Origin of the sequence: Streptomyces sp. CB02366 (genome assembly GCF_001905905.1) — a bacterium.
In the GTDB taxonomy this organism is placed as follows: Bacteria; Actinomycetota; Actinomycetes; order Streptomycetales; family Streptomycetaceae; genus Streptomyces.
Genome location: NZ_LIVT01000007.1, coordinates 226,122 through 272,709, shown reverse-complemented (window position 1 = coordinate 272,709; position 46,588 = coordinate 226,122). Strand labels below are relative to the sequence as shown.

Below are 46,588 nucleotides of genomic sequence, written 5' to 3'. Positions count from 1 at the left end.
CCGCGATCTGCAACGCCTGCTCCACCGCGTACTCGTCCAGCTCCGAGAGCAGACCATCGACATCCTCACGGTCCACCGTCAGATCATCGGCGAAACGCCGGTCACCGGACGCGTCGGGCACATACTTCACACAGACAACGATCCTCAAGCTCACGCCGGCTCTCCTACTGCATCGTCTTTTCGGGGCTGCCTTGTCGCACGCAGCACAGGCGCCTTGTCGGGCCGGATCCGGTCAGGGCGACCGAGGCTCCGAGCCCGATATTACTCGCCAGTACATCTAGTGTCTTACCCCTGGGCAAGCGGTGCGCACTGTGACCTTGCCGACGCGGCGGGCCGGTGCGTGCGGACCTCAGTCTCGCAGAGCCGCGAAGCGTCCCTGGTGATAGACGAGCGGGCGGCCCGGCCCGGAGTGCGAGCCCGCCACGGCCTCGGCGATGACGATGCGGTGGTCGCCCGCCGGAACGCGGCTCACCACGCGGCAGACCAGCCAGGCGGAGACGTCGGCGAGCAGCGGAACGCCTTCGGGGCCGCTGCTCCAATCGGTCGAGGGACCGAAGCGGTCGGCCCCGCTGCGGGCGAAGGTCGCGGCCAGTTCGCGCTGGTGCTCGCCGAGGATGTGGACCCCGACGTGTTCGGCCCCGGACAGCACCGGCCAGCTGGAGGACGACGTGCCGACGCCGAAGGAGACCAGCGGGGGCTCGGCGGCCACGGAGGTCAGCGAGGTGGCGGTGAAGCCGACCGGGCGATCCCCCGCCGCGGTGATCACGGCGACGCCGGCGGCGTGGCGGCGGAAGACGGAGCGGAGGAGTTCGGGGGTCGCGGTCGCCGAGGCGGAGGCGAGATTCGGTGTCGCCGTCATGGAGGTGTCCTTCTGCGAAAGGGGCGTACGGGTCCGTGGGGGCTCAGCCACCCGGACAACGCGCGCTCGCACAGCGTGCGAGGTCCACATGGACCCGGCCGTGGAGAAGGAGTTCTGACCGCATAACGTCAGACTGACGATGTGCGGCGGGCCCGGTCAAGGGCGTTCCGGGATGTGGGAGATGCGTCACGGCCCGTCATACGGCGTGGCCCAGCGCCGCGACGACGTCGACCGTACGGGGCCGGCCGGACGCCCGGCGGACCACCTCGCCCCCGGCGTCGAGCACCAGGACGGTCGGCGTGCTCGTGATGCCGAGCTGCCGCACCAGGGCGAGATGGGACTCGGCGTCGATCTCGACGTGGGCGACGCCCTCGACCATCCCGGCCACCTCGTCGAGCGTGCGGCGGGTGGCCCGGCAGGGCTGGCAGAAGGCGCTGGAGAACTGGACGAGGGTCGCCCGTTCCCCGAGTTCCGCGCCGAGTTGGGCTGCGTCGAGCCGCTGCCGATGTGTCCGGCCGTCCACCTGGCGCCTCCTGATCAGAGCTCTTCACCACGGGTCAGCACCGGCGGCCGTCCCCGCATTCCCGCAGTTCCCGGTGGATACGCACGTGACGAGAATCTCGCGTCCCACGTCCGCCGGGACTGGCCACCGGCCCGCGCATGGGGCACCATCGCCACAATGCCGAAAACCTACGGCTGCGTAACTTCCGCGGGGAGAACCCTCCCCAGGCACTGAATGAAGGGTCTTCCCCAGATGGCAGAACTCGTCTATCGACCGGTCATCGGCGCCGCTCTCACTCTGTTCAAGGCGCTCGACCTGAAGATCGACACTCAGGGTTCGGAGCACATCCCGAAGACCGGTGGTGCGGTGCTGGTCAGCAATCACATCAGCTATCTCGACTTCATCTTCACCGGGCTCGGCGCCCTTCCGCAGAAGCGGCTCGTCCGGTTCATGGCGAAGGAGTCGGTCTTCCGGCACAAGATCTCCGGTCCGCTGATGCGGGGCATGAAGCACATCCCCGTGGATCGCAAGCAGGGTGAGGACGCGTACGCGCACGCGCTCCGGTCGCTGCGCTCCGGCGAGATCGTCGGGGTCTTCCCGGAGGCCACCATCTCGCAGTCCTTCACGCTGAAGAGCTTCAAGTCGGGTGCGGCGCGTCTGGCCCAGGAGGCCGGGGTTCCGCTGATCCCGATGGCGCTCTGGGGTACGCAGCGGATCTGGACGAAGGGCCGGCCGCGCAACTTCAAGCGCAGCCACATCCCGGTCACGATCCGCGTCGGCGAGCCCGTGGAGGCGCCCGCCGACCAGTACGCGGGCGCCATCACCCGGCGGCTGCGGGAGCGGGTGCAGGAGCTGCTGGAGGCGGCGCAGCGGGCCTACCCGGTACGCCCGAAGGACGCCGGCGACACCTGGTGGGTGCCGGCCCATCTCGGCGGTACGGCCCCAACCCCCGCCGAGGCGCGCGAGCTGGGCTGACCGCCGCCCCGCCGCGGAGCCGCCTCCCGTCTCACCTCGGGGCGTGGACGGTGATCCGCGCCCCGGGGCTCAGCTGTTCCACATGGGCGGCGAGTTCGGCGCCGGCGGCGTCGAGCTCGCCGTTCGTCATGGGCGGGAGGCCCTCCAGCAGGAACAGGGCGCTGACGGACTCATCGGTGAGCCGGGTGCGGACGCCCTGGCGCCAGTTCCAGCGGCGGCAGGTGACGCCCTCGTCGTCGCACCAGACGACTTCGCCGGGCTCGGGGCGCTCCACCGTCTCCTCGCCGCCGGCGACGGTGGGGAACGGTTCGTCGCCCCTCGCGCGGATCAGCCGCATCCCGCCCTTGACGCGGTCGGCGTCCTCGCCGCCGACCGGGACGAGATGGGCGACGCTGATCGCGTTGTAGGCGTCGACCAGCAGGTTGACGCGGGGCAGCCCGTCGCCGGTGAGGGCGCGGCGGGCGAGCGCCTCGGCCGAGTTGCGGGTGCGGGAGGGCTTGGCGCCGAACGCCGTGTAGGCGGCGCGCCAGGCCGCCATGTGCGGGTCCTCGTGCGGGGCGCGGCCGTTCAGCCGGTCGGCGAGTCGGCGGGCGGCGTCGTCCAGGAGGGCGGAGCTGCGCGCGTCGCTGGGGCCGTTGCGGAGTCCGTGCGCTTCGACGGCGAGGCGGGTGAAGCCCGGTGCGATCGCGCGCACCTGGTCGGACACGGTGAGGGTGAGGGTCATCGTCTGCCTTACTGCGTTGCGGCGCGGCGGCCGTGCCGGTGCGGTGGACCCGGGCGGTGGCGGGGACGGGGGCCCGGAGGCGCGCGGGCCCACGGGCGTGCGGGTTCAGAGGCCCGTGGGGAGGTTCCGCCAGAGTTCCGAGCGGTCCCGGGCGCTCTTCAGCACCCGGAGGAGCACCGCGGGTGGTGCAGCATAGACTACCGGATAGTCGACTTCGTTGAACTCTTCGCGGACCACCCACGCCAATCGCTCCCCCTCCGGGGAGAACTGCGCGTCGACGCCCGGCTTGTTGCCCCGCGGGTCCACCCGGGCCCAGCGCCCGGCCTCGGGGAGTCGCAGCGCCACCAGGCCGTGGAGCATCGGACCGGTTCCGTCGTCGTCGGCGAGCCGCTGGTAGCAGAGGCCCGCCGGGATGCCGCGGGCGCGCAGCAGAGCCGTGAGGGCGATGGACTTCGCGTGGCAGAGGCCGGTACGGGCGGCGAGCACGTCGGAGGCGCGCCAGGGGGCGCGCCCGTCTCCGGAGTCGGCGGAGTGCGCGATGGCGTCGCGGACGAACTCGAAGGCGGCCCGCGCGTATGCGTATGCGCCGTCGGTGTCGAGCGCGAGGCGCGCCGCCGCGGCCTCGACGCGCGGGTGATGGTGGTCGACGGCCTCGTCGGAGGCCAGGTACGGCCCGAGGTCCGCGTATTGCTGCGTCATTTCCATGACGGCAGAGCGTACGAAGCGGCCGACCGGGAGTCTATCGATTTCCGGTCGGCCGCATAATCATGCCACGTGGGCGCTACCGCGCCATCTCTTCCTTGAGCGCCTGGAGGAAGGCGTCGACGTCGTCCTCACGGGTGTCGAACGCACACATCCAGCGGACGTCCCCGGCCGCCTCGTCCCAGAAGTAGAAGCGGAAGCGCCGCTGGAGCCGCTCGCTGACCGCGTGCGGCAGCCGGGCGAAGACGGCGTTGGCCTGGACCGGGTAGAGGATCTCCACCCCGTCGATCGCCCGGACGCCCTCGGCGAGCCGCTGCGCCATGGCGTTGGCGTGCCGGGCGTTGCGCAGCCACAGGTCCTTGGCGAGCAGCGCCTCCAACTGGACGGAGACGAAACGCATCTTGGAGGCGAGCTGCATGGAGAGCTTGCGCAGGTGCTTCATCGCCCGCACGGCGTCCGGGTTGAGCACGACGACGGCCTCGCCGAACAGCGCGCCGTTCTTCGTGCCGCCGAAGGACAGCACGTCCACCCCGACCGTGTTGGTGAACGTCCGCATCGGCACGTCCAGGGAGGCGGCCGCGTTGGCTATCCGGGCTCCGTCGAGGTGGACCTTCATGCCGCGCTCATGGGCGTGGTCGCAGATGACCCGGATCTCGTCGGGGGTGTAGACGGTGCCCAGCTCGGTGTTCTGGGTGATCGATACGACCTGGGGCATGGCCCGGTGCTCGTCGTCCCAGCCGAACGCCTGCCGGTCGATCAGCTCGGGGGTGAGCTTGCCGTCCGGGGTGGGCACGGTGAGGAGCTTCAGTCCGCCCATCCGCTCGGGCGCGCCGCCCTCGTCCACGTTGATGTGCGCGGACTCGGCGCAGATCACGGCGCCCCAGCGGTCGGTGAGCGCCTGGAGGGCGACCACGTTGGCCCCGGTGCCGTTGAAGACCGGGAACGCCTCGGCGGTGGGGCCGAAGTGACTGTGCATGACCCGCTGGAGGTGGTCGGTGTAGTCGTCCTCGCCGTAGGCGACCTGGTGGCCGCCGTTGGCGAGGGCGATGGCCGCGAGGACCTCGGGGTGCGCGCCGGCGTAGTTGTCGCTGGCGAAGCCGCGTACCTGCGGATCGTGGTGCCGTCGCGCGTCGGTCCTCACGGTTGCGGAGTCAGCCACAGGCGCTTTCCGTTCACTTCGGGGGCGGGTCGGTCCCAGACGGCGGCGATGGCCTCGGCCAGCTCCGTGACGTCGGTGAAACCCGCGAACTTCGCGTTCGGGCGTTCGGCGCGCATGGCGTCGTTCACCAGCGCCTTGACCACCAGGATCGCGGCCGCGGTACGCGGTCCGTCCTCGCCCCCCGCCTTGCGGAAGGCGTCGCCGAGGGCGAGGGTCCACGCCTCGGCCGCGGCCTTGGCGGCGGAGTAGGCGGCGTTGCCGGCGGTGGGCTTGCTGGCCCCGGCGGCGCTGATCAGGAGGTAGCGGCCGCGGTCGCTGCGCTCCAGGGCCTCCTGGAAGGCCAGCGAGGTCGACTGGACGGTGCGGATGAGCAGCTTCTCCAGGGCGTCCCAGTCGGAGAGCGCCGTCTCCTGGAACGACGGGCTGCCGCGCCAGCCGCCGACGAGGTGGACCAGGCCGTCGATGCGGCCGAACTCCGCCTCGGTGCGCTTGGCCCAGTCCCGGGCGGCGTCGAGATCGAGCAGGTCGACGGTCTCGCCGGTGACGGTCGCGCCCCCGTGGGCGTACCGCGCGGCGTCCACCGCTTCGGCGAGCCGTTCGGGGTTCGCGTCGCAGCCGACGACCGTCGCGCCCGCTTCGGCGAGTCGCAGCAGCGTCGCGCGTCCGGCGGGGCCGGCCGCCCCGGCGACCGCGACGACGGCCCCTTCGAGCGCACCCGTCCCCTCGCCCGTACCGTTTCCGTTCATGGCCACCGCCTCCTCGGGAGAATGGTTCACGCGGCTGCCCGCTCGTCGTTCGCCGCGGTGATTCCCTTGGCAGAGGCAATCACGTGCTTCAGCTTCTTGGCGAGCGCCTCATAGAACATGCTCAGGGGAAACTCGTCCGGAAGCACGTCGTCGACGAGCTTGCGAGGAGGAAGTGTGAGGTCGAGGGCGTCGGGGCCCTTGGCCCAGCGCGATCCCGGGTGCGGGGCGAGGTAGGTGGAGACGAGGTCGTAGGCGGCGAACCAGTGGACCAGCTTGGGGCGGTCGATGCCGTCGCGGTAGAGCTGCTCGATCTCGCCGCAGAGCTGGTTGGTGACCTCCGGGGCCCGGTCCCAGTCGATCTTCAGCGTGTTGTCGGTCCAGCGGACGACGTCGTGCTTATGGAGATACGCGAAGAGCAGCTGGCCGCCGAGGCCGTCGTAGTTGCGGACGCGCTCACCCGAGACGGGGAAGCGGAACATCCGGTCGAAGAGCACCGCGTACTGCACGTCACGGCCGTGGGCGTTGCCCTCGGCCTCCAGTTTCACGGCCTCCTTGAAGGCGGTGAGGTCGCAGCGGAGCTCCTCCAGGCCGTACATCCAGAACGGCTGGCGCTGCTTGATCATGAACGGGTCGAACGGCAGGTCGCCGTGGCTGTGGGTGCGGTCGTGGACCATGTCCCACAGGACGAACGCCTGCTCGCAGCGCCGCTGGTCGCCGATCATCTCTCGGATGTCGTCGGGCAGCTCCAGGCCGAGCAGGTCCACGGCCGCCTCGGTGACGCGGCGGAAGCGGGCGGCCTCGCGGTCGCAGAAGATGCCTCCCCAGGTGAACCGCTCGGGGGCCTCGCGCACGGCGATGGTCTCCGGGAAGAGCACCGCGGAGTGGGTGTCGTAGCCGGAGGTGAAGTCCTCGAAGGCGATGCCGCAGAAGAGCGGGTTGTCGTAGCGGGTGGCCTCCAGCTCGGCGAGCCAATCGGGCCAGACCATCGTGAGGACGACCGCTTCGAGGTTGCGGTCGGGGTTGCCGTTCTGCGTGTACATCGCGAAGACGACGAGGTGCTGGAGTCCGTCGATCCGGTTCCGCGCGGGCTGGAAGGCGAGCAGCGAGTCCAGGAAGTCCGGGACGCGGAAGCCGTCGGCGGCCCAGCGGCGCAGGTCGGCGACGAGCGCACGGTGGTAGGCGGCGTCGTGCGGAAGGAGCGGGGACAGCTCCTCGACCGCACCGATCACCCGGGCGAGGGTCTTCTCGACGGCGGCCGGGGACGGAGCGTCTTCGGCGTCGAAGTCGATGGACCCGTCCTTGGACTGCCAGGGGCGGATCTCCTCGACGGCATCCTTGAGCACGGGCCAGGCAGGGTGCTCGACCACCCGCTGAGCCGTAGCTATCGTGCCGTCGGCGGCATCGTGCACAAGAATTTCCGTCATAACACTTCCTCCACGGGAGAACCTCGCGTGGGACTCACCGTAGCCTCGCGGGACTCCCGTCGACAAGTGCAGCCCTGGAAATCATCCTGCCCACCCCCATGGTCACCGCTGTTTTTCCTGTCGTGTCCCGGGCGGCCCCGCAGTTCCCGCAGGACCGCCCGTGGCGGAGCCAACCGGCCCGCACGGTGGGGGACATCGCGGCCCGCTGCCACTACCCTTCGCGGTGCCGTATCGCCGTACCTCAGCGCGGGCAGGAGCAGTTGACGGGAAACCGCCGACGGAAACGAGGTCGCCTTGTCATTTCTCACCCTGGGCCATCGCGGAGTGATGGGCGTCGAGCCCGAGAACACGCTGCGCTCCTTCGTCCGCGCCGAGGCGTGCGGGATGGACGCCGTCGAGCTGGACCTCCACCTCAGCAAGGACGGCGCGCTCGTCGTGATGCACGACGCCGACGTGGACCGCACCACGGACGGGACCGGGCCGATCGCGGGCATGACCCTGGCGGAACTCCGCGAGCTGGACGCCGGCCGGGGCGAGCGGATCCCCGTCTTCGAGGAGGTGCTGGAAGCCGTCGCCTCCCCGCTCCAGGCGGAGATCAAGGACGTGGCGGCGGCCCGCGCGCTGGCGGACGTGATCCGGGAGCGCGACCTCGTCGGCCGGGTGGAGGTCTCCTCGTTCCACGACGAGGCCGTGGTGGAGATCTCCCGGCTGGTACCGGGGGTGCGCACGGTCCTGATCGCCAGCCGCTGGGGGGCGGACGTGGTGGACCGGGCGAAGGCGGCGGGCGCGGCGACGCTCGCGCTGAACATCCGCCGCCTCACCCTGGAGGTGGTCGAGCAGGCGCACGCGGAGAGCGTGAAGGTGATCGGCTGGGTGGTGAACACCCAGGACCAGCTGCGGCTCGCGCGGGCGCTGGGCCTGGACGGCGCGACGACCGACTTCCCCGAGATCCGCCGCACCGGACGCTTCACGGCCTGAGGCCCCGGGCCGGCTCCCGTCCGGGGCGGTCAGGGCGGGAGGGGCCGAGTGCTCCCACGGGCCCGGTGAGCCGCCCCGGCCGCCCGGAGGGGGCCGCCGTCAGATGTCCTTGACGAGCAGTTCGAAGGCCAGGTCGTCGCGCTGCGGGACGCCGAAGCGCTCGTCGCCGTACGGGAAGGGCGTGAGCTGTCCCGTACGGCGGTAGCCGCGCCGTTCGTACCAGGCGATCAGGTCGTCGCGCACCGAGATCACCGTCATGTGCATCTCGGCGACGTCCCAGCTCTCCTTCGCGGTGCGCTCCGCCTCGGCGATGATCAGCTTGCCGAGTCCGCCGCCCTGGAGGCCGGGCCGGACCGCGAACATGCCGAAGTAGGCGGCGGCGCCTCGGTGTTCGAGCTGGCAGCAGGCGACCAGCTCACCGTCGCGCTCCACGGCGAGCAGCCTGCTCCCCGGCGCGTCGATGACCTCGCGCACCCCCTGCTCGTCGGTCCGCTGCCCCTGGAGGATGTCCGCCTCGGTGGTCCAGCCCGCCCGGCTGGAGTCGCCCCGGTAGGCGGACTCGACCAGGGCCACCAGCGCCGGAGCGTCGTCCCCGGTCGCGTCGCGGAAGGTCAGCCGGGCCGCGTCGCGGGGCGTGGCGGTGTCCATGGTGGGGCGCTCCGTTCCTCTGCTTCTTCTGCTGTTTTCTTCTGCGCTGCCGCTCTACTGCCGTACGGGGTCTCGCGCTGCCGCGCCTGCGGTCGCGGGCTGTGCCGTCGCACGTGCGGTCGAGCGTAACGCGACCCGGAGCGCCCCCGGCACACCCCGGGCGCACCCCCTTCACACCCCCGTGCGCCTGGTTCGTCGGCGGTCCGCCGGGCATCGATCCGGTCGACCCGCAACAGGACCGAACCTCGGATCGGGGGGGCACGGCGTGCACGGAGGGGCCCAGACCGGCTGGCTGCTGATGGCGCTGTGCGCGGTGAGCGGAGCCTACTGCCTGCTGCGCGCCCGCACGGGGACGCCCCGGGAGCGCCGCACCGCGCGCGCGGAGGCGACCATGGGGTTCGGCATGGCGGCGATGGCCGTACCGGCGGCGGCGGTGCCGCCCCCGCCCTGGGCGTGGGCGGCGTACGCGACGCTGTTCGGCGCGGCCGCGTTGCGGGCGTCGCGGCCGGCCCTGCGCGGCGGCCACCACCTGCACCACCTCGTCGGCTCGCTGGCCATGGTCTACATGGCGGTGGCGATGGCCCCCGGGGCGACGGGGAACGGCGGGAGCCAGCACACCGGGCATGGAGCGGCGGGAGCCGGGGGCATACCCCTGCTGACCGGGGCGCTGCTCGTCTACTACGTCTTCTACGTCCTGGGCTCGGCCGGCCGCCTGCTGCCCAAGACCGCCGCGGTCCCGGCGGGCGGCACGGGCTCCGGGGGGCACGGCGCGGGAGATTTCGGAGGCGGGGCCGCCGGCGGGCCGGAGATGGCGACCGCCTGCCGGCTGACGATGGGGATCGGCATGTTCGCCATGCTGCTCACTCTGTGAGACGGGGTGTGGGACAGAAGCCCCCTGCGGCAGTGGTCTGCGTCACTTGCCGGTCGAGGCCGTACCCCGGGGGGCGGCCCGCTCATAGGGTGAGGACATGCTGGTCTCCCTCGCGCTGCTCCTGCTCGGTGCACTGACCGCCCTGGCGACCCCGCGCGTGATGGCACGCGCCCGGTGGCCGGAACGCGAGCCGGTCGTGGCCCTGTGGGTGTGGCAGTGCGTGGTGGCCGGAGTCCTCGTCTCGTTCGCCCTGTCCATGACGTTCAGCGCGGCCGCCGCCTGGCAGGCGGTGCGCGGCCACGTCTTCGCCCCCGCCCCGCACGCCGTGGTCGAGGCGTACGCGCTGGCGGCGTACGGACCGTGGTCGGCGGTCATCGCGGTGCTGCTGGCGCTCGGCGGGCTGTGGAGCGGTGCGATGCTCCTGCGGGAGATCCGGCGGGCGCGGCGGCGACGCGAGCGGCGCCGCACGGAACTGCTGGTGCGCGCCCCGCTGATGCCCGGCGAGGAGCCCGGTGCGGACCGCCTCGTGGTGCTGGAGGGCGAACGTCCCGACGCCTGGTGGCTGCCCGGGGCCGCCCCGCGACTCGTCATCACCACCGCGGCGCTGGGCCGCCTGAAGGGCCGCCAGCTCGACGCCGTGCTCGCCCACGAGCAGGGTCACGCCCGGGCCCGGCACGACTGGCTGCTGCACTGCTCCTCGGCGCTGGCGAACGGCTTCCCGCAGGTTCCGGTCTTCGCCGCGTTCCGCGACGAGATGCACCGGCTGGTCGAACTGGCCGCCGACGACGTGGCCTCCCGCCGCTTCGGCCGCCTCACGACCGCGCTCGCCCTGGTCGGACTCAACGAGGACCGCGGGGTGTTCGGCCCCTGCCCCACTCCGCAGGCCGAAGTGCCCCGCCGGGTCGATCGGTTGCTCGCCCCGGTCGAGCGGCTGACGGCGGGCCGCAGGCTCCGGCTGACGGCCGCCGCCGCGCTGGTTCCGGTCGTCCCCGTGGTCGTGGCCTTCGTCCCGGGCCTTCGCGCCCTGGGCTGAGGCGCGCGGGCGGCTCGGCCGCCGTGCGACGGTCTCCCGGCGCTCCGCGACCCGGCCCCCACCGCGCCGGAACAGCACTCCGGGTACCGGGACAATCCGGTGCGTCCGGTCGCGGGGGTGGCTCCGCGGCCGGGTCCTCCGCGAGGATCGCCCCATGTCTTCCCCCCACTCCTCTCCCCCGGCCCGTTCCCCCCGTCCCCCGGCGGCCCCGTGGACCGCGGCCCTCAGCGGCGCGGCGGCCTTGGTCCTGCTCCTCGTGGTGGCGGCGCGCTGGTCGCCGCTGATGGCTCTGGACCGGGCCGTCGCCGACGCCCTCCACCGGCACGCGGTGGCCGATCCCGGCCTGGTCGAGGTGAGCCGGGTGCTGACGGACTGGGTGTGGGATCCCTGGACCATGCGCGCCCTGATCGCGGTGACCGTGGTCGCCCTGTGGTGGCGGGGGGCCCGGGTGCTCGCCCTCTGGGTGGCCGTGACGAGCCTGCTCGGCACGCTCCTCCAGCAGGGGCTGAAGGCCGTGGTGGGCCGCGAGCGCCCGGAGTGGCCCGACCCGGTGGACTCCGCCCACTACGCCGCGTACCCCTCCGGGCACGCCATGACGGCGGTGGTGAGCTGCGGACTGCTGGTATGGCTGCTGCGGCTGTACGGCGCCGGGGCCGGGGTCCGGCGGGCGGCCCTGGTCATCGCGGTGGTCTCGGCGGTCGGGGTGGCCGCGACCCGCGTCTACCTGGGGGTGCACTGGCTGACCGATGTCGTGGGCGGCGCGCTGCTGGGGGTGGCCGTCGTCGCGTGCTGCGCCCTGGGGTACGCCCGGTACGCGGCGCCCCGGAGGAGGAGTGCTTCATGGTGATCAGAGGCGTCCTGTTCGACTTCTCCGGAACCCTGTTCCGTATCGAGCCGGTCCGGGACTGGTTCGCGGCCGTGCTGCGCGAGAAGGGCCTCAGCGTTCCGCCGGACGAGTTCGAGCGGTGCGTGACCGGGCTCACTGAGGCCGGCGCCCTCCCGGGCGGCCCCGCTCCCGTCCGGGTGCCGGAGGGGCTGGCGGACGCGATGGCGCGACGGGACCTGAGCGCCGCCCTGCACCGAGAGGCGTACACCGCTCTGGCCCGGAGCGTCGCCCTGCCCGATCCGGGGCTGTACGACGCGCTCTACGCCCGCCATATGCGGCCAGAGGCATGGCGGCCCTACCCGGACGCGGTGGAGGTGCTGGAGGGGCTGCGGAGGGCGGGGATCGCGGTGGGCGTGGTCAGCAACATCGGCTGGGACCTGCGGCCCGTCTTCCGCGCCCACGGGCTCGACGCCCTGGTCGACGCCTACGTCCTGTCCTTCGAGCACGGCCTCCAGAAGCCCGCGGCGGGTCTGTTCCGCATCGCGTGCTCGCTCATCGGCCGCGATCCGGCGGAGGTGGTGATGGTCGGTGACGACCGGTGTGCGGACGGTGGTGCGGCGGCCCTGGGCTGCGAGGTCCGGTTCGTGGACCATCTGCCGGCGCACCGACGCCCCGACGGCCTGCGTTCCCTGGGGCTGGTCCCGGACCGGAATCCGCCGGGAGGAGGCGGGGACGGGCCGTGATGTGAGGCATATCCCGCCCGAAAAGGGCGTCGGGGGCCGCTCCTGGCCGTAGCCTGGTGGGCATGTCCCCGATGCCGTCGTCCGTGTCCGCCCGTTCCGCAGCCGAGGTCAACGCGGAGATCCGCGACCTGTGGCAGCGTTCGGGCGGTTGCCTGACGCCGCAGGACGAGGCGGAGTACCAGCGGCTGCTGGTGGAGTGGGCCGCCGCCACCGGCGGAAGCGCCCGCACCGCCGCCTGACCCGCGCACCCCGCTGCCGGGATCCGGCAGGCCCCCGGCCGGAAGGCGGGGAGAGACCTCGCGCCGGATCCGACGATCCCCCGCGTCGCCGGATCCGGGCGCGCCCTCGCCGTGTCCCGTGGGACACGGCCGTGGGCCGCGTCGGGGGCGGTGTCGCGGAGCCCTCCGTCGCAGGGGTCCAGCATGTCCCCACCCGGCTCACCGGTCAATGAATTTCCGGCGGAGCACGCACCGGGGCCGGTGTCTCCGGGCGGCTGACCGCCTGGAGACACCGGCCCCGCAGTGCTGCGCGGAACGCGTGGGACGCGGGACCCGCCGACGGATCAGCGGTCGAAGTAGTCCGGCTGCGTCTGCACGTTGAGCTCGTCCATCTCGACCCGCTCCGCCGGGTCGGTGCGCCGGTCCTCCAGCTTCAGCACGTCGAAGCCCTTGGCGATGTCGCTGGAGTAGATGTGACCGTTGTAGTAGTACGCCGACCAGGGGCCGGCCGTGGTGACCCGGTCGAGGGTGACCGGGCCGCGCTCGAAGAAGGCGATCTCCTCGGGCTTCGACGAGTCGGTGAAGTCCCATACGGAGATGCCGCCCTGGTACCACGCCTGGACCATCAGGTCGCGGCCCTTCACCGGGATGATCGAGCCGTTGTGCGCCACGCACACCTCGGCGTCGGCCTGGTGCCGGTCGATCTTGAAGTAGCTGCGGAAGACCAGCTTGCGCTTGTCGCCCTTGCCGACGATGTCGTAGATGCCGTCGGCGCCGCGCTCGGGGCCGATCTCCTCGTTGCAGGTGGCCGCGCCGCCGCCGCCCAGCTCGTCGGTGAAGACGACCTTGTTCGCCCCCTGGTTGAAGGTCGCCGAGTGCCAGAACGCGAAGTTCACGTTGTCCTGGACCCGGTCGATGATCTTCGGGTGCTCGGGGTCCTCGATGGAGAACAGCAGGCCGTCGCCCATGCAGGCGCCGGCGGCCAGGTCCTTGGACGGCAGCACCGTGATGTCGTGGCAGCCGGTCGTCTTGGAGACGCCCGGGTTCTCGGGCGCTCCCGGGTTGCCGCCGTCCGGGAAGAGCACGGGGAAGTTGACGATCCGGGCCTTCTGCGGCGCCTTGACCGGCACCTTGATGATGGAGATCCCGTCGTGCGGGGGCCGGCAGTCCGGGAACGCGTCGTTGGGCGAGTACGAGGACACGTACACGTACACGTTCTTCTTGCCGTCCGGCACCAGCGTGTGCGTGTGGGAACCGCAGGCGGTCTCCACGGCGGCGATGTACTTCGGCTGCCGCTTGTCGCTGATGTCGAAGATCTTCATGCCCTCCCAGGAGGACTTCTCCGTGGCGGGCTGGGAGGTGCTGGAGCAGGAGTCGTCGCTGCGGGAGGAGTCCGTGGAGAGGAACAGCAGGTTCCCGGAGACGGAGATGTCGTTCTGCGAGCCGGGGCAGAGGACCTGGGAGACCGTCCTGGGCTTCTTCGGCTTGCTGATGTCGTAGATGACGAAGCCGTCGTAGTTGCCGACGAACGCGTACTTGCCCTGGAAGGCGAGGTCCGTGTTGAGACCCTGGAGGGCGCCCTTCGGCACGTTCGTCAGGTGCTTGATGTTGGAGCTGTGGACGATCTCGTCCACGCCGGGGATGTCGCCGCCGGCTATCGCGGCCCTGGCCTCCGCCTGTTCGCTCTTGGTGACCGATCCCCGTTCGGCCGGGGCGTCGCCCGGGTCGGGGGTAGCGGCCGCTGTGGTGGCCGTCAGCAGCGTGGCGAGGAGTCCGGCCGCGGCTGCCACCGCGCCCAGACGTCTGCGCCGCACGCGGGTGGTGTGCAACGAGGTCACTGCGTCCTCCCTTGTATCCCCGTTCGGGATCGAACGGTTCAGGAACCTCCGGCAGTATCGTCCCTCCCATGTACACATCAACAGATGGCAACACAGACGTAATAAAAATTTTTGATCTTCGGCCAGGGGAAGCGTGCTAGGACGGTCTGCAACAAAACCTGTGGCACAGGAGGTCGCCGTGTTGATCCATCGCCGGTCCGCAGCTTCACGCTCAACCGCTCTGGCGGCGGCGGCCGTTGCCGCCGTCCTCGCCCTGGGCGCCTGTGACGCGGACAGCGGTGACGGGGCGTCGGGCAAGGCGAAGGACGCCGGCCCGGGCGTGGTGGCGCCCGGCAGACCGGGCGAACCGGCGCGGACGCTCTCCGCCGAGGAAGCCGCCGAGGAGGCCGGCGGGGACACCGCCAACTCCGCGGACTTCCGCTACGCGCGGATGATGATCCAGCACCACGCACAGGCGCTGGTGATGACCGAACTCGTCCCGGACCGCGCCTCCTCCGACGCCGTCAAGCGGCTCGCGGACCGCATATCGGCGGGCCAGAAGCCGGAGATCGGCGCGATGGAAGGCTGGCTGGAGAAGAACGGCGGCGAGAAGCGCGAGCCGGGCCACGACCACGCCGGGATGCCGGGCATGGCGACCGAGGCCCAGCTGAAGAAGTTGCGGGCCGCCGAGGGCAAGGCGTTCGACCGGCTCTTCCTGGAGTTGATGACCACTCACCACCAGGGGGCGATCACCATGGCCACGGAGGCGCTCACCGAGGGGAACGACGTCTTCGTCGAGGAGATGGCGACCGACGTGGTGGCCCAGCAGACCGTGGAGATCGACCGGATGCGCGGGCTGATGGACTGAGCCGCCCGGCCTCCGGTGCGCTTCGGCCTTCCCGCTCCCCCGGGTTCTGCTTCCAGCCGCCGCCGAGCACCCGGACGGCCCGCGCAACGGTGCGGATCCGCCCGGCGGTGCGATGCTGGAAGCAACCTCCGGGAAATCCGGGAAGGGGTGCGCCGTGCTCTCCGTCGCCGTCGTCGGTTCCGGTCCCAGCGGGGTCTACACCGCTCAGGCCCTCCTCCGGCAGTCCCTCGTGCCCGATGTGCGGGTGCACGTCCTGGACCGGCTGCCCACCCCGTACGGACTCGTGCGGTACGGGGTCGCACCCGACCACGAGAAGATCAAGTCGCTGCAGAACAGTCTGCGGGCGGTGCTGGAGGACGACCGGGTCGCCTTCGTGGGCAACGTCGGCGTCGGCGGCCCGGACGGGGTCTCCCCCGCCCGATTGGCCGAGCTGTACCACGCGGTCGTCTACTGCGTCGGGGCGTCGGCGGACCGCGCGCTGGCGGTGCCGGGCGAGGGCCTGCCGGGCAGCTACTCCGCCACCCGTTTCGTCTCCTGGTACAGCGCCCACCCGGACGTCGGCGCCGACCCGTTCGCCCGGGACGCCCTGGAGGCGCGCTCGGCCGTCGTGATCGGCGTGGGGAACGTGGCGGTCGACGTGGCCCGGATCCTGGCCCGCGGCGCGGACGAACTGCGCCGCACCGACGTGCCGCCTGCCGCGCTCGGCGCCCTGGAGCGCAGCCGGGTGCGCGATGTGCACATCGTGGGCCGCCGCGGCCCGTCCCAGGCCCGGTTCACCACCAAGGAGCTGCGGGAGCTGGGTGCGCTGCCCGGGGCCCGGGTCCTCGTCGACCCGGCGGAGCTCGCCCTCGACCCGGCGTACACGGCGCCGGAGGAGGCGTCGGGTGCGCCCGTGCTGCCCGCCGTGGTGCGCCGGAACCTGGAGGTCCTGCGCGGCTGGTCGGCGGACGGCGGCCCGGTGGGCGGGGCGTCCTGCGGGGCCGGGGCCGCGCGCCGCATCCGGCTGCGGTTCTTCCTGCGACCGGTGGAGCTGCTGGAGCGCGGCGGGCGGGTCGCCGGGGTGCGGTTCGCCAGGACGGCCCCGGACGGCGCGGGCGGGGTCCTGGACACCGGGGCGTACGAGGACATCGAGGCGCGACTGGTCCTGCGGGCGGTCGGCTACCGCGGGGTGGAGCTGCCGGGGCTGCCCTTCGACCCGGTGCGCGGGACGGTGCCGCACGCGGCGGGCCGGGTGCTGCGGGGCGGGTCGCCTTCGCCGGGCGAGTACGTGGCGGGGTGGATCAAGCGGGGGCCGACCGGCGTGATCGGCTCGAACCGCTCCTGCGCCAAGGAGACGGTGGCCTCGCTCCTGGCGGACGCCCCCGCGCTGGCCCGGCGGACGGCGGCGGACGATCCGCTGGCGGTGCTGCGGAGGTGGGGGCTGCGGCCGGTGGAGTGGAGCGGCTGGCTGTCGATCGAGCGCGCGGAGGCGGAGCTGGGGCGTTCGCTGGGGCGCGGCCCGGTGAAGATCCCCGACTGGTCCGGCCTGCTGGCCGCGGCCCGCGACGAGGACCGCTGAGCGGGGGTACGGAGCCCGGCCGCGAGCCCGCCCGGGGCCTCCGGGCGGCGGGGCGGGTGCGGGGCCGGCCGGTGGGCCGCGCGGCGGGTCGGCCCGGGGCAGAGGCGCCGGCCCGCCGGCGGGCGCTTGCGGGCTCCGGTCCAGCGGGCGGGAGCTCGCGAGCTCCGGCCGGCCGGCGGGGGCGGCCGGGACGCTCCGTGAGGCGGCTCCCCTCAGTGCTCCCGGACCGCCACCACCAGCCGGGCGCGGGGGCTGCCGTCGGGGCGGGCGCCCAGGCCGGGCAGCGGTTGCAGCCGCACGGTGAATCCGGCCCGGGACAGGTCCTCCAGCACGTCGCCGAGCCGGAACGTGCGGTAGTACATGACGAACGGCGGACGCCACAGGGCGTTGCGCACCCGCATGGCCGCGTCGAAGCCGAGCAGCGTCCAGTACGCGCGCGATCCCACCGGGGGCGGCGCGCCGATCGGGAAGACGAACTGCCCGCCCGCCCGCAGCGATCCGTGGACCCCGGCGAAGAGGCCGAGGCGTTCGGAGGGCAGGAAGTGACCGAACGCGCCGAAGCTCAGGGCGAGATCGAAGGCGGGGGCGAAGGGCAGCGAGCGGGCGTCGGCCCGTACCCAGTGCACCGCCGGTCCCGTGTCCCCGGGCGGGAAGGCGGCCCGGGCCTCGGCGAGCATGCCCGCGCTGAAGTCGACCCCGGTCACCCGCTCCCGGCACAGCTCCCGGAGTACGCCCACCCCCGCGCCCGTGCCGCAGCAGACGTCGAGGCCGGTGTCGAAGGGGCCGAGCCCGCGCACGGCCCGGGCCACGGCGTCGAGCACCCGGTCGGGGGTCCGGTAGGGCGTCCGGTCGAACTTCGGGGCGAGGAGGTCGTACCCGCGCTCCGTCGAGGAGAGCGCCTGGACGGCCAGTTCGCGCACGGTGGGGCCCTGTTTGGTGAACATCAGGGCTCACCCTACCGACGCCGCGCGCCCCTCGCGGCCTCGCCCGTCCGCGGCTCCCGCCGCGGACGGGAGCGCCACCCGCCTCAACGCCCCTCGGGGCCCCGCCGCTTGAGGGTGACGGCGGTATCGGCGGCGTACGCCTGGGTCCAGCTGCGCCCCGCCCCCGACCGCCACGTGACATGGACCGTGGAGCCGTCGAGGCGGGCGCTCTCCACCGTCATGGCCCGGTCCCCGTCGCGCACGTCGCCGCGCCGCAGTCCGGCCGCCTCGACCGTCACCGGGTCCTCCCCGGGGGCGTTCTCGGTCTCCTCGGCAGCCCGCAGGAGTACGGCGGCCAGCTCCCGGGCCGCCCCGGGGGTGCAGGACCAGACCGCCTCACCGGCGGGGGCCGAGAACCGGATGCCGACGCGGGGGGCCGGCCCGGTGCCGGCGGACGTACCGGGCTCCCCCGACGCGGCGGGGGCCGGGCCGGACACGCCCACGGCCGCCGCGGTCCCCGCGGGTTCCCCCGGGGCGGCCGCGGCCGGGCCCCCTTCCCCCGCCGTGACCGTGACCACCGCCGGGCGGCCGTCGGCCCCCGTGATCCCGCTGTCCACCGTGGTCTCCTCGTCTCCTCGTGTCCCCGGCCTCCGTCCGGCCTCCGCCAGCATGTCAGTACCGGCCGGCCCGGGCGGTGGACGGGCCCGCCGGGGGGGGGGAGACGGACGCGGTACAGCGGGATCAAGGTCCGGCGGCCGTCCAGCCGGCGGCCGGCCGGGGCTCCTCGCCCTCCACGGCGTCGGGCAGGGCGGGGATCCCGTCCGGGGCGCCGCCGCGCCGGGCCCGCGCCGCCCGCTCCGGCGCGGTCTCCCCGGCGTCCGCCGGCCGGGGCCCCGGGCGTGTGCGGGGACCACTGTCAGTGGCGGAGTGCAGACTGTCGGTGTTCCGGCACAACGGCGTTACCGGGAGGTCCTGGACCATGACTGACGTACTGCTCACGGCGGGTACCCGCAAAGGGCTCTTCATCGGCCGCAGGCGCGGCGGGAGGTGGGAGATCACCGGCCCGCACTTCAACGCGCAGGCGATCTACTCGGTGGCCGTGGACACCCGCGGGGACACCCCGCGAATCCTGGTCGGCGGGGACAGCGCGCACTGGGGCCCTTCCGTCTTCCGCTCCGACGACCTCGGCGAGACCTGGGCCGAGCCGCGTCAGCCGGCGGTGAAGTTCCCGAAGTCCACGGGGGCTTCGCTGGAGCGCGTGTGGCAGCTGCATCCGGCGGGACCGGAAGCGCCGGGCGTGGTCTACGCGGGCACGGAGCCCGCCGCGCTGTTCCGGTCCGAGGACCGGGGCGAGTCGTTCGAGCTGGTCCGGCCGCTCTGGGAGCACCCGACCCGCTCGCGGTGGGTGCCGGGCGGAGGCGGCGAGGGGCTGCACACCGTGCTGACCGACCCCCGCGATCCCCGGGCCGTCACCGTCGCGGTGTCCACGGCGGGCGTGTTCCGGACCAAGGACGGCGGGGCGAGCTGGACCCCGTCGAACAAGGGCGTCTCGGCGGTCTTCCTGCCCGATCCCGACCCGGAGTTCGGCCAGTGCGTCCACAAGGTCACTCGGGACGCGGCCGACCCGGACAGGCTCTACCTCCAGAACCACTGGGGCGTGTTCCGCAGCGACGACTCCGGCGACCACTGGAGCGGCATCGGGGCGGGCCTGCCCTCCGACTTCGGGTTCGCCGCCGTCGCGCACCCCCACCGCGGCGGTACGGCGTACGTCTTCCCGATCAACGCCGACGCCGACCGGGTTCCCGCCGAACACCGCTGCCGGGTGTTCCGTACGACCGACGCGGGAGACACCTGGGAGCCGCTCTCCCGGGGCCTGCCGGACGGGGACCATTACGGCACGGTGCTGCGGGACGCGCTGTGCACCGACGACGCGGATCCCGCCGGGGTCTACTTCGGCAACCGCAACGGCGAGTTGTACGCCAGCGCGGACGACGGGGACAGCTGGCGGCAGCTCGCCTCGCATCTGCCGGACGTCCTGTGCGTACGGGCGGTGGCACTCGGCTGACGGTAGTCGGCGACCGGCGGTCGGCCGAGCGCCGACCGCGGTTGATCGCCGTGGCCGTACCAGCAGTAGAGTGCGGGCCGTGGCAGCACGACCGTTGAAAGAGATCATCGAGCCGGGGTGGGCCGAGGCCCTCGAACCCGTCGCCGAACGCGTCGCCGCTATGGGCGACTTCCTCCGGGCGGAGATCGCCGCGGGACGCACGTACCTGCCCTCCGGGGCCCATGTACTGCGGGCGTTCCAGCAGCCGTTCGAGGAGGTGAGAGTGCTGGTCGTCGGCCAGGATCCGTACCCCACCCCGGGGCATGCGATCGGGCTGAGCTTCGCGGTGGCCCCCGACGTCCGGCCGCTGCCGGGCAGCCTGGAGAACATCTTCCGGGAGCTGCACGGGGACCTGGGGCTGCCCCGGCCGTCCAACGGCGACCTCACCCCGTGGACCCGGCAGGGGGTGCTGCTGCTCAACAGGGCGCTGACCACCGCGCCCCGGCGGCCGGCCGCCCACCGGGGCAAGGGCTGGGAAGAGGTCACCGAGCAGGCCATCAAGGCGCTGGTGGCCCGGGGCACGCCGCTGGTGTCGGTCCTGTGGGGGCGTGACGCCCGCAATCTGCGTCCGCTGCTGGGCGACTACCCCGCGATCGAATCCGCGCACCCCTCCCCGATGTCCGCCGACCGGGGTTTCTTCGGCTCGCGGCCCTTCAGCCGCGTCAACGAACTGCTGGCGCGCCAGGGGGCGCAGCCGGTGGACTGGCGGCTTCCGTGACGCACACCCGTGCGCCCCGCCCCGGCGCACACGTCCTCGGAGTCGACTCCGGGGGTTCCGGGCTGCGGGTGGCGCTGGGCCGGGTGGGGACGCCGGGGCCGTTGTCGACGACGGTCTGCGCGGAACCGGTGCGGACGGGGGCGGGCGGCATCGACGCCGGGCATCTGCTGGAGCAGTTGCTGCCCGCCGCCCGGGAGTTGCTGGAGCAGGCGACCGCCTCCGCGACCGACGACGAGGGCGGCGGGGGCGGCGCGGGCGGAATCGCGGCGCTGGCGATCGGAGCCGCTGGCATGGCCACCCTGGGCGAGCGGCTGAGGGCGGAGCTGCCCGGGGCGCTCGCGGAGGCGCTGGGGGTGCGCCGGCTGGCGTTGGCGGCCGACGCGGTGACGGCCTACGCGGGCGCGGTGGGGCAGCGCCCCGGGGCGGTGGTGGCGGGCGGCACGGGCATGATCGCTCTCGGTACGGACCTGAAGGAGTGGCGCAGGGCCGACGGGTGGGGTCATCTTCTGGGTGACAGCGGCGGCGGTGCGTGGATCGGCCGCGCCGGGCTGGACGCCGCGATGCGGGCCCACGACGGACGGCGTGGGGGTTCCCCCGCGCTGCTGGAGCGGTTGCGGGCCGTGTTCGGACCGGCGGAGGCGCTGCCGGGCCTGCTCTACCCGCGCTCGGACCGGCCGGCCGTGCTGGCCTCGTTCGCCCCGGAGGTGGCGGCGTGCGCCGGAGCGGACCCGGTCGCGGCCGGCATTCTCCGGCAGGCCGCCGGACACATCGCCGAGGCGGCGGCCGCCGTGTGCCCGACGACCGCAGGGGCGGCCGGTGGAACCGAGGCTGTCGGTGAAGTGGCCCTGACGGGCGGCCTGTTCCGGATGGGCGAGCCGTTGGTCGGCCCCGTACGCGAGGAGTTGGCACGGCTGACGCCGGGGGCTCGGGTGACAGCGGCGGCGGGCGATCCGCTGACCGGTGCGCTCCGGATCGCGCGCGCCCTGGCAGCCGGGAAGCTGCTTCTGCCGCGCCATCCGACGATGCTGTTCGTCCCCGGGGAGGACGCGGACGGGCGGCACGGCCGAGCGGACGCGCTCGACGGAGCGGGGGCGGGGTGACAGCGGCGGCGCGGAGGAGGGGCACGGGAGGAGACCGGGGCACAACGGACCGACAGACAGGGACACTCCGGCCGTAAATCACTCATCGGACATAAGCGGATAGTTAACGCTCGACCGGACCCTCCCCGAACAGAGGGGCAGGCAAAACCAGTAGCATGCGGCGCCATGAGCACCCCCACTGGGCCCGCTTCCGGCCTGCCTGTACGAATGCCGCGACCTCGCCAGTCCGGACGGCACCGCCGCCCGGAGCCCGTGGTCGCACCCGAGGGCGCAGCCGCGCTCGTCCTCGCCGTTCCCGGTACCCCCTCTTCGGCCACGCGCAGCCTGGCCGAAGAGGTGATCAGCATCGCCCGTTCCGAGCTGCCCGGCCTCAACGCCCTGATCGGCTACGTGGACGGCGACGACGCCGAGTACCCGACCCTCGCCACGATCCTCGCCCACACCGCCGCCGAGCGCGTCGCGCGCTACGAGCAGGCGCTCGCCGCCGGCCGCGAGGTCGCCGAGCCCGCCGGCCCGCCGGCCGTGGTGGTCCCGCTCCTCGCGGGCCCCGACGGCGCGCTGCTCCGCCGGATACGGCAAGCGGTGATGGAGAGCGGTACGCAGGCCGAGCTGACCGATGCGCTCGGCCCGCACCCGCTGCTCGCCGAGGCCCTGCACGTACGGCTGTCGGAGGCCGGGCTGGCGCGCGCCGACCGCGCCAGGCTGTTCACCGTGGCCACCGCCGCCGACGGCATCGTGCTGGTCACCGTGGGCGGCGAGGAGGCCGTGCAGGCCGCCGGGATCACCGGCATGCTGCTGGCCGCCCGGCTCGCGGTCCCGGTGATGGCCGCCGCGCTGGACGTGGAGGGCTCGGTCGCCTCGGTCGCGGAGCAGTTGCAGGGCTCGGGTTCCGCGCAGCTGGCGCTGGCGCCGTACCTGGTGGGCCCGGAGATCGACGCCGGGCTGCTGGACGCCGCCGCGAAGGAGGCGGGCTGCGCGACGGCCGAGCCGCTGGGCGCGTACCCGGCGATCGGCAAGCTCGTGCTGTCCCTGTACGCCACGACGCTGGGCATCACGCCGGCGACGCCGCAGGGCGCCCCGGTTCACTGACCGGACGCCGCCGCCGCGGGGCGGCGGCCCGGGAAGCCGGACAGCGCGACGGACCCGGACCGGAGATCTCCTCCGGTCCGGGTCCGTCGCGCTGTGCGGGGGCGGCCGTCAGACGAGGACGACGCAGGAGGCCGCGGGGACCTCGATGGAGCCCGCGTGCCGGGGGACGCCCGTCTGGGCGTCCACGGCGAACCAGCTGACGTTCCCGGAGCGCTCGTTGGCCGCGTACAGCCACTGGCCGCTCGGGTCGAGGGTGAGGTCGCGCGGCCAGTGTCCGCCGCAGCCGACGGTGGCCGCCAGGGCGGCCTTCTCGCCGCTCTCGTCGAGGGTGAGCACGGAAATGCTGTCGTGGCCCCGGTTGGCGGTCCACAGGAAGCGGCCGTCGTGGGCGACGACCACCTCGGAGGGGTAGGTGCGCACCGCGTCGTCGGCCCTCTCGTGCTCGGGCAGCACCGGTACCTCTCCGAGCACGGCGAACCGGCCCGCCGCGGCGTCCCAGCGGCACACGGTGACGATCGGCTCCAGCTCGCCCAGTACGTAGGCGAGCGAGCCCGAGGGGTGGAAGGCCAGATGGCGCGGGCCGGCGCCCGGTCGCAGCGCCGTCTCGCTGTGCGGGCTCAGCGCCCCGGTCGCGGGATCCAGGGCGCAGACGCGGACCGAGTCGGTGCCGAGGTCCACGCTGACCACCCAGCTCCCGGAGGGGTCGGCGAGCACCTGGTGGGCGTGCGGGCCTTCCTGGCGTTCGGGGTCCGGGCCGCTGCCCTCGTGCCGCAGGACGGAGGAGGCGGGCCCGAGCGAACCGTCGTCGAGGAGGGGCAGGGCGGTGACGCTGCCGGAGGTGTAGTTGGCGGTGACCACGTGGTTCGCGGCGACCGCGAGGTGGGTGGGCGCATCGCCGTCGACGGCCCGTACGGTGCCCAGCAGGGCCGGTACGTCCCCGTCGACGGCGAAGGCGGCGGCGACGCCCGGCGCGCTCTCGCCGACCGCGTACAGAACCGTTCCGCCTGCTCGGGGGCCGACCGCGAGGAAGGAGGGGTCGGGCACGGCGTCCGTGGAGCCGAGCACGGTCAGCGCGCCGGTGTCCCGGTCGACGGCGGCGGCGGTGACGCCGAGTCCGCCCGCCGAGGTGAACGATCCCAAGAATGCCCGTCCGGCTCTGTTGCCGATCATCGCGTTACCCCTCTCCACCGTCGCCGCGCTTCCGCCCTCGCCGCGATCTTCACGGCCGACGGTAGCAGGCACCCCCCTGCGGTCCAGACCAATGCGGCCATGAGGGTGGCGCCCGGAGCCAAGGGCCCGCAGGCCACGCCGGGCGGCCCTGGGCGCGGCCCCGGAAGGGACGTCGGGCAGAGGGTTCGGCGGCGGGCGCGTCCCCGGGGGAGCCCGCCATGACCCTGCGGGGGGGGTGGCAGCCGGGAAGCGGGAGGCCGTGCTCGGACCGCCCACCCGAGGGCGGGCCCGCGACACCGGTCGAGGCGCCGCGTCGGCCGATGTGTCCGGCGGCCGGAGGCGGGCCGCCGCGGAACGCGGTCTCGGGGGCGGCGGAGCCGCAGGGCCCTTCGGCGCCGGTCACGACGACGTAGTGCTCGCCGAATCCACCGGGCGGCCTCGGCGCCGCCCGGCATCCTCCAGCCGCGCCCCGGTGGCCACGACGCCGGAGTCCGGTTCCGCTCCTCGTTCTTGACCTTCCGTCAGTCGTGCCATCCCGTGCGCGGTCCGGCCCCACCTCCTCAGGGCCTGTCGTCAAACTGCCGCCCGCCGGGCGACGACAGGCCCTAGGGTTCCGTCATGCCTCCTTCGCCGGACGCCGACGCCGGTCCCTCTGCGGCGCCACCCGGCCCGGGGCCCCGGCCCGCCCGCCGGCCGGACCCGCCCGCGCCTCATCGCCGGGGCGGCGGCCGGTGCTCTCCCGGGCGTCCCGCCCGGGACGGACCTCACGGTCCTTGCCGAATCGCGTCGGCGGCCGGGCCCCTCCCCCGCGCGCCCGAGCCCTCCCCCTCGTCCTCACCGCCTCCCGATGAAGGGACACACCATGTCCGAGCAGCCGCCACTCGTCCTCGACCCCTCCGGATCCGACCGCCACGCGGAGCACCGGGCCCTGCGTGAGCGCGGCTCGGCGACCAAGGTGGACATCCTCGGGGTGACCGCGTGGTCGGTCACGGACCCCGCGCTCCTCAAGGAGCTCCTGACCAGCTCCCAGGTCTCCAAGGACGCCAGGGCCCACTGGCCGGCCTTCGCCGAGACGGTGGCCACCTGGCCGCTCGCGCTCTGGGTGGCGGTCGACAGCATGTTCACCGCGTACGGGGGCGACCACCGCCGGCTGCGCCGCATGGTGGCCCCGGCGTTCAGCGCCCGCCGCATCCAGGGCCTGCGCAGCTCGGTGGAGGAGGTCGTCAGCGGTCTCCTGGACGGGCTCGCCACCCGGCCCGCCGGTGAAGTGGCGGACTTACGCCAGGAGTTGGCCTACCCGCTGCCGATCGCGGTGATCGGCCGGCTCATGGGCGTACCCGAGGACCAGCTCGACGGCTTCCGCGCGGTGGTGGACGGCGTCTTCGACACCACCCTGACCGTCGAGGAGGCCGCCGCCAACACGGCCGGGCTGTACCACGCCCTGGACACCCTGATCGCGTCCAAGCGCGCCGCGCCGGGCGACGACATGACGTCGCTGCTCATCACCTCCCGCGACGAGGAGGGCGACGGCGGCGGCCTCACCGACGACGAGCTGCGCGACACGCTGCTCCTGATGATCTCCGCGGGATACGACACCACGGTCAACGTGATCGATCAGGCGATCACGGCCCTGCTGGCCGATCCCGCCCAACTCGCCCACCTGCGGGCCGGCCGCGCCGACTGGAGCAGTGTGGTCGAGGAGACCCTGCGCCACGAGCCCGCCGTCAAGCACCTGCCGCTGCGCTACGCCCTCTCGGACATCCCGCTGCCCGACGGCGGGAAGATCGCCCGTGGCGACGCGATCCTCGCCTCCTACGCCGCCGCCAACCGCCACCCCGACTGGCACGGCGGGACCGCCGACGCCTTCGACCTCACCCGCCCGACCAAGGACCACCTGGCCTTCGGCCACGGAGTCCACTTCTGTCTCGGCGCCCCCTTGGCCCGTCTGGAGGTCGTCACGGCGCTCCAGCAGTTCTTCGACCGCTTCCCCGACGCGGAACTGGCCGTCCCCGCAGCCGAACTGAAGCCCCTCCCCTCCCTGATCAGCAACGGCCACCAGACCCTGCCGGTACGGCTGCGACCGGCGGCCGGCTGACCGCGGGCCGGGCGGTGCCCCCGTACGACCGTCGGGCGTTCGCGCCGGGGCGCCGGCCCCGGCCCGGCCGCCCCGGTTCACGCCCACGCCTCACAGCCGCATCGGGCGCCGAACGGTCACGGTCGGCGTACGGGTCGCCGGTCCGATCCACCGGGCGGGAGGCGTCGCCCGGACGCGGCCCGGGCCCCGGCTCGGGCCGTCCGCCTCCCCGGCGCCTGGAGCGCGGTCAACGGGCGAAGCCGCGCGCCGTTCTCCCGCACCGCAGAAGGGGCCACCGCCCTCTTGTCATGCACGAAGCAACATGGGCATCTTTGACTCCGTCACTTTCCGCACACCCCCGTCATCCCTGAGTGACATGTCGCGCCCGGTGGTACGGCAGCCCGTGAAGATCTCGCGGACCTCCGCCACCCCGCATACCGAGGAGACTCATGGCACCGTTTCGAAGATCCCCACGCCGGGTCGCCCTGGCTTCCCTGACAGCGCTGGTACTGCTGCCCTGGGGCGCCGGAACCGCGGCGGCCGGTGAGCCCGCCCCCGCCACGGCGCAGGAGCTTCTGAGCCTCAAAGCCCAGCAGAAGCTGATCGAGCAGTTGGAGGAGAAGGGCAAGAGCACCTTCTGGGTCGTCATGAGCGAGGACGCCGAACTGTCCGCCGCCGAACGCGCGCAGAACAAGACGGACAAGGCCAGGGCGGTGCTCACGGCCAAGAAGAAGGTCGCGCAGGAGAGCCAGGCTGACGTCCTCAGGGCGGCCCGGGGCGCCGGGGCCGACGCCGTCCCGTACTGGATCGACAACTCCGTCAAGGTCGTCGGCGACCTCGGACTCGCCACGAAGATCGCTGAGTTACCCGGGGTCGAGTCCATCGAGGCCGACCAGACGATCAAGCTCGACGAACCGGTCGAGGGCGAGGACGAACCGACCGTCAACGGTATCGAGTGGGGCGTCGACCGGATCAACGCCCCGCAGGTGTGGAGCACGTACGGCGTGCGCGGCGAGGGCGTCGTCATCGCCAACATCGACAGCGGCGTCCAGTACGACCACCCCGCGCTCGTCAAGCAGTACCGGGGGCGCAACGCCGACGGCTCCTTCTCCCACGCCTACAACTGGTTCGACCCGGCCGACGTGTGCGCCGGCGACAACCCGTGCGACAACAACGGCCACGGCACCCACACCATGGGCACCATGGTCGGTGACGACGGCAACGGCAACCAGGTCGGTGTCGCGCCCGGCGCCACCTGGATCGCCGCCAAGGGCTGCGAGAGCAGTGGCTGTTCCCGCGAGTCCCTGCTCGCCTCCGGACAGTGGATCGTCGCGCCGACCGACGCGAGCGGCGCCGACCCCCGGCCGGACCTGGCCCCCGACATCGTGAACAACTCCTGGGGATCGAGCGCCCAGGACTCCTGGTACCAGGAGATCGTGACCTCTTGGCGGACCGCGGGCATCTTCCCCGCGTTCTCCAACGGCAACAGCGGTCCCGGCTGCAACACGGCGGGCTCCCCCGGCTCCTACATCAGCAGCTACGCGAGCGGCGCGTTCGACAGCAACAACGCCATCGCGAGCTTCTCCTCACGCGGTACGGGCGAGAACGGCACCGTCAAGCCGAACCTGGCCGCCCCCGGCGTGAACATCCGCTCCGCCTACACCGGCGGCGGTTACAGCGCGCTCAGCGGTACGTCGATGGCCTCCCCGCACACCGCGGGCGCCGTCGCGCTGGTCTGGTCCGCTTCGGCGTCCCTGCACGGCGACGTCGCGGCCACCGAAGCACTCCTCGACGACACCTCGATCAACGTGTCCGCCCTGACCTGCGGCGGGACCGAGGACGACAACAACGTCTTCGGTGAGGGCCGGCTCGACGCCTTCGCCGCGGTGAGCGACGCCCCGCGCGGCGCGACCGGTTCCCTGAGCGGCACCGTGACCTCTGGCGCCGAAACCGTCGCGGGCGCCCAGGTCGTCGCCGACGGACCGATCGACCGTACCGCCGTCACCGGCGCCGACGGTTCGTACAGCTTCCCCGCCCTGTCCGTGGGCGACTACGCCCTGACGGTCAGGAAGTTCGGGCACACCGACGCGGCCGGAACCGAAACCGTCACCGCGGACCGGAACACCGTGCGGGACTTCTCCCTCGTGGCCGCTCCGTCCGCGAAGGTGACCGGGACCGTCACGTCCTCGGCGGGCCCCGCGGCCGGTGCCGAGTTGTCGTTCGCCGGCACCCCCGTGACCGCCACCGCCGACGCCCAGGGCCGGTACCGGGCGACTCTGCCGCACGGCACGTACACGGTGAACGCCACGCACGGATCCCGCTGCGTGTCCCCGGGAAGCGCGCAGGTGCCGGTGTCCGGTGACACGGTCGCCGACGTGCGCCTGCCCGACCGTGTCGACGGATTCGGCACCGCCTGCGCCGCCGGAGCCGAGCCCTGGGTGGCCGGCGCCGACAAGCTGAACCTGAGCGGCGACGCCGCCAACGTCAAGATCGACCTGCCGTTCTCGGTCCCGTTCTACGGCGAGACCCACCGGTCGGCCTGGGTCAGCACCAACGGCTACCTGAACTTCGCCGCGGCGAACTCCAGCAACGCCAACACCGCGCTGCCCCGCACCGCCACCCCGAACGCGGCGCTCTACCCGTTCTGGGACGACCTGCTGGTCCGCCCCGACGCCGGCGGCGTCTACACCGCGGTCAAGGGCGCGTACCCCAACCGGACGTTCGTCGTCGAGTGGCGTGACGTCGTCAGCTGGTACGACCAGGACGCCCCGTTCTCCTTCTCCGCCGAGATCGGGGAGAACGGTTCGGTCACCTACCGGTACAAGGACCTCTCCGACGCCTCCGGCGGCTACTCCACCGGCCGGAGCGCCACGGTCGGCGTCGAGAACGCGACGGGCACGGACGCCCTCGAGTACTCCTACAACGCGGAGGCGCTCTCCGACGGCCTCGGCGTCGCCTTCCGTACGACGAAGTCCGGTGTCGTGCTGGGCACGGTCAAGGACGGCAACGACGGCGGCCCCGTGTCCGGCGCCGAGGTGACCGCGGGTTCGACGAGCACCACGACGGGCTCCGACGGCAGGTACGCGCTGCAGTTGGGCACGGGCACGCACACGCTCGCGTTCGCGGCCGCGGGTTACACCGGTGACAAGAAGACCGTCGCCGTGGAGGCGGGCCGGGTGGCCGACGCGAGCACGGCCCTGGCCACGGGCCGGGTCGCGCTCGACCAGGACCGGGTCACCGTCGTCGCCCCGACCGACCGGACCCGGGAACGGTCGGTGACCCTGGCCAACACCGGCGCCCCGACCCCGTACACGATCGCCGAAGCCGTCGGGGGCGCGGCGCAGGACGTACCGTGGCTCACGGTCTCCCCCGCCGAGGGCGACCTCGCGCAGGGAGCCCGGCAGAAGGCGACGCTCCGCTTCGACACGTCGGGCCACGCACCCGGCACCGTCCTGTCTGCGGAGCTGCTGGTGCGTTCCGACAGCGGACGCAGCCCGGAGATCAAGGTTCCGGTGACGCTGGTCGTCCCCGGCTACCAGCAGGCGCTCGACAGCGGCGCCGGCTCCTCCTCGACGGACACGAACGGCGACAGCTGGCAGCCGGACCGGCCGTTCACCGGTTCGTCCGGGTATCTCGGCACGTCGAAGACGACGTCCACCAGGCAGAAGATCAGCGGTACCCAGGACCCCCAGCGGTTCACGACGGCCCGCGAGGGCATGTACGAGTACCGCTTCGGCAACGTCCCGAACGGCGTGTACACCGTGGAGCTGGACTTCGCGGAGCTGTCCTCGACCAGGCCGACCGCACGGGTCTTCGACGTGATCGCGGAACGCACGGAGGTCGAGCCGAGCCTGGACATCGCCCGGGAGGCCGGGTCGTACAAGGCCCTGCAGCGGACCTACACGGTGGAGGTCGCCGACGGCGAGCTGAACGTCCGCTTCGTCTCGGGCAAGGGCAGGACGCTGGTGAACTCCATCCGGGTCACCGAACGCCCCGACCTTTCGTGAACCGTCCGTTCGTGATCCCTGCCCGCCTCTGAGCCGTTCGTGACCTCTTCCTGGTTCCGAACGCCCAGGCCCGTCCCGCGTCCGACGCGGGACGGGCCTGCGTTTCTTCCGGCGCGGCCCGTGCGCCCGACGGCCTCACGCCAGGCCGTTCAACGGTGGGCGTTCCCCACGCCGCGCCCCCTCGACCGCCCGTCGGCCGAGGACGGCGGTGGCTTCGATCTCGACGAGGTGGTCGGGCGAGGAGAGGGCCGCGACGCCGATCAGGGTGCCCGGGGGAACGGGGACGGGGACGCCCAGCTTCGCGGCGGCCCGGGCCACGCCCTCACCGAAGGCGGCCATCTTGTCGGGCGTCCAGTCGACGACGTAGACGGTCAGCTTCACCACGTCGGCGAAGGAGGCGTCGGCCCCGGCCAGGGCGGTGGCGACGTTGAGGTAGCTCTGCTCGACCTGGGCGGCGAGATCGCCCGCCCCGACGGTGCGCCCCTCGGCGTCCCAGGAGACCTGTCCAGCAACAAAAACCAGCCGCGATCCGGTGGCGATGGAGACCTGGCGGTAGGCGTCGGTCTTCGGCAGTCCGTCGGGGTTCACCAGGGTGATGGTCATGAGCGTCGATTCTCCGTACGTGCGGGGGGCTCGCGGGCCCGCGCCCACCGGACCGGGCCCTTCCCGGTCTCTTGTGGATACTCGGTAACCATAGGAAACTGTGCGCTGTGCTGGAAGAACGCACTTTTTCGTAACGGAGGAACCTGATGGTGACCACGCCCTACCCGGGCTCGCCCGATCAGACGGACCTGAGCCGCGCCGACTCCCTGGCGCGGGAGGTCTTCTCGGACATCGCCAACAAGTGGGCCTTGCTGATCATCGAGACCATCGGCGGCCGCACCGCCCGCTTCAGCACCCTGCGGGACGGGATCGAGGGCATCAGCCACAAGATGCTCACCCAGAACCTCCGCATGCTGGAGCGCAACGGACTGGTCGTGCGCACGGTCCATCCCGTCGTGCCCCCGCGCGTCGAGTACACCCTCACCGAGGCGGGACAGGCCCTGCGCGTGACGATCGACGGCATGTGCGCCTGGACCCACCAGTACCTCGCCCACATCGAGACCGCCCGCCGCCGCTTCGCCGCCGGCTGACCGGACCACCCCCCGCGCCGGTACGGAGAGGGACGCCCCGCGCGGCGAGCGGCCTCCTGGGCTCCGGAGCCCTGTGCAGGCTTCCGGGACGGGGAAAGGCGGAGACGCCCCCGGGCCGGCCGGCCGGGTGCGGCGGCGGACTTCAGGTGTTCATCGAGGCCGCGTAAGGAGCGTGGCTGAGCGGGCTCACGAGTTCGGCGAGGGCGCGTTCCAGGTCATGGATGTGGGCGAGGGCGGGGTCCGCCGCGGTGGAGCGGTGCGCGTGGGCGGATGCGGGCGGGATCGTGCCGGGCCGGGAGGAGGTGAGGACCTCGACCGCGGACCGGACCCGCCAGCAGGCGGCCGTCAGGCGGTCGTCGTGCGAGGCGTCCGGGTCGGCCGCGACGAGAGCCAGGCCGCGGACCTCGCGGGCGCAGTCGTCGAGGAGAGCCAGGACCTTGCGGGCGCGGGCCTTGCGGGCGCGGAGCGGGTTGAGGGGGTGGACCAGGGGCGCGAGGGAGAGCCGTACCCGCCCCAGCAGGAGTTCGAGCTCGGCGATGTGGGGCTCGGGGTCGGCGCCCGGAGCGCCGGCGAGCCGGGCTGCGGCCTGGGCCGTGCACGCGTGGACACAGCTCAGTGCGCGCTGGATCCAGGAATGGGTCGTCGCGTGCGTCGTGACGGGAAGGACCAGCAGCACGGCGAGCGCCGCGCCGAGCGCCCCGACGGCGGTCTCCGCGACGCGCAGCCAGAGCAGCGCCTCGTCGAGGACCCCCAGCGCCCCGTAGAGCATGCCGGCCATGACCGTCACGAAGAACATCATCCAGCTGTACGAGACCGCCGCCGTGTAGAAGATGCCGAAGACGCCGACCGCGACGACGACAGCGGTCGGGGCGGCCGCGCCGTCGAGCGGGATGGCCACGGCGAAACCGGAGGCGATACCGATCACGGTCCCCAGGACCCGGCGGAATCCCCGCACGAGCGTCTCGCCGCGCGAGGTCGTGTTGACGAAGACCCACCAGGTCGCACCGACCGCCCAGTACCACCGCTGGTCGGACAGCGCCTGCCCCAGGCCCAGCGCGAAGGCCCCGCCCAGGGTGGCTTGGACCGCCTGCCGGGTGGTGACACGCAACCGGCCGCCGATCTCCGGCGGAGCGGGCGACGCCGGGACGGGCAGCCGCCGCTCGTAGCACCACAGGCCGAAGCGCACGGTGGAGGCGACGCCCAGTGACAACGCCACGGCGGCGTACAGCTCGGGCAGCTGAGCGGGCACGGTGTGGAGGAACTGGGCGGCGAAGAACATCATGAACGCGAAGACGCCCAGCGCGTGCCCGCGGGGCCCCCAGCGGCGGGCGTGCACGCCCGCCCCCATCACGGCGAGGAAGCTGAGGTCGCGGGCGACCGGCACGTCGTGCAGCGCGGCGGCGAGGGCGAGGACGGGCAGCCCGGCGACGGGGAGCAGGGCAGTGGTGACCGCCTGTCCGCGCACCGTCGGGTCGGTCACGGTGAAGAGGGCGAGCAGAGCCGCGAGTCCGCCGGTGACGGCCGCCTCCAGCGAATGCCCGACAAGCCCGCACAGCGCGACCGCGAGACCGATGCCGATCACGGCGCGGGAGGCGAAGCGCAGCCGTATCCGCCCCGGATCCGGCGCCACGAACACCTTCTTCAGCACGCTTCCACCCCTTCCGCGTCGCCGCAGAACTCGCATGAAAAAGGCGCCGCGGAAGTCCGCAGCGCCATCGACCGCCCCATTTCAGCATCTGCCGGACCCTTGGATCAAACGGACCGGAATATGGTGGACCACTAGCCCAGTCGACAAGGGAAAGGTGCGGCCATCGGCAGGCCAACGGACCAGCTCCGGTGACACGGAGGCGATCCTTCCAGCCGGATACAGTCGGGGCCGTACAGGACGGTTCGGAAGGAGATCGGCGGATCATGGCGGTGGACGCGCTCGACACCCGCATCCTGCGCCTGCTGATCGAGCAGCCGCGCACCAGCGTCCGGGAGTACGCGCGCATCCTCGGTGTGGCCCGCGGCACCCTCCAGGCCCGGTTGGACCGTCTGGAGCGCGACGGCGTGATCACGGGCACCGGGCCTACGCTCTCCCCCGCCGCCCTCGGCCACCCCGTGCTCGCCTTCGTCCACCTGGAGGTCACCCAGGGGCATCTGGTCGAGGTGGGCGACGCGCTGGCGGCCGTGCCCGAGATCATCGAGGCGTTCTCGACGACGGGCGGCGGCGATCTGCTGACCCGCGTCGTCGCCCGGGACAACGGGCACCTGGAGGACGTGATCCAGCGGCTGATCCAGCTGCCGGGGGTCGTCCGGACACGGACCGACGTGGCGTTGCGCGAGCGGGTGGCGCACCGGGTGCTGCCGCTGGTGGAGGCCGTGGGACGGGCGGCGGCGCCTCCCGCCTGAGCGGACCCGCCGGTCGCGGCTGCGGCATGCTGGGGCCATGACGTCCCCTCCCGCCCCCTCGTCCGCGTCCCTCCCGCCTCCACACGTGATCTTCGATCTCGACGGAACCCTGGTGGACAGCGAGCCCAACTACTACGAGGCGGGGCGCAGGCTGCTCGTCCGCTACGGGGTGCGGGACTTCGGCTGGGAGGAGCACACCCGGTTCATCGGCATCGGCACCCGGGAGACGCTGACCGTCCTGCGCGCGGAGTACGGCATCGACGCTCCGGTCGAGGAGCTGCTGGCCGGGAAGAACGCCCTGTACCTGGAGCTCGCCGGGGCCTCGACGGAGGTCTTCCCGCAGATGCGGGAGTTCGTCGAGCGCCTGTACGCGGCCGGGGCGCCGATGGCGGTGGCCTCCGGTTCGTCCCGGGCCGCGATCGGGGCGGTGCTCGCCGTCACCGGGCTCGACGCGTACATCCCGCTGTACGTCTCCGCCGAGGAGGTCGCCCACGGCAAACCGGAGCCGGACGTGTTCCTGGAGGCGGCCCGGCGGATGGGGGCGGAGCCGGGGAACTGCGTGGTGCTGGAGGACGCACCGCCCGGAGCGGCGGCCGCGCACGCGGCGGGGATGCGGTGCTTCGCCGTGCCCTATGTGCCGCGGACGGCGTCCGACCCCGCGTTCGAGACCGCCGAGCTGCTGTTCGCCGGCGGGCAGTCCGCGTTCACGGCCGAGGCCGCCTGGCGCGGGCTGTTCGGCTGAAACGGGGTCGGCGCAGGTTTCGGGCGACGGGGCGTGCGCGGCTCCGGCGGGCGAGCAGACGAAGCCCGGCGCCCGGTGGCGGAGGACGGCCGGCCGCGCGGGCGCTCCCGTACGGAGGGCGGTCGGCCGCGCGGGTGTGCCGGTCCGTCAGCCCGGTTCGGAGAAAGGTCCGTCGGGGCGTGCGGAGCCCGCCGGACGGATATCCTGATCATGTCGTTCGTCTCACCGGCCCAGGACGTGGCCGGAGACAGGAGACCCCGGAGGCGGACAGCCGGAGCGGGCCGCCATTCGAGATAGGTGTACAGGTGCTGGTAGCTGGTCGGTACCGATTGGTATCCCCCATCGGTCGTGGCGGCATGGGCGAGGTGTGGCGGGCCACGGACGAGGTGCTGGGACGTGCCGTGGCCGTGAAGCTGCTGCTGGGCGACCAGGCGGACGCCTCGTCGACCGCCCGTTTCCGGCTGGAGGCGCAGACCGCCGCGCGGTTGAGCCACCCGCACCTGGTCGCCGTGTTCGACTTCGGGGCGTGGGAGGACCGGTTCTTCCTGGTGATGGAGCTGGTCGAAGGGCAGAGCCTGGGAGACCTGCTGGCCGCCCAGGAGCGCGTCCATCCCGAACAGGTCGCCCGGATCGCCGGCCAGGCCGCCGCCGGGCTGGCCGCCGCGCACCGCCAGGGCATCGTCCACCGCGACATCAAGCCGGGCAACCTGATGCTGGACGCGGACGGTTCGGTGAAGATCGGCGACTTCGGGATCGCCCAGTTCGTCGACGACCCCTCGACCGCGCTGACGACGGCCGGCCACATCGTCGGCACCAGCCTCTACCTGGCCCCCGAGCGCGCGTTGGGGCGTACCGCCGACTCCGCGTCCGACATGTACTCCCTCGGCTGCGTGGTCTACCAACTGCTGCTGGGTGAGCCGCCGTTCCGCTCCGACACGGCGACCGCGACGCTGTACCAGCATGTCGACACCCCGCCGGTCCCGCTGCGGCAGCGGGGGGTGGACATCTCCGCCGCCTTCGACGCGTATCTGCTCGGGCTGCTGGCGAAACAGCCCGAGGCGCGGCCCACCGCCCAGCAGGTCTCCGACTGGTTCCGCACGGACGCCTGGCGCGGCCGGCCGGAGCCCCTCCCGATGCCGACGCCCGCGTCCCACCGGGCTTCCGCCGCCGGGGCGCCGCACCCCTCCCCCGGCGGGCCGGCCGTGCCGGCGGGCCCGACGACGTACCGGCTCCCGGGCCCCACCGGGCGAAGACGGCAGGCGCCGGCCCGGTCGGCCCCCACCCGGTCGAATGCGACCCGGTCGAATGCGGCCCGATCGGCCCCGGTCCGCCGTCGCAGCACCCGTGAGGCGATACGGCGGCGCCCCAGGGTGGCCAGCGCCATCGCGGGGACGGCGACGTTCCTGGCCGCCGTGTACCTGGGGATGATCCTGTTCTCGCCGGACTCCAGCTCCGCCGGAACGCCCGACCAGGTCCCGTCCTCGGGCCCCGCCCAGGACGTCGGGAACGGCGGCGGCAGCGGGGACGAGCAGGGCGGCTGAGCCACGGCCCGCCCCGCCCGCCGGCCCCACCGCGACGGCGCCCCCGTGCGGGCGGGGCCGAGGAGAGCGAGCGGGCAGCGCGGGAGGTCCTGCCGGGGCCGCCGGGTGCGGGGCGGGGTGCGTACGGCAGCGAGGGCGGCGGCGCCCTCGTGTTCGGCGCCGCGCGCGCGGTGGGGGCCCTCGACGACGGCGCTCGGAGGGCCGGTTCACTCGGCCGGGCGGGGTTCGCGGACGCGTGGTACCACCGCGGCCCGTGCTGATCGATGATGGCGGCCGGGGCCCCACCGCCCCGGCAGGAGCACCAGCCGTCGGACGAAAGGCTTGTCATGCGGGAACTGCCAACGGACCCGGCGACGGACGCGGACGCGCGGGAGGTTCCCCGTACGGGTGAGGACGCCCAGGTGATCGTGGTGGGAGCCGGGCCGGCCGGCTCCTCGGCCGCGTACCACCTGGCCCGCGCCGGAGTGGACGTGGTCCTCCTGGAGAAGGCCCGCTTCCCCCGGGAGAAGGTGTGCGGCGACGGCCTCACTCCGCGCGCGGTGCACCAGCTGATCCGGATGGGCGTCGACGTCTCCGCGCCGGGCTGGACGCGTTCGCGGGGGATGCGCTGGGTGGCCGGGAAGCACCGGGTGCACATCGAGTGGCCCGCGCTGGGCCGCTACCCGGACTTCGGGCTCTCCCGCAGCCGGCACGACTTCGACGACATCCTGGCCCGCCACGCCGTGGCGGCCGGGGCCCGGCTGTACAGCGGCTGGAAGGCGGAACGGCCGCTGACCGACCGGGCGGGCCGGGTCACGGGGGTCGCCGCGTCCTTCGACTCCCCGGACGCCCCCGGGGCGGTCGAGTTCCGCGCCCCGATCGTCGTCGCGGCGGACGGGGCGTCCGCCCGCCTCGCCCTGGCGCTGGGCCTGGAGCGGGATCCCGGGCGGCAGATCGCGACGGCCGCCCGGCGCTACTACCGAAGCCCCGAACGCTCCCGGGAGGAGTACCTGGAGCTGTGGGCCGACCTCCGCTTCCCGAACGGCGGCCCGTACCTCCCCGGGTACGGCTGGATCTTCCCGATGGGCGACGGCCGGGTCAACGTCGGGCTCGGGGCGCTGCCCCACCGGCGGCACGGCAAGGCGGACCTGCGCGCGACCCTGGACCAGTGGCTGGCCCGGACCCCGCAGGAGTGGGGGCTGCGCGAGGAGAACGCGGAGGGCCCGGTGCGCAGCGCCGCCCTGCCGCTCGGCTTCAACCGCCATCCGCTGTACACCCGGGGGCTTCTGCTGGTCGGCGACTCCGGCGGGATGGTGAGCCCCTGGAACGGCGAGGGCATCGCCCAGGCGATGGAGGCGGGCGAGGTCGCCGCCGAGAGCGCGGCGCTCGCTCTCGCCCACCCCCGGGGGCCGCGCCGCGAACAGGTGCTGCACGGCTACCCGGTGGAGATGAACCGCCGCTGGGGCCGCTACTACCGGCTGGGCAACACCGCCGCCGACCTGGTCTTCAGCCGCTCGGGCTTCCAGCCGGTGCTCAACCGGTACGTCATGGGCTCGCCGTTCCTCCTCGACCTGCTGGCCCGGCTGCTCACCGACCTCACGGACAAGCCCTCGCGCGACGTGGCCGACCATGTGCTCAACACGGCGTTCCGTCTGGTCCCGGCGCCCCGCCCCGGCCGTCGGCGGGGCCGGCCCGGGAAGCGCTGAGGGGGCCGGGCGCCCGGTGGGGGCTTGCGGCAGTACACACCGCTGCTCCACGCGCCCACCGCCCACGGGTGCAGCCGTCTCCCGGACGCCACCGTCCGGCTGCCGCCCGGGGGCCGGGGCCGACGAGGTGTCGGGGATCTCGCGAAAGGCAGCTCTACAGCACTGTAGATTGAGGGGGCCCGGCCGCTTCGGAGGACGGGCCGTCTCGGCGTCCGCTCCACCCCAGAGAAAGCAGTGACCATGTTCGGGATCGGCGAACTCACCATCCTCCTGCTGGTGATCGTGGCGGTGCTGGCCGTGAAGCGGCTGCCCGAGCTCACGCGGTCGGCCGGAAAGGCCGCCCGCATCCTCAAGGCCGAGAAGCGGGCGCTCAAGGACGAGGACGGCGACCCGGGCCGGCCGTCCCCCCGGGTGATCCGCGGGGAGACGGCCGAGCGGCCGGGCGGGGACGTCTGAACACCGTGCGGTGAGACGGGCCGGCCGGGTGGCGCGCCCGGGGCGGCTACGCGGTCGTGCCGGGAGGGGACTGCGGGTGCAGCAGCCGGGCGAGCAGGTCGTCCAGGCTGACCAGCCCCGCCAGTCCGCCCTCTCCGTCGCGCACGACGGCGATCGTGGCCCGCCGTTCGCGCAGTCGCTCCACGGCCTGCGCCACGGTCGCGTCGGGGGTCAGCTCCGGGACCGGACGGGCCAGGGTGCGGGCGAGGACGTCCCGGCCGGCGGCGCGGGCCACGAGCGCGTCCCGGGCGTGCACCGAGCCGAGGACCTCCTCCCCGTCCCGTACGAGCAGGCGGGTGCGGTCGGCCTCGGCGGCGGTGGCCAGGATGCGGTCGAGTCCGGCGTCCGCCGGGACCGTCACGATCCGCTCCACGGGGATGCGGAGTGCGGAGACCGGGGTCGCCGGTTCGGTCAGCGACCTCGTCATCAGCCCGGAGTCGCCCTTGCTGATCAGCCCGAGGCGTGCGGACTCCTCGATCAGGTGGGTGAGCTGGTCGCGGTTGTGCACCGAGGCGAGCTCGTCGCGCGGGGTGACCCGGCAGAGCCGTACGAGGGAGTTGCTCACCGCGTTCAGCACGCGGATCAGCGGGCGTACGGCGCGCACGAGGGCCCGGAAGGGCGGACTCAGCAGCATCGCCGACCGTTCCGGGTGGGCGATGGCCCAGGACTTCGGGGCCATCTCGCCGACCACCATGTGCAGGAAGACCACGACGATCATGGCCAGCGCGAAGGCGACGCCGTAGCTGACGGCGGCGGGCAGTCCGAGCCGCTCCAGCAGCGGGTCCAGTTCGTGCGAGATGGCGGGCTTGGACACGGATCCCAGCCCCAGGGTGCAGATGGTGATGCCGAGCTGCGCCCCCGCGAGCATCAGCGACAGCTCGCGCATCCCGGCGAGCGCCGCCTTGGCTCCGCGCTGCCCGCGGGCGGCCGCCTGTTCCATCCGGTGCCGCTTGGAGGCGACCAGGGCGAATTCGGCGGCGACGAAGAAGCCGCTCCCGATGAGGAGCAGGACGGTGACGAAGAGCGCCATGGGGAAGCTCATGCCTGGGGCTCCCGTCCGGTGCGACCGGTCCGGTCGGTGTGCTCGGTCGGCTGGACGCGGCCGGGCGGCCGGGCGTGTTCGGGCTGGTCGGCACGGCGAGGACCATCGGCGCACTCGGGACGGCTGGCGTGTTCGACGCGTACGTACTCGGCGACGTGCCGGTCCAGGGAGCGGACTTCGATCCGGGCGCCGTCCACGGTGAGCCGGTCGCCCACGGTGGGGAAGCGGCCGAGCCGGTCGATGATCAGTCCGGCCAGCGTGTCGTAGTCGTCGCCCTCCCGGGGGAGGTGGACGCCCGTGGCCTCCTCGATCTCGTCGAGGCGGCGGCCCGCGTCCACGATCCAGCCGGAGCCGTCGGCCACCGCGGTCTCGACGACCGTGTCCGACTCGTCGGCGATGTCGCCCACGAGCTCCTCGGCGATGTCCTCGTAGGTGACGATCCCGGCGAGACCGCCGTGCTCGTCCAGGACGACGGCGAACTCGTCGTCGCGCTCCCGCATCTGCGCCACCGCGGCCGGAAGCTTGAGGAGTTCGGGCAGCAGCAGGGGGCGGCGGGCCAGGGAGCCCACGGTGGTGCTCCCGATCTCGGCTGCGGGCAGCCGCATCAGCTCCCGTACGCCGAGGACGCCGGCGGGGTCGTCGGGGTGGTCGCCGAGCACCGGGTAGGTGGAGTGCCCGTGGCGGGCGATCAGTTCGACGGCCTCGGTGGCGAGGGCGTCCCGGCGGACGAACGTGACGTCGGCGCGCGGCACCATCACCTCGCCCAGGGTCCGCTCGGAGAACTCCAGCGCGTGGTCCATGAGTGCGGCCGTCGCGGCCGGGAGTTCACCCTGCTCGTGGGACTCCCCGACGAGATGCCCGAGCTCCTCCAGGGTCGCGCCGTGGTGCAGTTCCTCGACCGGTTCGATGCCGATGCGGCGCAGCAGCCGGTTGGCGGCGCCGTCGAAGACGTGGACGACGGGGCCGACGATCCGCAGGTAGATCAGGGTGGAGGCGGCGAGCGACTTCGCCATGGACTCGGGTACGGCGAGGGCCAGGTTCTTGGGCGCGAGTTCGCCGAGCACCATCTGGATGACTGTCGCCACCACGAAGGACAGCACCACGGAGATGCCCGGGACCGCCCCCTCGGGCAGTCCCGCGGCGTTCAGGGCGGGCCGCAGGAGGGTCGAGACGGACGGCTCCGCGAGGAAGCCGACGACGAGACCCGTGACGGTGATGCCGAGCTGCGCACCGGAGAGCATGAAGGAGAGGCGCTCCAGTACGTTCACGGCGCGGGCGGCCCGCTTGTCGCCGGCCGCCGCCTCCCGGGCGAGGGTGAGCCGGTCGGCGGAGACGTACGCGAACTCCTGGGCCACGAAGTAGCCGGTCCCGGCGGTGAGGACGAACACCGCCAGCAGGCCGAGCAGGGCGGAGGTCATCGTTCACCCGCCCCGCGCGGGGCCCGCACCGGCGCCGGGTCCGGTGTCGGGGCCGGGGATCGATGGCGGTGAAGATGCCGGCGGTGCCCCGAGGGGCACGGACTGACGGACAACGCGTGGCTCCTGTCCGGCTGGGTTCTCCAGCCATGGGTTCGATTCTGCACGCCGGGCGGGCGGAGAGCGGGTGTCCGCTCCGGGCGGGGAAGCACGTGTCCGGCCGGCGGGTCCGGGGAGTTCCTCCTCCGCCGAGCGGCCGTCGGACTCCGCGTCCCGGTGGGCGGCCCGTCACCGCGGCGTGCCGGAACGGCCCGCCGCACCCGGCCGTCCGTGCCCACGCCGTCCTCCGCGCTCCGGCTCCGCGCCGTGGCGGCGGAGACTCCGCACTCTGCGGCTGATGAACTCTACAGCCCTGTAGACAGGCGGGGTTCGGCGCGGTACGCGCCGAAGAGAAGAGGCCGGGCGCCGCGGGCTACAGCGGGGTCGCCGCCTCCAGGACGAAGAACAGGGCGACGGCCGCGTTCAGCGCGGACAGCGCCGAGACCGTCGTCCCGGCCGCGGCGACGAACGCGGCCGCACCGGCCGGGGTGAGGGCCGGTGGCCAGCCCCGGTCCGGCGGCACCGGCCCCAGGAGAGCCGCCACCCTGCGCGGCACCGGCCCCGCCGCCGCGAAGGAGGCGAAGGCCGGACCGCCGGGCGCCGGGCGGGCGACCAGTGCCGCCTTGCCGACCGCGCGGGCGGTCAGCCTGCGGTCGCCGGTGAACCGGGCGGCCTCTTCGTCGGCCCAGCGTTCGGTGCTGTACACGAGGGCCCCGAGCAGGGGCCACAGCAGCGGGTTGACGCAGCCGGCCAGCCGGGTCGCGAGCAGCAGCCGGTGGTGGCGTCCGGCCAGGTGGGCCCGCTCGTGGGCGAACAGTGCCCGGCGCTCGGCCGGTTCGAGGGAGGCGAGCATGGCCGTGGAGACCATCACCCGACCGGGTGAGCCGGGGAGGGCGTAGGCGTACGGGACGTCGTCGGGCAGGACGGCGACGTCGCCGTCGCCCCGCAGACCCGCGAGCGCCCGGTGGGCGCGCGCCCGGAAGCGGTAGTGGCGGTGGACGGTGTACCCGCAGGCGGCCGCGACGGCGACGAGCGCGACGATGGACGCCTTGCCCGCGAACGCGTCGTGCGGCACGGCCTCGCGGACCTCGGCGTCGGACCAGCCGTCGGGCAGCGGGTTGCCGGGCAGCTGGGCCGTGCCCACGACCACCAGCAGCCCGAGGCAGACCAGGCTGCAGGTGGCGAGGATCACGGCGGCGGTGGTCAGCAGCCGGGCGGCCCGGCGGGGGTGCAGATGCTGCTCCGCCAGGCGCGCGATGGGCAGCGCGGTCAGGGGCAGCACGAGCGGCAGGTAGACGAAGACGCCCATCGTCAGCGCTCCGGCCGGCCCGGGGGTGTGCCGGGGGCGTCGGGGCCGCTTTCGGCGAGCAGGGTCCGCAGCAGTTCCTCGTCGTGGGAGGAGAGGACGGAGACGAAGCTGGAGAGCACCGCGTCCCGGTCGCTCTGCTTGTCGAGGAGGCGGCGCATCCGCAGGGCGGCGAGCCCGGCCTCGTTCGCCACCGGCTCCCACAGCACGGGGCGGCCCCTCCCGGTGCGGGAGACGGCCTGTTTGGCGTGCAACCGCGTCAGGATGGTGATGACGGTGCTGTACGAGAGGTCGGCGTCGAGCCGCTCCAGCACCCAGGCGGCGGTCACCGGCTCGCTCGCCCCGCCCAGCACCGACAGCACCCGGGCCTCCAACTCGCCCTGGCCGCGCCTGCGGACAGGCGTCTCCCCCTCGCCACCGGCTTCTTCGGCGTCCACGGCAGGGCCCCTTTCTCCGTTCGGCCGCCCGGCCGCGGCACCGCGCCGGCCGGGCATCGGGGAATCGTATCCAGCCGCCGGAGCCGGAGGCCACCGACCGGTGCGACGCGGCGCCCCCGGCGGCGCCCGCCCGGACCGGCCCGCGGATCGCACCGGACCCTGGTCCGCCCCGTGCCTACGCCCCCACCTCCCGGCCCCACCTCCCGATCCCACAAATCTACAGTGCTGTAGATTTTCCCCACGGCCGCGGTTCGCGTTCGCGCCGTCACCCGTGGCGTGGCCGCGACCGGGTGAACACCCGTCATCGCACAAGGGAGAAGATCATGGGCGTCAGCCTCGCCAAGGGCGGCAACGTCTCGCTGAGCAAGGAGGCCCCCGGGCTGACCGCGGTCCTCGTCGGCCTCGGCTGGGACGTCCGCACCACCACCGGAGCCGACTACGACCTCGACGCGAGCGCGCTGCTCTGCGACGAGGCGGGCAAGGTCCGGTCCAACCAGCACTTCGTCTTCTACAACAACCTCAAGAGCCCCGACGGTTCGGTCGAGCACACCGGCGACAACCTCACCGGCGAGGGCGACGGCGACGACGAGACCGTCAAGGTCGACCTGGCCGCGGTACCCGCTGACGTGGCGAAGATCGTGTTCCCCGTCTCGATCCACGAGGCGGAGGCACGGGGCCAGAGCTTCGGCCAGGTGCGCAACGCGTACATCCGCGTGGTCAACCAGGCGGGCGGTGCGGAGATCGCCCGCTACGACCTCAGCGAGGACGCCTCGACCGAGACGGCGATGGTCTTCGGCGAGCTGTACCGGCACGGCGCGGAGTGGAAGTTCCGCGCGGTCGGGCAGGGTTACGCATCCGGGCTGAGCGGCATCGTCGCCGACTTCGGCGTCAGCCTCTGAGCCGCACGCCCCACCGGCGCCACCCCAGCCACTCAGGCAGCACCCAGCCACCGAAGGCGGAACGATGACGATCAACCTCACCAAGGGCCAGCAGATCAGCCTCACCAAGTCGGGCGGCGGCGAGCTCGACGTCGTACGGATGGGGCTCGGCTGGAAGTCCGCTCCCCGCAAGGGGTTCCTGGCCCGGCTGACCGCCCGTGAGATCGACCTGGACGCCTCGGCGGTGCTCTTCGCGGGGCGCGACCCGCAGGACGTGGTCTTCTTCCAGCACCTGACCAGCGACGACGGCTCGGTCCGGCACACCGGGGACAACCGGGTGGGCGGGGCGGGCGAGGGCGGCGACGACGAATCCATCGTCGTCGACCTGCGGCGCGTGCCGGCCCACGTCGACCAGATCGTCTTCACGGTGAACTCGTTCACCGGCCAGACCTTCGAGGAGGTCGAGGCCGCCTTCTGCCGGCTGGTCGACGAGACCAACGGCCAGGAACTGGCCCGGTACACCCTGACCGGCGGCGGGCGGAACACCGCCCAGATCATGGCCAAGGTCCAGCGGACCGGTTCGGGCTGGCAGATGGCCGCGATCGGCACGGCGGCGGACGGGCGGACCTTCCAGGACCTCATGCCCGCGATCGCGCAGCACCTCTGACGGCGACTCGTCTCCACCGCGGAGGCGCGCACGCGGCACGTGCGCGCCCCCGCGCCGTCGTACACGAACGACCACCGCCCCACGGATCGACCGAGGAAACAGCATGGGCAGACCCTTCCGGCTCGGGGACGAGGACAGACCGGAGTACGCGAGCGCTCTCGACGAGGTGATCGCCTCTCCGGAGATCCAGCGCCTGCTGGAGCGTACGGGCGTGCCGGGCGACCGGTTGCGCGTCCGGGGCCTGGCGGCCGTCGCCCGGGTCTCGCGCACGGCCGAAGCGGAGTACCGGCGGTACGCGGCCCTGCGCCGCCAGGCGGTCGGCGGAGCGCGGGGGGCCGGGGCGTCGCCGCTCTCCGGGCCGGGCGACCAGGAACGGCCGGGGGCCGGGGTGCTCGCGGTCCTCGGGGTGCTGACGCCGGTGCTCGCCGCGGTGGCCGCCGCGACGTTCCTGGTCCTCGGGTACGGGCTGCGGCTCGCGGGGGCCCTGCCCGCCCTGGCGGACACCCTCGTCGGCGTCGGATGGCTGAGCCTGGGAATCGCGGCGGTCGCGGCGCTGGCCGGCCTGGTCGCCCTCTACCGGACGGCGGCGAAGCAGACGGCGGCCGACGCGGCGCCGGCCGTGCCCGACGCCTCCCTCCCGCCCGCGCTCGACCGGGCGCGGGAGGTGTGGCTGGAGGCACTGCGCCACCGGGGCATCCGGCCGTTCCTGCTCCAGGAGCTGGCCGGGCCTGCGGCGCCCGGGCCGGACGCGGGCGACGCCGGCTCCCGGTTCAGCTCACCGGCGTTCGCGGGGCCGGACTTCTCCGGTCCGGGGTTCGGGGGTTCCGGCGGGAACGCTTCCCGGCCGCCCGCACCAGGGCGGTCATGACCCGGGTGTCCTCGCCCATCTCCGGATGCCACTGGACGCCGAGCACCAGGCTCGCGCGGCCGGGCAGTTCCACGGCCTCCACCGTCCCGTCCGGGGCGTGAGCCGAAGCCACCAGGCCGCCGCCGAGGCGGTCGACGGCCTGGTGGTGGTAGGCGGGCACCAGGGCGGTCTCCGGCACGGCGTCCGCGTAGGCGGTGCCGGGCACCGGAATCACCGGGTGGCTGCCGAAGACGCCGAGGCCGCCGGTGTGGTCGTCCAGGTGCTGCACCAGGGTGCCGCCGAGGGCGACGTTCAACAGCTGCATGCCCCGGCAGATGCCGAGCAGGGGGACCTCCTGCTCGACCGCCGCTTTGATCAACCCCAGCTCCCAGGCGTCGCGTTCACGGGCCGGGGGGCCGGTACGGGGGTCGGCGGCCGCCCCGTACCGCGCCGGTTCCACGTCGGCTCCCCCGGCGATCACCAGTCCGTCCAGGGCGGCGACGGCCTCCCGGGCCGCGTCCTCGGCGTCGTCCGGCGGCAGGAGCACCGCGAGTCCGCCCGCCGCGCGGACGAGGCGGGGGTAGCCGGCGGGCAGCAGGACCGCCGGCATCTCCCACACCCCCCAGCGGGCGTGGTCCTGGTAGGTGCTGATGCCGATGACGGGCCGGGACATGGAACGGGCTCCTCGGTGGATCGTGGGCCGGGTACGGCCGGCCGGAGGGTCGGGCGGGTCAGTCGCGGGCGAGTTCGGCCTCGGCCGCCGCGAGGGCGGCGAACTCCTCCTCCGGTGCTCCCGCGACCAGTCGGTGGCGGCTGTAGAAGGCGAAGTAGGCCAGCGCCACCGCGTACACGCCGAGCGCGATGAACGCCGCCTCGCGGTCCACCAGGAAGGTCGCCACCAGCGCCGAGCATGCCAGGACGAAGGCCACGGAGGAGGTCAGCGCGCCACCGGGGGTGCGGTAGGGGCGCGGCAGTTCCGGTTCGCGGCGGCGCAGCACCAGGTGGGAGAGGGCCATGAGGGCATAGCTGATGGTGGCGCCGAAGACGGCGACGTTCAGCATCCGGCCGCCGTCGCCGCTCCAGGCGGCGAGCGTGAAGCCGATGGCCCCGGGGACCAGCAGGCCGAGGTAGGGAGACTTGCGGCGGTTGGTCAGCGACAGGAAGCGGGGCAGGTAGCCCGCCCGGGAGAGGGCGAACAGCTGGCGGGAGCCGGCGAAGATCAGGGAGAAGAAGGAGGCCACCAGGCCGGCGAGGCCCGCGTAGTTGACGAAGCGGCTCAGGGCGGTCGGTTCCCCGTCGCCCTGGAGGGCCACCACGAGCGGGTTCCCGGCCTCCTTGATGGCGTCGGCCCCCTGGGCGCCGGTGGCGGAGACGAAGGTGACGAGGGCGAGGAAGACCAGCACGGCGAGCGAGACGGCCAGCGCCCTCGGCATCGAGCGGATCGGGTCCTTGGCCTCCTCGGCGGCCAGCGGCACGCCCTCCACGCCGAGGAAGAACCACATGCCGAAGGGGAAGGCCGCCCAGATCCCGAGGAGCCCGAACGGCAGCCAGGAGGAGGAGCCGAAGGCCGTGGTGTCGGCCGGTATGTCGTCGAGACGGCCCGCGTCGAACTCGGTGAACGCGCCCACGGCGAAGACGAGCAGCGCGGCCACCGCGATGGCGGTCACCACCAGGCTGAAGCGGAGCGCCTCGCCGACGCCCCAGAGGTGGATGCCGATGAAGACCGCGAAGCAGACGAGGAGGACGGGGCGGCCGGAGGTGAGTCCGAACAGGCCGAGCGACTCGACGTAGTCGCCGATGAAGATCGAGATGGCGGCGGGAGCGAGGATGTACTCGATGAGGATCGCCGTCCCCGTCAGGAAACCGCCCCAGGTGCCGAGCGCCCGCCGGGCGAAGCCGTAACCGCCGCCTGCCGTGGGCAGGATGGCGGAGAGTTCGGCCAGCGCGAAGACCAGGCAGGCGTACATGACGCCCATCAGGACCATGGCGGCGGCCAGTCCGCCGAAGCCGCCCTTGGACAGACCGATGTTCCAGCCGGAGAAGTCGCCGGAGACGACGTAGGCGACGCCGA

The 46,588-nt window shown here is 73.6% G+C and carries 43 protein-coding genes and 2 pseudogenes (1 of these 45 running past the window's edge); 24 read left to right on the top strand and 21 right to left on the bottom strand.

Translation table 11 applies throughout. The features are described 5' to 3' along the window. From AMK24_RS22135 to AMK24_RS22125, 3 genes and pseudogenes are all read right to left on the bottom strand, one after another. Window positions 1-154: pseudogene (locus AMK24_RS22135) on the bottom strand (electron transfer flavoprotein subunit beta); the annotation flags it as partial. Between the two features lie 195 nt (window positions 155-349). Next, the gene (locus AMK24_RS22130; protein ID WP_073770565.1) at window positions 350-859 is read right to left on the bottom strand and encodes a flavin reductase family protein; all 510 of its coding nucleotides are present in this window, start codon (window positions 857-859) and stop codon (window positions 350-352) included. A 196-nt stretch (window positions 860-1,055) separates the two neighbouring features. Next, a complete protein-coding gene (locus AMK24_RS22125; protein WP_073770564.1) occupies window positions 1,056-1,382 on the bottom strand; it encodes a thioredoxin family protein in 327 nt (108 codons plus the stop codon). Window positions 1,383-1,613: 231 nt separating this feature from the next. Between AMK24_RS22125 and AMK24_RS22120 the strand changes: the two genes are divergently transcribed. Further along, window positions 1,614-2,336 (top strand): lysophospholipid acyltransferase family protein, encoded by a 723-nt coding sequence (locus tag AMK24_RS22120; protein ID WP_073770563.1) that lies wholly within the window; start codon window positions 1,614-1,616, stop codon window positions 2,334-2,336. 31 nt (window positions 2,337-2,367) lie between these two features. On the opposite strand, the gene AMK24_RS22115 is transcribed toward AMK24_RS22120, so the two are convergent. The 5 genes from AMK24_RS22115 to AMK24_RS22095 all read right to left on the bottom strand — a co-directional run bounded on the left by AMK24_RS22115 (window position 2,368) and on the right by AMK24_RS22095 (window position 7,091). Continuing rightward, a complete protein-coding gene (locus AMK24_RS22115) occupies window positions 2,368-3,060 on the bottom strand; it encodes a B3/B4 domain-containing protein (protein WP_073770562.1) in 693 nt (230 codons plus the stop codon). Window positions 3,061-3,165: 105 nt separating this feature from the next. Next, complete coding sequence (locus AMK24_RS22110; RefSeq protein WP_073770561.1) at window positions 3,166-3,765, bottom strand: transglutaminase-like domain-containing protein; 600 nt, start codon at window positions 3,763-3,765, stop codon at window positions 3,166-3,168. A gap of 76 nt (window positions 3,766-3,841) precedes the next feature. Further along, window positions 3,842-4,903 (bottom strand): threonine aldolase family protein, encoded by a 1,062-nt coding sequence (locus tag AMK24_RS22105; RefSeq protein WP_199876479.1) that lies wholly within the window; start codon window positions 4,901-4,903, stop codon window positions 3,842-3,844. Then, window positions 4,900-5,667: an SDR family NAD(P)-dependent oxidoreductase gene (locus AMK24_RS22100; RefSeq protein WP_073770559.1), complete on the bottom strand. Its 768-nt coding sequence runs from the start codon at window positions 5,665-5,667 to the stop codon at window positions 4,900-4,902. The genes AMK24_RS22105 and AMK24_RS22100 overlap by 4 nt, the downstream gene beginning before the upstream one ends. A 26-nt stretch (window positions 5,668-5,693) precedes the next feature. Then, window positions 5,694-7,091, bottom strand: coding sequence for a DUF6421 family protein (locus AMK24_RS22095; protein WP_073770558.1), 1,398 nt, complete (start codon window positions 7,089-7,091; stop codon window positions 5,694-5,696). A 294-nt stretch (window positions 7,092-7,385) separates the two neighbouring features. Here AMK24_RS22095 and AMK24_RS22090 point away from each other — a divergent pair, with 294 nt between their 5' ends. Further along, the gene (locus tag AMK24_RS22090; RefSeq protein WP_073770557.1) at window positions 7,386-8,069 is read left to right on the top strand and encodes a glycerophosphodiester phosphodiesterase; all 684 of its coding nucleotides are present in this window, start codon (window positions 7,386-7,388) and stop codon (window positions 8,067-8,069) included. Window positions 8,070-8,168: 99 nt separating this feature from the next. Here AMK24_RS22090 and AMK24_RS22085 read toward each other — a convergent pair whose 3' ends face one another. Next, window positions 8,169-8,717 (bottom strand): GNAT family N-acetyltransferase, encoded by a 549-nt coding sequence (locus tag AMK24_RS22085; RefSeq protein WP_073770556.1) that lies wholly within the window; start codon window positions 8,715-8,717, stop codon window positions 8,169-8,171. Between the two features lie 265 nt (window positions 8,718-8,982). On the opposite strand from AMK24_RS22085, the gene AMK24_RS22080 reads away from it, so the two are divergent. The 5 genes from AMK24_RS22080 to AMK24_RS34285 all read left to right on the top strand — a co-directional run bounded on the left by AMK24_RS22080 (window position 8,983) and on the right by AMK24_RS34285 (window position 12,429). Beyond that, complete coding sequence (locus tag AMK24_RS22080; protein ID WP_073770555.1) at window positions 8,983-9,588, top strand: DUF5134 domain-containing protein; 606 nt, start codon at window positions 8,983-8,985, stop codon at window positions 9,586-9,588. Window positions 9,589-9,685: 97 nt separating this feature from the next. Beyond that, window positions 9,686-10,621: a M56 family metallopeptidase gene (locus AMK24_RS22075; protein ID WP_073770554.1), complete on the top strand. Its 936-nt coding sequence runs from the start codon at window positions 9,686-9,688 to the stop codon at window positions 10,619-10,621. A gap of 154 nt (window positions 10,622-10,775) precedes the next feature. Then, the gene (locus AMK24_RS22070) at window positions 10,776-11,468 is read left to right on the top strand and encodes a phosphatase PAP2 family protein (RefSeq protein WP_073770553.1); all 693 of its coding nucleotides are present in this window, start codon (window positions 10,776-10,778) and stop codon (window positions 11,466-11,468) included. Continuing rightward, the gene (locus AMK24_RS22065) at window positions 11,462-12,190 is read left to right on the top strand and encodes an HAD family hydrolase (protein ID WP_073770552.1); all 729 of its coding nucleotides are present in this window, start codon (window positions 11,462-11,464) and stop codon (window positions 12,188-12,190) included. Before AMK24_RS22070 ends, AMK24_RS22065 begins: the two co-directional genes overlap by 7 nt. A gap of 62 nt (window positions 12,191-12,252) precedes the next feature. Further along, window positions 12,253-12,429, top strand: coding sequence for a hypothetical protein (locus AMK24_RS34285; protein WP_199876478.1), 177 nt, complete (start codon window positions 12,253-12,255; stop codon window positions 12,427-12,429). A gap of 323 nt (window positions 12,430-12,752) precedes the next feature. On the opposite strand, the gene AMK24_RS22060 is transcribed toward AMK24_RS34285, so the two are convergent. Beyond that, a complete protein-coding gene (locus AMK24_RS22060; RefSeq protein WP_073770551.1) occupies window positions 12,753-14,246 on the bottom strand; it encodes an LVIVD repeat-containing protein in 1,494 nt (497 codons plus the stop codon). Between the two features lie 160 nt (window positions 14,247-14,406). Here AMK24_RS22060 and AMK24_RS22055 point away from each other — a divergent pair, with 160 nt between their 5' ends. Together AMK24_RS22055 and AMK24_RS22050 are read left to right on the top strand one after the other, a co-directional pair. After that, window positions 14,407-15,093, top strand: a complete 687-nt coding sequence (locus tag AMK24_RS22055) for a DUF305 domain-containing protein (RefSeq protein WP_079190583.1) — start codon at window positions 14,407-14,409, stop codon at window positions 15,091-15,093. Window positions 15,094-15,247: 154 nt separating this feature from the next. Next, on the top strand, window positions 15,248-16,651 hold the full coding sequence (locus AMK24_RS22050; protein WP_073770549.1) for an FAD-dependent oxidoreductase: 1,404 nt from the start codon (window positions 15,248-15,250) through the stop codon (window positions 16,649-16,651). Between the two features lie 212 nt (window positions 16,652-16,863). On the opposite strand, the gene AMK24_RS22045 is transcribed toward AMK24_RS22050, so the two are convergent. After that, window positions 16,864-17,595 carry a class I SAM-dependent methyltransferase gene (locus AMK24_RS22045; RefSeq protein ID WP_073770548.1) on the bottom strand — a complete coding sequence of 244 codons (732 nt, stop codon included), beginning with the start codon at window positions 17,593-17,595 and terminating at the stop codon, window positions 16,864-16,866. A gap of 83 nt (window positions 17,596-17,678) precedes the next feature. Further along, entirely contained in the window at window positions 17,679-18,191 is a 513-nt protein-coding gene (locus tag AMK24_RS22040) for a hypothetical protein (RefSeq protein WP_079190582.1), read from the bottom strand. Between the two features lie 362 nt (window positions 18,192-18,553). On the opposite strand from AMK24_RS22040, the gene AMK24_RS22030 reads away from it, so the two are divergent. From AMK24_RS22030 to AMK24_RS22015, 4 genes are all read left to right on the top strand, one after another. Further along, window positions 18,554-19,639: a WD40/YVTN/BNR-like repeat-containing protein gene (locus tag AMK24_RS22030; protein WP_073770546.1), complete on the top strand. Its 1,086-nt coding sequence runs from the start codon at window positions 18,554-18,556 to the stop codon at window positions 19,637-19,639. A 79-nt stretch (window positions 19,640-19,718) separates the two neighbouring features. Beyond that, window positions 19,719-20,396 carry a uracil-DNA glycosylase gene (locus AMK24_RS22025; RefSeq protein WP_073770582.1) on the top strand — a complete coding sequence of 226 codons (678 nt, stop codon included), beginning with the start codon at window positions 19,719-19,721 and terminating at the stop codon, window positions 20,394-20,396. Beyond that, window positions 20,393-21,496, top strand: a complete 1,104-nt coding sequence (locus tag AMK24_RS22020) for an N-acetylglucosamine kinase (RefSeq protein ID WP_073770545.1) — start codon at window positions 20,393-20,395, stop codon at window positions 21,494-21,496. Before AMK24_RS22025 ends, AMK24_RS22020 begins: the two co-directional genes overlap by 4 nt. A 165-nt stretch (window positions 21,497-21,661) precedes the next feature. Then, window positions 21,662-22,585: a sirohydrochlorin chelatase gene (locus tag AMK24_RS22015; protein ID WP_073770544.1), complete on the top strand. Its 924-nt coding sequence runs from the start codon at window positions 21,662-21,664 to the stop codon at window positions 22,583-22,585. A gap of 108 nt (window positions 22,586-22,693) precedes the next feature. Here the strand turns inward: AMK24_RS22015 and AMK24_RS22010 are convergent, their stop codons facing one another. Then, window positions 22,694-23,755 (bottom strand): lactonase family protein, encoded by a 1,062-nt coding sequence (locus AMK24_RS22010; protein WP_073770543.1) that lies wholly within the window; start codon window positions 23,753-23,755, stop codon window positions 22,694-22,696. Between the two features lie 862 nt (window positions 23,756-24,617). Here AMK24_RS22010 and AMK24_RS22005 point away from each other — a divergent pair. Together AMK24_RS22005 and AMK24_RS22000 are read left to right on the top strand one after the other, a co-directional pair. Further along, window positions 24,618-25,850 carry a cytochrome P450 family protein gene (locus AMK24_RS22005; RefSeq protein ID WP_073770542.1) on the top strand — a complete coding sequence of 411 codons (1,233 nt, stop codon included), beginning with the start codon at window positions 24,618-24,620 and terminating at the stop codon, window positions 25,848-25,850. Between the two features lie 428 nt (window positions 25,851-26,278). Further along, window positions 26,279-29,836: a S8 family serine peptidase gene (locus AMK24_RS22000; protein ID WP_073770541.1), complete on the top strand. Its 3,558-nt coding sequence runs from the start codon at window positions 26,279-26,281 to the stop codon at window positions 29,834-29,836. Between the two features lie 195 nt (window positions 29,837-30,031). Here the strand turns inward: AMK24_RS22000 and AMK24_RS21995 are convergent. Continuing rightward, window positions 30,032-30,439, bottom strand: a pseudogene (locus AMK24_RS21995) (RidA family protein); the annotation flags it as partial. Between the two features lie 146 nt (window positions 30,440-30,585). Here AMK24_RS21995 and AMK24_RS21990 point away from each other — a divergent pair. Beyond that, window positions 30,586-30,969, top strand: coding sequence for a winged helix-turn-helix transcriptional regulator (locus AMK24_RS21990; RefSeq protein WP_073770540.1), 384 nt, complete (start codon window positions 30,586-30,588; stop codon window positions 30,967-30,969). A gap of 142 nt (window positions 30,970-31,111) precedes the next feature. Here the strand turns inward: AMK24_RS21990 and AMK24_RS21985 are convergent, their stop codons facing one another. After that, window positions 31,112-32,617 carry an FUSC family protein gene (locus AMK24_RS21985; RefSeq protein ID WP_073770539.1) on the bottom strand — a complete coding sequence of 502 codons (1,506 nt, stop codon included), beginning with the start codon at window positions 32,615-32,617 and terminating at the stop codon, window positions 31,112-31,114. A 263-nt stretch (window positions 32,618-32,880) separates the two neighbouring features. Between AMK24_RS21985 and AMK24_RS21980 the strand changes: the two genes are divergently transcribed. The 5 genes from AMK24_RS21980 (at window position 32,881) to AMK24_RS21960 (ending at window position 37,787) form a co-directional block, all read left to right on the top strand. Continuing rightward, a complete protein-coding gene (locus AMK24_RS21980; protein WP_073770538.1) occupies window positions 32,881-33,363 on the top strand; it encodes an Lrp/AsnC family transcriptional regulator in 483 nt (160 codons plus the stop codon). Window positions 33,364-33,400: 37 nt separating this feature from the next. Continuing rightward, on the top strand, window positions 33,401-34,105 hold the full coding sequence (locus AMK24_RS21975) for an HAD family hydrolase (protein ID WP_073770537.1): 705 nt from the start codon (window positions 33,401-33,403) through the stop codon (window positions 34,103-34,105). A 356-nt stretch (window positions 34,106-34,461) separates the two neighbouring features. Next, complete coding sequence (locus AMK24_RS21970; RefSeq protein WP_242435220.1) at window positions 34,462-35,646, top strand: serine/threonine-protein kinase; 1,185 nt, start codon at window positions 34,462-34,464, stop codon at window positions 35,644-35,646. A 326-nt stretch (window positions 35,647-35,972) separates the two neighbouring features. Then, on the top strand, window positions 35,973-37,331 hold the full coding sequence (locus tag AMK24_RS21965) for a geranylgeranyl reductase family protein (RefSeq protein WP_073770535.1): 1,359 nt from the start codon (window positions 35,973-35,975) through the stop codon (window positions 37,329-37,331). A 240-nt stretch (window positions 37,332-37,571) separates the two neighbouring features. After that, complete coding sequence (locus AMK24_RS21960; protein ID WP_073770534.1) at window positions 37,572-37,787, top strand: twin-arginine translocase TatA/TatE family subunit; 216 nt, start codon at window positions 37,572-37,574, stop codon at window positions 37,785-37,787. A gap of 46 nt (window positions 37,788-37,833) precedes the next feature. Here the strand turns inward: AMK24_RS21960 and AMK24_RS21955 are convergent, their stop codons facing one another. The 4 genes from AMK24_RS21955 to AMK24_RS21940 all read right to left on the bottom strand — a co-directional run bounded on the left by AMK24_RS21955 (window position 37,834) and on the right by AMK24_RS21940 (window position 42,125). Then, window positions 37,834-38,868, bottom strand: a complete 1,035-nt coding sequence (locus tag AMK24_RS21955) for a hemolysin family protein (protein ID WP_073770533.1) — start codon at window positions 38,866-38,868, stop codon at window positions 37,834-37,836. After that, entirely contained in the window at window positions 38,865-40,286 is a 1,422-nt protein-coding gene (locus tag AMK24_RS21950; RefSeq protein WP_073770532.1) for a hemolysin family protein, read from the bottom strand. The genes AMK24_RS21955 and AMK24_RS21950 overlap by 4 nt, the downstream gene beginning before the upstream one ends. Before the next feature lie 469 nt (window positions 40,287-40,755). Next, on the bottom strand, window positions 40,756-41,691 hold the full coding sequence (locus tag AMK24_RS21945; protein ID WP_073770531.1) for a M56 family metallopeptidase: 936 nt from the start codon (window positions 41,689-41,691) through the stop codon (window positions 40,756-40,758). A gap of 2 nt (window positions 41,692-41,693) precedes the next feature. Next, window positions 41,694-42,125, bottom strand: a complete 432-nt coding sequence (locus AMK24_RS21940) for a BlaI/MecI/CopY family transcriptional regulator (protein WP_073770530.1) — start codon at window positions 42,123-42,125, stop codon at window positions 41,694-41,696. 323 nt (window positions 42,126-42,448) lie between these two features. Between AMK24_RS21940 and AMK24_RS21935 the strand changes: the two genes are divergently transcribed. The 3 genes from AMK24_RS21935 (at window position 42,449) to AMK24_RS21925 (ending at window position 44,538) form a co-directional block, all read left to right on the top strand. After that, window positions 42,449-43,024 (top strand): TerD family protein, encoded by a 576-nt coding sequence (locus AMK24_RS21935; protein WP_073770529.1) that lies wholly within the window; start codon window positions 42,449-42,451, stop codon window positions 43,022-43,024. A 64-nt stretch (window positions 43,025-43,088) separates the two neighbouring features. Continuing rightward, the gene (locus tag AMK24_RS21930; protein ID WP_073770528.1) at window positions 43,089-43,670 is read left to right on the top strand and encodes a TerD family protein; all 582 of its coding nucleotides are present in this window, start codon (window positions 43,089-43,091) and stop codon (window positions 43,668-43,670) included. A 103-nt stretch (window positions 43,671-43,773) separates the two neighbouring features. Continuing rightward, entirely contained in the window at window positions 43,774-44,538 is a 765-nt protein-coding gene (locus tag AMK24_RS21925) for a hypothetical protein (protein WP_073770527.1), read from the top strand. Here the strand turns inward: AMK24_RS21925 and AMK24_RS21920 are convergent. Together AMK24_RS21920 and eat are read right to left on the bottom strand one after the other, a co-directional pair. Further along, window positions 44,441-45,190 (bottom strand): gamma-glutamyl-gamma-aminobutyrate hydrolase family protein, encoded by a 750-nt coding sequence (locus tag AMK24_RS21920; RefSeq protein WP_073770526.1) that lies wholly within the window; start codon window positions 45,188-45,190, stop codon window positions 44,441-44,443. The genes AMK24_RS21925 and AMK24_RS21920 overlap by 98 nt on opposite strands. Window positions 45,191-45,248: 58 nt before the next feature. Beyond that, window positions 45,249-46,588, bottom strand: partial view of an ethanolamine permease gene (eat, locus tag AMK24_RS21915; RefSeq protein WP_073770525.1) — the 3' portion only. The gene runs 130 nt beyond the window's last position; the window shows 1,340 of its 1,470 coding nt (coding positions 131-1,470); the start codon falls outside the window, past its right edge; its stop codon occupies window positions 45,249-45,251.

Bases quoted from the DNA above. Each gene is read 5' to 3' on its own strand.
- AMK24_RS22110 (WP_073770561.1), bottom strand. From the start codon at position 3,765: ATGGAAATGACGCAGCAATACGCGGACCTCGGGCCGTACCTGGCCTCC.
- AMK24_RS21960 (WP_073770534.1), top strand. From the start codon at position 37,572: ATGTTCGGGATCGGCGAACTCACCATCCTCCTGCTGGTGATCGTGGCG.
- AMK24_RS22010 (WP_073770543.1), bottom strand. From the start codon at position 23,755: ATGATCGGCAACAGAGCCGGACGGGCATTCTTGGGATCGTTCACCTCG.
- AMK24_RS22000 (WP_073770541.1), top strand. From the start codon at position 26,279: ATGGCACCGTTTCGAAGATCCCCACGCCGGGTCGCCCTGGCTTCCCTG.
- AMK24_RS21930 (WP_073770528.1), top strand. From the start codon at position 43,089: ATGACGATCAACCTCACCAAGGGCCAGCAGATCAGCCTCACCAAGTCG.
- AMK24_RS34285 (WP_199876478.1), top strand. From the start codon at position 12,253: ATGTCCCCGATGCCGTCGTCCGTGTCCGCCCGTTCCGCAGCCGAGGTC.
- AMK24_RS21920 (WP_073770526.1), bottom strand. From the start codon at position 45,190: ATGTCCCGGCCCGTCATCGGCATCAGCACCTACCAGGACCACGCCCGC.
- AMK24_RS22085 (WP_073770556.1), bottom strand. From the start codon at position 8,717: ATGGACACCGCCACGCCCCGCGACGCGGCCCGGCTGACCTTCCGCGAC.
- AMK24_RS22065 (WP_073770552.1), top strand. From the start codon at position 11,462: ATGGTGATCAGAGGCGTCCTGTTCGACTTCTCCGGAACCCTGTTCCGT.
- AMK24_RS22030 (WP_073770546.1), top strand. From the start codon at position 18,554: ATGACTGACGTACTGCTCACGGCGGGTACCCGCAAAGGGCTCTTCATC.
- AMK24_RS21945 (WP_073770531.1), bottom strand. From the start codon at position 41,691: ATGGGCGTCTTCGTCTACCTGCCGCTCGTGCTGCCCCTGACCGCGCTG.
- AMK24_RS21965 (WP_073770535.1), top strand. From the start codon at position 35,973: ATGCGGGAACTGCCAACGGACCCGGCGACGGACGCGGACGCGCGGGAG.
- AMK24_RS22120 (WP_073770563.1), top strand. From the start codon at position 1,614: ATGGCAGAACTCGTCTATCGACCGGTCATCGGCGCCGCTCTCACTCTG.
- AMK24_RS22015 (WP_073770544.1), top strand. From the start codon at position 21,662: ATGAGCACCCCCACTGGGCCCGCTTCCGGCCTGCCTGTACGAATGCCG.
- AMK24_RS22045 (WP_073770548.1), bottom strand. From the start codon at position 17,595: ATGTTCACCAAACAGGGCCCCACCGTGCGCGAACTGGCCGTCCAGGCG.
- AMK24_RS22100 (WP_073770559.1), bottom strand. From the start codon at position 5,667: ATGAACGGAAACGGTACGGGCGAGGGGACGGGTGCGCTCGAAGGGGCC.
- AMK24_RS22075 (WP_073770554.1), top strand. From the start codon at position 9,686: ATGCTGGTCTCCCTCGCGCTGCTCCTGCTCGGTGCACTGACCGCCCTG.
- AMK24_RS21990 (WP_073770540.1), top strand. From the start codon at position 30,586: ATGGTGACCACGCCCTACCCGGGCTCGCCCGATCAGACGGACCTGAGC.
- AMK24_RS22115 (WP_073770562.1), bottom strand. From the start codon at position 3,060: ATGACCCTCACCCTCACCGTGTCCGACCAGGTGCGCGCGATCGCACCG.
- AMK24_RS21950 (WP_073770532.1), bottom strand. From the start codon at position 40,286: ATGACCTCCGCCCTGCTCGGCCTGCTGGCGGTGTTCGTCCTCACCGCC.
- AMK24_RS22005 (WP_073770542.1), top strand. From the start codon at position 24,618: ATGTCCGAGCAGCCGCCACTCGTCCTCGACCCCTCCGGATCCGACCGC.
- AMK24_RS21935 (WP_073770529.1), top strand. From the start codon at position 42,449: ATGGGCGTCAGCCTCGCCAAGGGCGGCAACGTCTCGCTGAGCAAGGAG.
- AMK24_RS22095 (WP_073770558.1), bottom strand. From the start codon at position 7,091: ATGACGGAAATTCTTGTGCACGATGCCGCCGACGGCACGATAGCTACG.
- AMK24_RS21925 (WP_073770527.1), top strand. From the start codon at position 43,774: ATGGGCAGACCCTTCCGGCTCGGGGACGAGGACAGACCGGAGTACGCG.
- AMK24_RS21980 (WP_073770538.1), top strand. From the start codon at position 32,881: ATGGCGGTGGACGCGCTCGACACCCGCATCCTGCGCCTGCTGATCGAG.
- AMK24_RS22130 (WP_073770565.1), bottom strand. From the start codon at position 859: ATGACGGCGACACCGAATCTCGCCTCCGCCTCGGCGACCGCGACCCCC.
- AMK24_RS21970 (WP_242435220.1), top strand. From the start codon at position 34,462: ATGGGCGAGGTGTGGCGGGCCACGGACGAGGTGCTGGGACGTGCCGTG.
- AMK24_RS21955 (WP_073770533.1), bottom strand. From the start codon at position 38,868: ATGAGCTTCCCCATGGCGCTCTTCGTCACCGTCCTGCTCCTCATCGGG.
- AMK24_RS21975 (WP_073770537.1), top strand. From the start codon at position 33,401: ATGACGTCCCCTCCCGCCCCCTCGTCCGCGTCCCTCCCGCCTCCACAC.
- AMK24_RS22070 (WP_073770553.1), top strand. From the start codon at position 10,776: ATGTCTTCCCCCCACTCCTCTCCCCCGGCCCGTTCCCCCCGTCCCCCG.